The 57,042-nt window shown below is 71.1% G+C and carries 49 protein-coding genes (1 of these 49 only partly in view); 21 read left to right on the top strand and 28 right to left on the bottom strand.

Annotation, left to right across the window (positions count from 1 at the left end):
- Window positions 1–666, top strand: partial view of an LLM class flavin-dependent oxidoreductase gene (locus ACFYY8_RS37240; protein ID WP_390049399.1) — the 3' portion only. It extends 462 nt beyond the left edge of the window; only the last 666 of its 1,128 coding nucleotides appear in the window; its start codon lies beyond the left edge, outside the window; it ends in the stop codon at window positions 664–666.
- A 56-nt stretch (window positions 667–722) separates the two neighbouring features.
- On the opposite strand, the gene ACFYY8_RS37235 is transcribed toward ACFYY8_RS37240, so the two are convergent.
- The 3 genes from ACFYY8_RS37235 to ACFYY8_RS37225 all read right to left on the bottom strand — a co-directional run bounded on the left by ACFYY8_RS37235 (window position 723) and on the right by ACFYY8_RS37225 (window position 3,640).
- Window positions 723–1,721: an alpha/beta fold hydrolase gene (locus ACFYY8_RS37235; RefSeq protein ID WP_390049397.1), complete on the bottom strand. Its 999-nt coding sequence runs from the start codon at window positions 1,719–1,721 to the stop codon at window positions 723–725.
- A gap of 270 nt (window positions 1,722–1,991) precedes the next feature.
- A complete protein-coding gene (locus ACFYY8_RS37230) occupies window positions 1,992–3,149 on the bottom strand; it encodes a cation:proton antiporter (RefSeq protein WP_390049395.1) in 1,158 nt (385 codons plus the stop codon).
- An 8-nt stretch (window positions 3,150–3,157) separates the two neighbouring features.
- Window positions 3,158–3,640, bottom strand: a complete 483-nt coding sequence (locus tag ACFYY8_RS37225) for a cation:proton antiporter regulatory subunit (protein WP_352013019.1) — start codon at window positions 3,638–3,640, stop codon at window positions 3,158–3,160.
- Between the two features lie 162 nt (window positions 3,641–3,802).
- Here ACFYY8_RS37225 and ACFYY8_RS37220 point away from each other — a divergent pair, with 162 nt between their 5' ends.
- Entirely contained in the window at window positions 3,803–4,951 is a 1,149-nt protein-coding gene (locus tag ACFYY8_RS37220) for an LLM class flavin-dependent oxidoreductase (protein ID WP_390049392.1), read from the top strand.
- 22 nt (window positions 4,952–4,973) lie between these two features.
- On the opposite strand, the gene ACFYY8_RS37215 is transcribed toward ACFYY8_RS37220, so the two are convergent.
- From ACFYY8_RS37215 to ACFYY8_RS37190, 6 genes are all read right to left on the bottom strand, one after another.
- A complete protein-coding gene (locus tag ACFYY8_RS37215; protein ID WP_390049390.1) occupies window positions 4,974–6,527 on the bottom strand; it encodes an MFS transporter in 1,554 nt (517 codons plus the stop codon).
- Window positions 6,528–6,655: 128 nt separating this feature from the next.
- The gene (locus ACFYY8_RS37210; protein ID WP_390049388.1) at window positions 6,656–7,807 is read right to left on the bottom strand and encodes a hypothetical protein; all 1,152 of its coding nucleotides are present in this window, start codon (window positions 7,805–7,807) and stop codon (window positions 6,656–6,658) included.
- Entirely contained in the window at window positions 7,804–9,177 is a 1,374-nt protein-coding gene (locus tag ACFYY8_RS37205) for a hypothetical protein (RefSeq protein WP_390049386.1), read from the bottom strand. Before ACFYY8_RS37205 ends, ACFYY8_RS37210 begins: the two co-directional genes overlap by 4 nt.
- A gap of 333 nt (window positions 9,178–9,510) precedes the next feature.
- Window positions 9,511–11,235 (bottom strand): M28 family peptidase, encoded by a 1,725-nt coding sequence (locus ACFYY8_RS37200; RefSeq protein ID WP_390049384.1) that lies wholly within the window; start codon window positions 11,233–11,235, stop codon window positions 9,511–9,513.
- A gap of 169 nt (window positions 11,236–11,404) precedes the next feature.
- Window positions 11,405–12,355: a LysR family transcriptional regulator gene (locus ACFYY8_RS37195; protein ID WP_390049382.1), complete on the bottom strand. Its 951-nt coding sequence runs from the start codon at window positions 12,353–12,355 to the stop codon at window positions 11,405–11,407.
- A 182-nt stretch (window positions 12,356–12,537) separates the two neighbouring features.
- A complete protein-coding gene (locus ACFYY8_RS37190; protein ID WP_390049380.1) occupies window positions 12,538–14,757 on the bottom strand; it encodes an MMPL family transporter in 2,220 nt (739 codons plus the stop codon).
- Between the two features lie 104 nt (window positions 14,758–14,861).
- Here ACFYY8_RS37190 and ACFYY8_RS37185 point away from each other — a divergent pair, with 104 nt between their 5' ends.
- Complete coding sequence (locus ACFYY8_RS37185; RefSeq protein ID WP_390049378.1) at window positions 14,862–15,491, top strand: TetR/AcrR family transcriptional regulator; 630 nt, start codon at window positions 14,862–14,864, stop codon at window positions 15,489–15,491.
- A 4-nt stretch (window positions 15,492–15,495) separates the two neighbouring features.
- Here ACFYY8_RS37185 and ACFYY8_RS37180 read toward each other — a convergent pair whose 3' ends face one another.
- Genes ACFYY8_RS37180 through ACFYY8_RS37170 form a run of 3 tightly spaced genes read right to left on the bottom strand, consistent with a single transcriptional unit; the run spans window position 15,496 to window position 17,746 of the window.
- A complete protein-coding gene (locus tag ACFYY8_RS37180) occupies window positions 15,496–16,044 on the bottom strand; it encodes a hypothetical protein (RefSeq protein WP_390049376.1) in 549 nt (182 codons plus the stop codon).
- A 21-nt stretch (window positions 16,045–16,065) separates the two neighbouring features.
- Complete coding sequence (locus ACFYY8_RS37175; protein ID WP_390049374.1) at window positions 16,066–17,046, bottom strand: ankyrin repeat domain-containing protein; 981 nt, start codon at window positions 17,044–17,046, stop codon at window positions 16,066–16,068.
- A 28-nt stretch (window positions 17,047–17,074) separates the two neighbouring features.
- A complete protein-coding gene (locus tag ACFYY8_RS37170) occupies window positions 17,075–17,746 on the bottom strand; it encodes an endonuclease V (protein WP_390049372.1) in 672 nt (223 codons plus the stop codon).
- 76 nt (window positions 17,747–17,822) lie between these two features.
- On the opposite strand from ACFYY8_RS37170, the gene ACFYY8_RS37165 reads away from it, so the two are divergent.
- The gene (locus ACFYY8_RS37165; RefSeq protein WP_390049370.1) at window positions 17,823–18,122 is read left to right on the top strand and encodes an MTH1187 family thiamine-binding protein; all 300 of its coding nucleotides are present in this window, start codon (window positions 17,823–17,825) and stop codon (window positions 18,120–18,122) included.
- Here the strand turns inward: ACFYY8_RS37165 and ACFYY8_RS37160 are convergent.
- Complete coding sequence (locus ACFYY8_RS37160) at window positions 18,110–19,399, bottom strand: MFS transporter (RefSeq protein WP_390049368.1); 1,290 nt, start codon at window positions 19,397–19,399, stop codon at window positions 18,110–18,112. The two genes, ACFYY8_RS37165 and ACFYY8_RS37160, sit on opposite strands and share 13 nt — an antisense overlap.
- A 326-nt stretch (window positions 19,400–19,725) precedes the next feature.
- On the opposite strand from ACFYY8_RS37160, the gene ACFYY8_RS37155 reads away from it, so the two are divergent.
- The 6 genes from ACFYY8_RS37155 (at window position 19,726) to ACFYY8_RS37130 (ending at window position 28,815) form a co-directional block, all read left to right on the top strand.
- Window positions 19,726–20,838 carry an MBL fold metallo-hydrolase gene (locus ACFYY8_RS37155; protein ID WP_390049366.1) on the top strand — a complete coding sequence of 371 codons (1,113 nt, stop codon included), beginning with the start codon at window positions 19,726–19,728 and terminating at the stop codon, window positions 20,836–20,838.
- A gap of 267 nt (window positions 20,839–21,105) precedes the next feature.
- Window positions 21,106–22,818: a glycosyltransferase family 2 protein gene (locus ACFYY8_RS37150; RefSeq protein ID WP_390049364.1), complete on the top strand. Its 1,713-nt coding sequence runs from the start codon at window positions 21,106–21,108 to the stop codon at window positions 22,816–22,818.
- Window positions 22,815–24,836 (top strand): galactose oxidase-like domain-containing protein, encoded by a 2,022-nt coding sequence (locus ACFYY8_RS37145; RefSeq protein ID WP_390049362.1) that lies wholly within the window; start codon window positions 22,815–22,817, stop codon window positions 24,834–24,836. The genes ACFYY8_RS37150 and ACFYY8_RS37145 overlap by 4 nt, the downstream gene beginning before the upstream one ends.
- A gap of 8 nt (window positions 24,837–24,844) precedes the next feature.
- Complete coding sequence (locus ACFYY8_RS37140) at window positions 24,845–25,855, top strand: glycoside hydrolase family 6 protein (RefSeq protein WP_390049360.1); 1,011 nt, start codon at window positions 24,845–24,847, stop codon at window positions 25,853–25,855.
- A gap of 100 nt (window positions 25,856–25,955) precedes the next feature.
- On the top strand, window positions 25,956–27,935 hold the full coding sequence (locus ACFYY8_RS37135; protein WP_390049358.1) for a Xaa-Pro dipeptidyl-peptidase: 1,980 nt from the start codon (window positions 25,956–25,958) through the stop codon (window positions 27,933–27,935).
- A gap of 241 nt (window positions 27,936–28,176) precedes the next feature.
- On the top strand, window positions 28,177–28,815 hold the full coding sequence (locus ACFYY8_RS37130; protein WP_390049356.1) for an SDR family NAD(P)-dependent oxidoreductase: 639 nt from the start codon (window positions 28,177–28,179) through the stop codon (window positions 28,813–28,815).
- Window positions 28,816–28,837: 22 nt separating this feature from the next.
- Here the strand turns inward: ACFYY8_RS37130 and ACFYY8_RS37125 are convergent, their stop codons facing one another.
- From ACFYY8_RS37125 to ACFYY8_RS37115, 3 genes are all read right to left on the bottom strand, one after another.
- Window positions 28,838–29,128 (bottom strand): DUF1330 domain-containing protein, encoded by a 291-nt coding sequence (locus ACFYY8_RS37125; protein WP_390049354.1) that lies wholly within the window; start codon window positions 29,126–29,128, stop codon window positions 28,838–28,840.
- 84 nt (window positions 29,129–29,212) lie between these two features.
- Window positions 29,213–30,277 carry a cobalamin-independent methionine synthase II family protein gene (locus ACFYY8_RS37120; RefSeq protein ID WP_390049350.1) on the bottom strand — a complete coding sequence of 355 codons (1,065 nt, stop codon included), beginning with the start codon at window positions 30,275–30,277 and terminating at the stop codon, window positions 29,213–29,215.
- A 117-nt stretch (window positions 30,278–30,394) separates the two neighbouring features.
- Window positions 30,395–31,336, bottom strand: a complete 942-nt coding sequence (locus ACFYY8_RS37115) for a YihY/virulence factor BrkB family protein (protein ID WP_390049348.1) — start codon at window positions 31,334–31,336, stop codon at window positions 30,395–30,397.
- Window positions 31,337–31,754: 418 nt separating this feature from the next.
- Between ACFYY8_RS37115 and ACFYY8_RS37110 the strand changes: the two genes are divergently transcribed.
- The 4 genes from ACFYY8_RS37110 to ACFYY8_RS37095 all read left to right on the top strand — a co-directional run bounded on the left by ACFYY8_RS37110 (window position 31,755) and on the right by ACFYY8_RS37095 (window position 36,086).
- Complete coding sequence (locus tag ACFYY8_RS37110) at window positions 31,755–33,089, top strand: erythromycin esterase family protein (RefSeq protein ID WP_390049346.1); 1,335 nt, start codon at window positions 31,755–31,757, stop codon at window positions 33,087–33,089.
- Window positions 33,090–33,301: 212 nt separating this feature from the next.
- Entirely contained in the window at window positions 33,302–33,472 is a 171-nt protein-coding gene (locus tag ACFYY8_RS37105) for a hypothetical protein (protein WP_352012995.1), read from the top strand.
- A 93-nt stretch (window positions 33,473–33,565) separates the two neighbouring features.
- On the top strand, window positions 33,566–34,582 hold the full coding sequence (locus tag ACFYY8_RS37100) for an NADPH:quinone reductase (RefSeq protein ID WP_390049343.1): 1,017 nt from the start codon (window positions 33,566–33,568) through the stop codon (window positions 34,580–34,582).
- Window positions 34,583–34,712: 130 nt separating this feature from the next.
- Window positions 34,713–36,086 carry an NADP-dependent succinic semialdehyde dehydrogenase gene (locus tag ACFYY8_RS37095; protein ID WP_390049340.1) on the top strand — a complete coding sequence of 458 codons (1,374 nt, stop codon included), beginning with the start codon at window positions 34,713–34,715 and terminating at the stop codon, window positions 36,084–36,086.
- A 66-nt stretch (window positions 36,087–36,152) separates the two neighbouring features.
- Here ACFYY8_RS37095 and glyA read toward each other — a convergent pair whose 3' ends face one another.
- Window positions 36,153–37,460, bottom strand: coding sequence for a serine hydroxymethyltransferase (glyA, locus tag ACFYY8_RS37090; protein ID WP_390049339.1), 1,308 nt, complete (start codon window positions 37,458–37,460; stop codon window positions 36,153–36,155).
- Window positions 37,461–37,576: 116 nt separating this feature from the next.
- Here glyA and ACFYY8_RS37085 point away from each other — a divergent pair, with 116 nt between their 5' ends.
- Window positions 37,577–38,626, top strand: coding sequence for a PucR family transcriptional regulator (locus tag ACFYY8_RS37085; RefSeq protein ID WP_390049337.1), 1,050 nt, complete (start codon window positions 37,577–37,579; stop codon window positions 38,624–38,626).
- Window positions 38,627–38,665: 39 nt separating this feature from the next.
- On the top strand, window positions 38,666–38,815 hold the full coding sequence (locus ACFYY8_RS37080) for a hypothetical protein (RefSeq protein ID WP_390049335.1): 150 nt from the start codon (window positions 38,666–38,668) through the stop codon (window positions 38,813–38,815).
- A gap of 10 nt (window positions 38,816–38,825) precedes the next feature.
- On the opposite strand, the gene ACFYY8_RS37075 is transcribed toward ACFYY8_RS37080, so the two are convergent.
- Genes ACFYY8_RS37075 through ACFYY8_RS37065 form a run of 3 tightly spaced genes read right to left on the bottom strand, consistent with a single transcriptional unit; the run spans window position 38,826 to window position 40,243 of the window.
- Entirely contained in the window at window positions 38,826–39,338 is a 513-nt protein-coding gene (locus tag ACFYY8_RS37075) for an ATP-binding protein (protein ID WP_390049333.1), read from the bottom strand.
- Between the two features lie 51 nt (window positions 39,339–39,389).
- Complete coding sequence (locus tag ACFYY8_RS37070) at window positions 39,390–39,695, bottom strand: DUF4031 domain-containing protein (RefSeq protein WP_390049331.1); 306 nt, start codon at window positions 39,693–39,695, stop codon at window positions 39,390–39,392.
- Window positions 39,692–40,243, bottom strand: a complete 552-nt coding sequence (locus ACFYY8_RS37065; RefSeq protein ID WP_390049329.1) for a TetR/AcrR family transcriptional regulator — start codon at window positions 40,241–40,243, stop codon at window positions 39,692–39,694. The genes ACFYY8_RS37070 and ACFYY8_RS37065 overlap by 4 nt, the downstream gene beginning before the upstream one ends.
- A 116-nt stretch (window positions 40,244–40,359) precedes the next feature.
- On the opposite strand from ACFYY8_RS37065, the gene ACFYY8_RS37060 reads away from it, so the two are divergent.
- Both ACFYY8_RS37060 and ACFYY8_RS37055 read left to right on the top strand, forming a co-directional pair.
- Complete coding sequence (locus ACFYY8_RS37060; RefSeq protein WP_390049327.1) at window positions 40,360–41,934, top strand: MDR family MFS transporter; 1,575 nt, start codon at window positions 40,360–40,362, stop codon at window positions 41,932–41,934.
- Window positions 41,935–42,015: 81 nt separating this feature from the next.
- Complete coding sequence (locus tag ACFYY8_RS37055) at window positions 42,016–42,978, top strand: GNAT family N-acetyltransferase (RefSeq protein ID WP_390049325.1); 963 nt, start codon at window positions 42,016–42,018, stop codon at window positions 42,976–42,978.
- A 42-nt stretch (window positions 42,979–43,020) separates the two neighbouring features.
- Here the strand turns inward: ACFYY8_RS37055 and ACFYY8_RS37050 are convergent, their stop codons facing one another.
- Window positions 43,021–44,400, bottom strand: coding sequence for an MFS transporter (locus ACFYY8_RS37050; protein WP_390049323.1), 1,380 nt, complete (start codon window positions 44,398–44,400; stop codon window positions 43,021–43,023).
- A 102-nt stretch (window positions 44,401–44,502) separates the two neighbouring features.
- Here ACFYY8_RS37050 and ACFYY8_RS37045 point away from each other — a divergent pair, with 102 nt between their 5' ends.
- On the top strand, window positions 44,503–45,378 hold the full coding sequence (locus tag ACFYY8_RS37045) for a helix-turn-helix transcriptional regulator (protein WP_390049321.1): 876 nt from the start codon (window positions 44,503–44,505) through the stop codon (window positions 45,376–45,378).
- A gap of 125 nt (window positions 45,379–45,503) precedes the next feature.
- Window positions 45,504–45,941, top strand: coding sequence for a nucleoside deaminase (locus tag ACFYY8_RS37040; RefSeq protein WP_390049319.1), 438 nt, complete (start codon window positions 45,504–45,506; stop codon window positions 45,939–45,941).
- Window positions 45,942–45,945: 4 nt separating this feature from the next.
- On the opposite strand, the gene ACFYY8_RS37035 is transcribed toward ACFYY8_RS37040, so the two are convergent.
- The 5 genes from ACFYY8_RS37035 to ACFYY8_RS37015 form a co-directional block, all read right to left on the bottom strand.
- On the bottom strand, window positions 45,946–47,262 hold the full coding sequence (locus tag ACFYY8_RS37035) for an AAA family ATPase (RefSeq protein WP_390049317.1): 1,317 nt from the start codon (window positions 47,260–47,262) through the stop codon (window positions 45,946–45,948).
- Complete coding sequence (locus ACFYY8_RS37030) at window positions 47,259–48,728, bottom strand: hypothetical protein (RefSeq protein WP_390049315.1); 1,470 nt, start codon at window positions 48,726–48,728, stop codon at window positions 47,259–47,261. The genes ACFYY8_RS37035 and ACFYY8_RS37030 overlap by 4 nt, the downstream gene beginning before the upstream one ends.
- The gene (locus ACFYY8_RS37025; RefSeq protein WP_390049313.1) at window positions 48,725–49,825 is read right to left on the bottom strand and encodes a hypothetical protein; all 1,101 of its coding nucleotides are present in this window, start codon (window positions 49,823–49,825) and stop codon (window positions 48,725–48,727) included. Before ACFYY8_RS37025 ends, ACFYY8_RS37030 begins: the two co-directional genes overlap by 4 nt.
- The gene (locus tag ACFYY8_RS37020) at window positions 49,822–50,616 is read right to left on the bottom strand and encodes a hypothetical protein (protein ID WP_390049311.1); all 795 of its coding nucleotides are present in this window, start codon (window positions 50,614–50,616) and stop codon (window positions 49,822–49,824) included. The genes ACFYY8_RS37025 and ACFYY8_RS37020 overlap by 4 nt, the downstream gene beginning before the upstream one ends.
- A 110-nt stretch (window positions 50,617–50,726) precedes the next feature.
- Complete coding sequence (locus tag ACFYY8_RS37015) at window positions 50,727–52,754, bottom strand: HelD family protein (protein WP_390049309.1); 2,028 nt, start codon at window positions 52,752–52,754, stop codon at window positions 50,727–50,729.
- 69 nt (window positions 52,755–52,823) lie between these two features.
- On the opposite strand from ACFYY8_RS37015, the gene ACFYY8_RS37010 reads away from it, so the two are divergent.
- Entirely contained in the window at window positions 52,824–53,429 is a 606-nt protein-coding gene (locus ACFYY8_RS37010; RefSeq protein WP_390049307.1) for a TetR/AcrR family transcriptional regulator, read from the top strand.
- Between the two features lie 73 nt (window positions 53,430–53,502).
- Here the strand turns inward: ACFYY8_RS37010 and gndA are convergent, their stop codons facing one another.
- Both gndA and ACFYY8_RS37000 read right to left on the bottom strand, forming a co-directional pair.
- On the bottom strand, window positions 53,503–54,933 hold the full coding sequence (gene gndA / locus ACFYY8_RS37005) for an NADP-dependent phosphogluconate dehydrogenase (RefSeq protein WP_390049305.1): 1,431 nt from the start codon (window positions 54,931–54,933) through the stop codon (window positions 53,503–53,505).
- A gap of 132 nt (window positions 54,934–55,065) precedes the next feature.
- The gene (locus ACFYY8_RS37000; RefSeq protein WP_390049303.1) at window positions 55,066–56,727 is read right to left on the bottom strand and encodes a serine/threonine-protein kinase; all 1,662 of its coding nucleotides are present in this window, start codon (window positions 56,725–56,727) and stop codon (window positions 55,066–55,068) included.
- Window positions 56,728–57,042: the final 315 nt, after the last annotated feature.

The raw sequence follows: 57,042 nt of genomic DNA, 5'->3' as shown, positions 1-57,042 counted from the left end.
CTGCAGTCCTCGCTGCTGCAGCAGCCGGGGGCGCGGAGCCCGGACTTCGCCGACCAGGTGGACGACATCGCGGCCCTCATCGCCGGGACCTACCGTTCGGAGGACGGCCTGGCCGCGCACGCCGTACCGGGGGAGGGGGCGGGGGTCGAGCTGTGGATCCTGGGCAGCAGCGGCGGCCAGAGCGCCCAGGTCGCCGGGGAAAGGGGCCTGCCGTTCGCGGCCAACTACCACGTCAGCCCGTCCAACGTGCTGGAGGCGGCGCAGGCCTACCGGAAGGCGTTCAAACCGTCCCGGGACCTGCCGGCGCCGCGTCTGGTCGTCTCCGCGGACGTGGTCGTCGCCGAGGACGACGAGACGGCCCGTGAGCTGGCCTCGCCGTACGGGCTGTGGGTGCGCAGCATCCGCAGGGGCGACGGGGCGATCCCGTTCCCGACGCCCGCGCAGGCCGCGGCCCACGAATGGACGGAGGAGGACCGCGCCCTGGTCGCTGACCGGGTCACGACGCAGTTCGTCGGCTCGCCGCGGACCGTCGCCGAGCGGCTGCGCGTCCTGCGCGACGTCACCGGCGCCGACGAACTGCTCGTGACCACCATCACCCACGACCACGCCGACCGGGTGCGTTCCTACGAGCTCCTGGCGGAGGAGTGGGCGGCGTCCGGCGGCTGACCGGTGCGGCCCCGCCGGGCCCGCGAGGGAACCGGCGGGGCGTCCGCCGCCCGGCCTCAGCCGAAGAAGCCCGTCAGGTGGCCGACGACCGCGGCGGGCCGTTCCTCGACGAAGTAGTGGCCCGTCCCGGTCAGCTCAGCGACACGGACGTCGGTCGCCTGGGTGGGCAGCACCTGGTTCATGCGGGGATGGAAGGCGCTGTGCGCCAGCCCGAGCGTCGGCGCCGTCACCTTCCCGTACGTCCGGTGGTCCTCGATGTCCTGGCCGAACGTCTGATACCAGCTGTTTCCGCCGCGAACGGCGTCGGGAGAGGAGTAGGCCTTGGCGTACACGGCGCGGTCACGGTCGCCGATCGCCGATTTGTCCACCAGGAGGTAGTCGAATATCCAGTCCACGAGATATCGGGACCTGCCGGAGACGAGCTGCTCGGGCAGCCCCTGAACCTGGTTGAACGCGAACCACCAGGGAAAGAAGGCCTGCCCCGGCTGGGGCAGCATGCGGAACTCGTAGTAGGAGTCGTCGGGGTGGGTGACGTCGAGCAGCGCCAGTCTCCGGGTCGCCTCGGGGTGGTTCACGGCGAAGCTGAAGGCGATCATGGCGCCGACGTCGTGCCCGGCGATGTTCACCCTGTCGTGGCCGAGCGCGCGCACCAGCTCGCGCACGTCCCGCGCCATGGTCTTCTTGTCGTATCCGGAGGCGGGCTTGCCGGAGCCCCCCATGCCGCGCAGGTCCACGACGATGACCCGGTAGCGGGCGGCGAGCGCGGGCATGACCTTGCGGTACTCCCACCAGGTCTGCGGCCAGCCGGGCAGCAGGACCAGTGGTTCCCCGCTGCCTCCGGACACGTAGTGCAGCCGGACGCCGTTCACCTCGGCGTGCCGGCTGGTGAAGCCGCCGGGCAGGGAACGCGCCAGCTCCGCGTCCGAGGGGACCGCCGGTCCCCGCTCCGCCTGCCCGGTCTCCGCCGCGGACACCGGGGGTACGGCGCCGCCCGTCGCGGCCAGTGCGATCGCCCCGGCACCCAGCGTCATCGCGTTGCGTCTTCCTAGCGACACCTCGGGAAATCCTCTCCTCGGCCGTTTGATGAATCCCCGATTCAGGCGGACCTTTCGGTTACCGCTGAACGCTTGGGCAGATCATCTCGTATTCGACCGAGAAGAACACCCCCTAATCAGGGGTATTGTCCTACCCATTTAAGGGCGATATCGGGATAAATGCCGCCTTTTATTCTTAAATCGTGATAACAGGGGTGACAGGTGGAATTTCGTGACACATGAAGCAGGGCACGGCGGCGCCGTGTGGCGCGGCCGTACCCTGCTTCATGGTCAGGTGCGGCTGGCGACGGCGGTGATGAGGGGCTGGACCAGGCGCGCGGCCAGCGGGCCGAACGCGGCGAGGATCAGGACGTAGGCGGCGGCCAGCGGGCCGAGGTCGGGGTGCACCCCGGCCGCGACGGCGAGTCCGGCGATCACGATGTTGAACTCGCCTCTCGGGATGAGCGAGATGCCCGCCCGGGCCTGGCCCGCCTTGGCGATCCCGGCCCTGCGGGCGGCGTACGCGCCGGTGAGCAGCTTGGTGACCATGCTGACCAGGGCGAGCAGCGCGGCCAGCCCGGCGACCGGGGCGATCTTTGTCGGGTCGGTCTGCAGGCCGAAGAAGACGAAGAACACCGCGGCGAACAGGTCGCGCAGCGGTGTCAGCAGCGCATGGGTGTCCTCGGCCAGCTTCCCGGAGAGCGCGATGCCGACCAGGAAGGCGCCGACGGCCGCGGAGACCTGCAGCTGCTGGGCGACCCCGGCGACCAGCAGCGCCAGCCCGACCACCTTCAGCAGCAGCACCTCCGAGTTGGGGCTGGCCACGAAGCTCTCGATGAACCGGCCGAAGCGCAGCGCGACCAGCAGTACGACGCTCACCGTGCCGAGCGCGATCGCCACGGTGACCGCGCCGCCGAGGAAGCTCAGCCCGGCCAGCAGCGCGGTGAGGACCGGCAGGTAGATCGCCATGGTCAGGTCCTCGAACACCAGCAGGGAGAGCACCACCGGCGTCTCCCTGTTGCCGATCCATCCCAGGTCGGAAAGGACCTTGGCGGTGATGCCCGAGGAGGTGGCGTAGGTGACCCCGGCCATCGCCACCGCGGCGACCGGGCCCCAGCCGAGCAGCAGCGCCGCGATCGCGCCGGGCGCCGCGTTGAGCGCCAGGTCGACGAACCCGGCGCGCGCGTTGCCCTTCAGGCTGGTCACGAGCTCGTCGGCGTTGTACTCCAGGCCGAGGGTGAGCAGCAGGAGGATGACGCCCAGTTCCGCGCCGACGGAGATGAACTCCTCGCTGGTCGCCAGGGGGATGATGCCGCCGGTGCCGAAGGCGAGACCGGCCAGCAGGTACAGGGGGATGGGGGAGATGCCGACACGCAGTGCCAGCGCGCCCAGGACGCCCAGTCCGAGCAGGACGGCGCCGAGCTCGAGCAGAAGGATCGCTGTGTGCACCCGCTGCCCTAACCGTGGGCCAGGATCTCGGAGACCGCGGAGGTGCTCTCCGGGCTGCCGACCACGACCACCACGTCCCCGCCGTCGAGCGTGAAGTCAGGACCGGGGCTGGCGAACACCTGGCCCGCGCGGACCACGGCGACGATGGACGCGCCGGTGCGGGTGCGGACCCGGGCGTCGCCCATCGGCCTTCCCGCGTACGGCGTGCCCGGCGAGATCGGCAGCTGCAGGCTGACCAGGCCCTCGACCTCCCGGTGCAGGGCGTTGAGGCGCTGCACGATACGCGGGGCGCCGAGCAGTTCGACCAGCGCGTCGGCCTCCTCGTCGTTCAGCTTCACGGTCTCGCAGGCCCGGTCCGGATCGGCGGGATCGTAGATCACCAGGTCGCGGCGGCCCGTGCGGTGGGAGACGACTCCGATGCGCCGGCCTGCCCGTGTGGTGAACTCGTGCCGTAGCCCTATCCCCGGCAGCGCCGTCTGTTCGACGTCCACTGTGCCCTTCCTCCACTTTCGCGTAAATCGACGGAATCCTGAACCTATCAACGAACGACATTGGCTCTGGTTCCACGCATAACCCCTATTACCGATTGACTTTGTGGGTTATATGGCCGACGATGGGCGGAACCCCGCCCATGTGACCGTGGAGGAGACCCCGTGAAGTTCCACTGGTTCCTGCCGACCGCGGGCGACAGCCGGGTCCTCACCGGCGGCGGGCACGGTCTCGGCAGGGGCCACGGCCGTCCGGAGAGCGCGGCCTTCCGCCCGCCGGACATCGAGTACCTCGCCCAGATCGCCCGCTCGGCGGAACAGCTCGGGTTCGAGGCCGTACTGACCCCGACCGGTTCCTGGTGCGAGGACGCCTGGCTGGTCACGGCCGCGCTGACCAGGGAGACCGAACGGCTGAAGTTCCTGGTCGCCTTCCGTCCCGGCCTGCTCTCACCCACGCTGGCCGCGCAGATGGCCGCGACCTACCAGCGCCTGTCCCGTGGCAGGCTGCTGCTCAACGTGGTGACCGGGGGAGAGTCGGCGGAGCAGGTCAGGTTCGGCGACCACCTGCCGAAGGACGAGCGCTACGAGCGCACCGGCGAGTTCCTCTCGGTCGTGCGCGGAGCATGGAGCGGCACGCCGTACGACTTCGCGGGCAGGCACTATCAGGTCGAGGGGGCGACCGTCGCCGAGGTGCCCGACCCGGTCCCGGAGATCTACTTCGGCGGTTCGTCGGCGGCGGCGGGGCCCGTCGCGGCCGGGCACGTGGACGTCTACCTGACCTGGGGCGAGCCGCCGGACCAGGTGGCGGGGAAGATCGAGTGGATCCGCGGGCTCGCCGAGGAGCGGGGGCGCACGCTCAGGTTCGGCGTACGGTTGCACGTGATCACCAGGGACACCGAGCGGGAGGCCTGGGCGGAGGCCGAGCGGCTGCTGGCCGCGCTCGACCCGGAGGACATCAGGGCCGCCCGGCGGGCGCTCGGCCGCAGCGAGTCGGTCGGCCAGCAGCGGATGCTCGCCCTGCACGAGGGTTTCGCCGGTGGTACGGCCCGCGATCTGGAGATCCATCCCAACCTGTGGGCCGGGGTCGGCCTGGTCAGGGGAGGCGCGGGGACGGCGCTGGTCGGCAGCCACGCCCAGGTGGCCGAACGGATCGAGGAGTACGCGGCGCTCGGCGTCGAGGAGTTCGTGCTGTCCGGCTATCCGCACCTGGAGGAGGCCTACTGGTTCGGGGAGGGGGTGCTCCCCCGGCTGCGCCCGGCCCTGGACGACCTGACGGCGGCCCCGGTCCGCCGCGCCCGCGTCCCCGCCCTGTGACGCCCGTTCATGACGCTCGGCCTCACCGTCGAGGGCGGCTCGCGGAGGGCCGCGCTCGCCGTACACCGGAGCGCGCCCCCTGCCCGCCCCGCGACGACGCCCGCGGTGACGGCCGCCCCGGAGGGCGTGACCTGCGGTCGGCGAGCACGTCGGCGACCGCGACCACCAGCGCGGCCAGCACGAATCCGATGGTGACCAGCAGCGCCGTCCTGAACGCCGTGGCGTAGTCGCCGTGTGAGGAGGCGGCCACGGCGAAGAACACCGAGCCGATCGCCGCGATGCCCAGGGCCGTGCCGATCCGCTGGCCGGTCTGCAGCACCCCGCCCGCGGTGCCCGCCTCGGCGACCGGGACCTGGGCCAGGGTGAGCGTCTGGTTCGGTGAGATCACCAGCCCGCTGCCCAGCCCCGCCAGCAGCAGCGGCGCCGCGATCGCCCAGGCGACCCCGGGCCCGGCGTTCAGCCGTACGGCCAGCTCGGTGACGGCCAGCCCGATCAGCACCATCACCAGCCCCGCGACCACCAGCGGTCTGCCGAACCTGACGGTGACGCGTCCCCCCAGCATGGAGGCGACCGCCGAGCCCGCGGCGAACGAGGTGCTGGCCAGGCCCGCCTCAAGCGGGGAGTACCCGAGACCGTTCTGCAGGTAGATGGTGAGGATGAAGAAGATCGAGGTGAACCCGGCGAAGTAGAGGGCCGCGATCAGGGCGCCGAAGGTGTAGGATCGTCTGCCGAACAGCGACAGGTTGACCATCGGTTCGCGGCGCCGCCCGTACCGGCGCTCCCAGAGGGCGAAGAGCGCGATCACCGCCAGTCCGGCCACGGGCAGCATCCACCTGCCCGCGCCCTGCCACTGCTGGCCCTCGACGAGCGGCAGCAGGATGAGCACGAGCCCGGCGGCCAGCAGCAGCACGCCGACGGGGTCCATGCTCTTGCGCGAGCGTCTCTCCGGCGGGCGGCGCGGGATGTAGCGGTAGGCCAGGGCGATGGCGAGCAGGCCGATCGGCACGTTGACGTAGAAGACGAGGCGCCAGCCGTCGTGTTCGCCGCCCAGGCGGATGAGCAACCCGCCCAGCAGCGGGCCGACCGCGGTCGAGATGCCGATGGTCGCGCCGAGCATGCCGAACGCCCTGCCCCGCTCGGCCCCCCTGAACAACTGCTGGATCAGTCCGCTGACCTGCGGATTGACGATGCCGCCCGCCACCCCCTGCACGAGCCTGGCCAGGACCAGCCAGGTGGAGGTCCTGGCGATCCCGGCCGCCGCGCTGGCCAGGGTGAACAGGGCGACGCCGAAGACGAAGACGTTGCGCCTGCCGCGCATGTCACCGAATCGCCCCGCGGGCACCAGCACCAGGCCGAAGGTGAGCGCGTACCCGGAGACCACCCACTGCAGGTCGCTCTGCGGCGCGCCGAGGCCCGTGCGGATCGCGGGCAGCGCGACGTTGACGATGCTGACGTCGAGCAGGGTCATGAACCCGGAGACCAGGCAGACGGTCAGCGCCTTCCAGCGGCGCGGGTCGGCCTCCTCCTCCCGCCACCGGGTGGCCGGTGTCCCGCCGGACCGGGCCTTGGCGCTCATACGCCCCCGTCCCGGCCCGGCGCGGGAGTTCTGCTGCGGAGCATCATGACCGCCTTGTTCTTGGCCTACCGTGATGGGATTTCCCCACTTAGTGCGACATACCTACCCTTTTCGGGTGGGCCAATCCGTTACCGCGCCCGGCGCGCCCGGGCCCGGTAACGGTCGAGGATGTCCTGGCGGAGAAGATGACCGAAACCCGCGGCCTCGACGCGCAGGGCGAGTTCGTGCTCGGTCATGCCGAGCGCGGCCGCGGTCTCGGCCAGGTTCCAGCCGCAGGCGGCCAGCTGGGTCAGCAGATGACCGCGCCGGACCTGGTTCTCCGACAGGCGGAACGTCTTGAGGTAGGCGAGCCGGCCCGCGTCGTCGGTGATGAGCTCTCCGATGTGGTTCTCCTGCCGCCGCTCGAAGGACGGCAGGAAGCGGGACAGACGGTAGCCGTCCATCTCGTAGACGCGCCGGTAGGTGTGGTCCGTCCGCAGCAGCCCGTTCGCCATGACCCCGTCGTGGAAGGAGGCCCACTCCTCCTGCCGCTCACGGGCCCGCGCGCGCAGGTCGGCGAGGGAGCCGACCTCCGCGTCCACGATGCGGGCGCGGAAGTCGGGCGCCGCCATGCCGTACATCGCGTAGTGGTGGATCAGCTCGCCGTACAGGTCGTGCAGGAGGGTGGCGTGCAGGGCGCGGTAGTCGTCGGGATGCGGCACCACGAACGCGGAGGCGAGGGCGTCGGCGACGTAGACCAGGACGCCGCACTGGCCGGGGTGGATCTCGAAGATGCGCAGGGCGTCCCGCAGGCCCCTGACCTCGGCGCCGGAGTAGCTCTCCTCGGCGCGAGGGGAGAGCCCCTGGTCGATCGCGCGGCGCGACCACTCCTCCCACGCGATCTCCGGCCCGCCGAAGTGCAGCGACAGGTAGCCCTCAAGCGCCAGGTGCAGGGGCAGGAAGCGCAGCCGGTTCCCGCCGGTCCTGCGGGCCATACGGCGGTGGAAGTGCAGCGGCATCCCGCTGGGCACGTGGTCGCGCTCCGCCGGTCCCCGCAGCTGGGTGCCGTACGCCGCGGCGGGGGAGCCGTCGCGCGTCCAGTCCGCCACGAACCCGTGCGGGATGTAGGAGAGGTACGCGGCCCGCGGGGCCACCTCGACGAGGCCGAACTCCTCCTCGTAGATCTGGGCGGACAGCCGAAGGTCCTCGATCGGCTCCTGACGGACCAGAGGGACGAGCCGTACGCCGCCCCAGGTCTGCGCGGGGCGGGTGGACAACCCGGTGAGGGTGAGAGCCGTCATGTGTCCCCCAGGAGGAAGCCTTCGACACGGCGTGCCAGGTGGGCGCGCAGCTCGGGGAGCCCGGTGCGTCCGTCCGCGAACTGAGCCAGCTCCACCAGGGCGACGAGGTTCTCGGCGTCGCGGATCCCGGCGGTCGGGACGGTCGGCGCCAGCCGCCGTACGTCGAAGTCGGCGGCGTCGTAGACCGGGTTGAGATGCGTGACGGCGCAGGCGTGGTGCGGGTCGAGCCGGGTGCGCCAGATCCGCAGCACCTCCTCCGCGAGTCCCGGCGGTGAGTTGTCCCATCCGTCGGAGACGACGATGAGACGTTCCGGCCGGAGTTCGAGGGCGTCGAGGACACGCTCGCCGAGGGGTGTGGCCCCGTACGGATGGGCGAGCAGCGCGTCCGAGCGGCCGGAGAGCCACAGCGGCGTGTACTCGCGGGCCAGCGCCTCCAGCAGGAAGTGACAGGCGAGCGCGACGGCGAGCGGGCGCCTGCGCTTGTGGCCCGACCCGTAGGCGGAGAAGCTGTCGTCGAGGACGGCGGCCACCGTCCCCCAGCTCCCGGCCTGCCCGCCCGCGGTCCGGCGGGCCGCCGCGCGCAGCGCCCCGGTCAGCTCGGTACGGCGGCGCGCGCGCTCGTCCAGGGAGAGGGAGAGCACGTACGACGCCAGCCGGGTCAGCGGCATCGTGGTCAGGTCGGCCCGCACCGCCTCGGCTCCCAGGCCGCGCGCCGACTCCTGAAGCCGCAGGCGCTCCAGCCGGGTGAGCCGGGGCGCGATGCGCTCAAGGAAGGCGGCACGCGGGATGCGGTGCTTCGCCGCGAACCCCTCCGCCACCGTGTAGGGCAGCCCGTACAGCGCGGCCTGCTCGTAGTGGGCCCTGCGCCACGTCTCCAGGATCGGCGTCGCGTAGGCGGTCTTCCTGCGCGGGGTAAACAGGAACGGCCCCAGCTCCCCCTCCGGCCGCAGATGGGCGTGCCGGACCACGTCCTTGACGGCGCCGCGGTACTTCACCGCGTCGAACGCGAGGTCGGGGCGGGCGGCCAGCCAGTCCCGCATGATCGCCCTGGTGCGCCGGTTGTTGACCTTGGCGCGGCGCAGCGCGCGGAACAGCCCGTAGACCCGGGGCGGCGGCAGCAGGGCCAGCCGCCGGGCGATCAGCCGTCCCTCGGCGTGGCGCTGCTCCTGGTCCGCCTCCGCCGCCGTGGTCAGCAGGTGCTTGGCGATCAACACGGCGTTGTGGTCGTTGACGTCCAGGGCGAGGGTGGCGGTGTACAGGTCACGGTAGTTGCCCAGCAGGTAACGGTGCAGGAAGTCGAGCGAGAGGCTCTGTTCCTCCGCGCCGGAGTGGAACTCACGCTGGCCGGTTGAGGTGATCGCCGCGTTCACGAAGAGCAGGACGTCGTCGGCGGCGATCAGGTCCGCGCTGGTTTCGACGTGGGTTTCGATCGTCGCCTCCGGGTCCGATGCCGAGGCCGGCCGGGGAATGAGGGCGCGAACTGCGAATCATCGCTTCAAATGCGGGTTCCGGAAGTCGCGCCGGAGTCCCACGGCCGGCGCTGGAAGCGTAACAGCGTAATTAATGATCTATCAGCTCATTTTTCAGGGCATTCCCGGACACAGATACGGCGGGCGGTTGTGGCCGCCCGCCGTACTGTCACCCGGTTTCCTGGTTGGTTCCGGTGGATCGATCAGAACCGTTCAGCCGGTTCGATCCTCTGCTCAGATCTTCTGCCAGAGAGCGGGGACGTTCGGCGGCTCCCAGCCGGGGTAGGCCGTGTGTCCCTGGATGCAGCGGTAGCTGGAGCCGCCGTAGGTGACGACGTCACCGGTCGCGTAGGTCTTCCAGGCCGCCCACTCGTTACCGTTCTGGCTGCCGTTGACGGTCAGGGAGACGGTGGTCGTGTGGGTCACGCTGCCGCTGCCGGCGATGGTGATGGTGTAGGTGCCCGTCGGGGTCGTGGAGGAGGTGGCCACGTTGACCGTCGAGCTGCCACCGCTGGTGACGGTGGACGGGCTGAAGGACACGGTGGTGCCCGCCGGGGCGCCGGAGGCGCTCAGCGAGACCGACTGCGCGTTACCCGAGGTGGTCTGGGTGCTGACCGTGGTCGAGGACGAGGAGCCGGCCTGGACGGTCAGCGAGCTCGGGTTGACCGAGATCGCGTAGTCGTCCGTCGGAGGCTGGCCGCCGACCGTGAGCCTGAAGGTGGCCGACTTGGCGCCGCTGGCCGCGCTGCCGTTCAGGGTGATGGTGTAGGTGCCCGACGGGGTCGAGGGGGAGGTGGAGACGGTGACCGTCGAGTTGCCGGGGACGGAGATCGTGGACGGGCTGAAGGACACGGTGGTGCCCGCGGGGGCGCCGGAGGCGCTCAGCGAGACCGACTGCGAGCTGCCGGAGACGAGCTGGCTGCTCAGCGTCGTCGTGGTCGAGGAACCCGCCTGCACGGTGGCCGAGGAGGGGCTCACCGACAGCGAGTAGTCGTTGGAGGGAGCGTCGCTGACGCCCAGCTTCCACACGGCGTTCGCGATCGCGTCGGCGTTGACGTCCAGCGCGGTGACGTTGATGTTGCTGGTGGTGTCACAGGAGGAGTGGTAGCAGCGGTCGAAGGGCTGGCCCGCCTGGCCGCCCCACTTGGCCGCCTGCGCCGAGGACTTGCGGGTCTCGGCACCGGTGAAGATGCCACCGACCTTCACGCCCGCGTTCTTGAAGGCGGTGTGGTCGCTGCGGCCGTCGCCCTCGGTCTCGATCTCGGTCGGGATGTTCTTGCTGGCGTAGAAGTCGTTGAAGACCTTCTGGATCGCCGGGACGTCGTCGTAGACGAAGTAGCCCGGGTTGGGCGAGGCGGTCATGTCGAAGTTGAGGTAGGTGTCCACCCCACTCGTGCCGGTGTTCTGCACGTAGTACCTCGACCCGACCAGGCCGGCCTCCTCGGCGGCCCACCAGGCGAAGCGCAGGTGCTTGTTGAGGGTCGGCTTGGTGTTGGCCACGGTCAGGGCCAGCTCCAGCAGGGTGGCCGAACCCGATCCGTTGTCGTTGATGCCGGGACCGGCGGAGACGCTGTCCAGGTGGCTGCCCAGCATGAGGGTGGGGCTGGCCGGGCCGGACGGCCAGTTGGCGATCAGGTTGGACTGGGTGCGTCCGCCGTAGCTGAAGTTCTGGATCGTGGTGGTGAAACCGGCCGCGTCCAGCTTGCCCTTGACGTAGTTCAGCGACGCCGTGTAGCCGGCGGATCCGCTGTAGCGGTTGCCACCGTTGCTGTTGGCGATCGACTGGAACTGGTTCAGGTGCGCCTGGATGTTGCTCACGGACAGATCAGGTGCCGCGAGTGCGGCGCTGTTGCCCGCAGCGGGGGCCGCGGCGGCGGTTGTGGCGCTCGCCACGGACGATGCGGCCATGGCGACGGCGGCCAGTACGGCGACCGCGCCTAACTTGACCTTGGGATTCACGCGGGGTGACTCCTCTCGGTGTCCCTTGGGGGGTTTGAGGGATGCAAGGAGCCCTGACGGTTTGGGCTGGACCAAAGCTCACACTCCGGGGACCGAGTGGAGTACCCCACGAATGTGGATAACTTGGAGATATGGTCGGCCAAACCTGGCAGGAAAGGGATATGGTCGTCTAGACCGGCGGAGAGAGCGGCACATGGCGCCTCAGCCAGGAGGCGTAGACCGGTGCGCGCCGTACTTCGGACCAGTAGGTCTTGGTCACCGCCTGAACCAGGTCGGGCCCGTGCCTGGCGATGGGGCCGTGTTCGGTCCAGCCGATCATGTGCCGGAACCGCAGCGGGGTTCCGGCGAGCGGCCGGATGACGATGCCCGGATAGCCCTTGCTGGTCGCCTGGAACATGCCCACACAGCGTCCCGCGGCGATCAGGTCGATGGCGAGGCTGAGGTCGGCGGAGTAGGCGATCTTCGGTGCGAAGCCCTGCCGGGCGCAGGCCGCCCAGAAGTGTTCCCTGTGACCGGACTCGGCCAGCGCGTGCAGGGTCCAGTCCTCGCAGGCCAGGTCGCGCAACTCCACCTCCTCCCGCTGGGCGAGCGGGTGGGTGGCGGCCAGGCCGACGAAGATCGGCTCGACGGCGACACCCGCGTACACCACTCCCGGGGGCGGGGTGAGCTCGTGTCCCGGATAGTCCCCGAGCGTGGCGAGTTCGAGCCGCTCGGACTCCAGCAGTCCGGGCAGCAGGTCCATGGCCTCCTCGGTGCGGACGGTGATGTCCGCTCCGGCCAGCAGCTCATGGAGGCACTTGATGACATTTATCGCGAGATGGCTGGACATACAGCCCACTCGGATTTTGAGCTTCTCCGCGGCCTGTTCGGCGTAGCGCATGCCGTCACGCCGGAGCTCGTCGAAGGCCGGCAGCAGGGAGCGTGAACGGACCAGCACCCACATGCCGAGCTGTGTGGGCCGTGCTCCTTCCCGGCCCCGCTCGAACAGCGGTCCACCGAACATGCGTTCGATGCGTCGCAGCTGTGTGGCGAGCGCAGGCTGCGACATCTTGAGAGCTGCCGCCGCCTTGGAAATGCTGCCCGAGTCGGCGATCGCACAGATCGCCCGTAAATGACGCACTTCTAGGTCCACACCGGAAGGTTAATAGTAAAGAACCTTTCCGGTAAGGCCCAACTTTGTTGCGCGTCGTTTTCGTGGGCCGTATATCGGCGTCTGTGCAGCGTGTGGCGCCGGGGGGCCGCATACCAAATCGCATATGACGGCTCGATATGGAGTCCCTGTAAGGAACAAAAGGGACATTTTCACAGCCTGTCAGGCTGGTGAACAGCGTTCGGCCCCGTCCCGGGGGCGGATGGGACCGGAAGGGAGACGGGCGTCTCGGTGAGGCCGATCCTACGGTGCAGGCGGCGAAGAGGCGCGGGGGCCCACCAGTTGGCGCTCCCCGTCAGCCGCATCAGGGCGGGCACCAGAACCGCGCGGATCACGGTGGCGTCGACCGCGACGGTCAGCGCCATGCCGATGCCGAGTTCCTTGAGGAAGACGACCCCGCTCGTCGCGTAGGTGGCGAACGACAGCGCGAGGATCACCGCGGCCGCGGTCACCAGCGGGGCGCCGCGGGAGACACCGGCCACGACCGAGCCGCGCGGGTCGCCGGTGCGCTCGTACTCCTCCTTGATCCGGGCCAGCAGGAAGATCTCGTAGTCCATCGACAGGCCGTAGGCGACGCAGAACATCAGGATGGGGATGCTCGGCTCGATCGAACCGGTCGGGGTGAAGGCGAGCGGGCCCGAAAGGTGGCCGTCCTGGAAGATCCACACCAGTGCGCCGAACATCACCGACAGGCTCACCAGATTGAGCAGCGAGGTCTTCAGCGGGGCGACGACGCTGCCGGTCATCAGGAAGAGCACGACGAGGGTCACCAGCACGATCAGTGCCGCGACCAGCGGAAGGCGGTCCGCGACGCCGTCGTGGTAGTCGGTCACCTCGGCGGGGGAGCCGCCGACGAGCACCTCGAAGGGCGCGGGCACGGCACGTACGGCCCGCACCAGGTCGCTCGCGCCGGACTCCAGCCGCGCGGAGGAGGCCACGACAGAAAGCCAGGTCCCGCCACGGCCGTCGTGCGCGGTGAACCGCGCCGGGGCGGGGTCGCCGGTCCTGCGCCCGCCGCCGAAGGTCCCGGCGGCCGAGTCGACGCGCACCACGCCCTCAAGCCGGGACAGGGCCGCGGCGTAGGGCCCGGCCGTCGCGGCGTCGCCGGTGGGGGCGACGATCCGCAGGGCGTCGGCGTCCTCGGCGGCGAACCCCGTGCGGACCTGGTCGTACAGCAGGCGCGCCGGCGCCGAGGCGGGCAGCACCCGGTCGTCGGGCGCTCCGAAGCGCAGGCCGAGGAACGGCGCCCCGAGCAGGCCGAGCACGAGCAGCGCGGCGCCGCCGGACATCAGGGGGTGCCGGGTCACCGCCAGCGCGGCGCCGTACCAGAGGGAGGAGGAAGAGGGGGCCTGTCCGCGGCGCTCGACGCGGGAGCCGAGCAGGACGAGCGCGGCGGGCAGCACGACCAGTGCGGAGGCCACGGCGGCGAGGACGACCGCGATCCCGGCGTAGCCGAAGGAGGCGAGGAAGGGAAAGGGAAAGACCAGCAGCACCGCCAGGGAGGCCGCGACGGTCAGGCCGCTGAACAGCACCGTACGGCCCGCGGTGCGCACGGTCGTGGCGACGGCGGCGCGGACCGCCGCGCCGCCGCGCCGCTCCTCCCGGAACCGGAAGATCATGAACAGGCCGTAGTCGACGCCCAGGCCCATGCCCATGACCAGGCAGACGTTGGCGGCGAAGGTGGAGACCTCGGCGAAGCCGAGCACCCCGCGCAGCAGTGCCATCGATCCGGCCACGGCGAGCAGCCCGGCGCCGAGGGTGAGCAGCGCGGCGGCCAGGCGCCGGTAGACCCACCACAGCGCCAGCAGCACCATCGGCACGATGATCAGCTCGGCACGGGTGAAGTCGCTCCGCGACTCCTCCATCACCTGGCGGAACACCTCGTCGCCGCCGCCGACCTCGACCTTGACCGGGCCGGACGGGCCGGTGAAGGCCCGCACCAGGCCGGGCAGGACGTCACGGCGCACGTGGTCGGCGTTGCCGGGCACCCAGGCGAGGACGAGCGCGCCGCGGGCGTCGCGGCTGCGCAGGGTGTCCTGGCCCGTGGTCCAGTACGACCAGACGTCACCGGCACCGGGGTGGGCGGCGAGCCTTCGGGTGAGGTCGCGACCGGCCGCGACGACGCGGGGGTCGTCGACGGTGCCCTCGCTGGCGGTCACCAGGAGCGCGACGTTCGGCACCCCGGTTCCGAAGCGCTCGGCCAGGACGTCGCGGGCCCGCGCCGACTCCGAGCCGGGCGCCTCGAACCGGTTGAGGGACAGCCGCGTCATGGTCCCCGCGGCCAGGAGGGCCGCCACGACGGCGGCGATCACCCCGGCCGTGACCAGCCATGCCGGGCGCCCGGTCACGAGACCGGCGAGTCTGCTGAGCATGGATTCCCCCGTTGAAGTATTTTTACGAGTAGTCGCTCGCATCAAGTGAAGATTACGAGTGATTGCTCGTATTTTTCAAGCGGAGTTCGAGAGAAGGGAGGCCGATGGCCGAGACGACGGAGGATCCACGGCCGCGCAGACGGCAGGCGCGCGGGGAACGGCGCATCGCGGAGATCCTCGCCGCGGCGGCCACGGTGTTCGCCCGGCTGGGGTACGAGGCCGCGACCACCAACAAGATCGCGGCGGAGGCCGGGATCTCACCGGGCTCGCTGTACCAGTTCTTCACCAACAAGGAGGCCATCGCGCGGGCCCTCGTCCAGGACTACCTCCTGGAGCTGGGGCGGGCGCACCGTGGCGCGCTCGACCTCGCCGACCCCGCGGGGCTCGGCCTCGTGGAGCTGGTCGACCGGGTCGTCGATCCGATCGTGGCCTTCAACCTCGCCCACCCCGGCTTCAAGGCGCTGTTCGCGCGCCCCGACATGCCGCCAGAGCTGGCCACCGCGCTCGCGCCGCTCCAGACGGCGCTGCGGGCGCGCGTCGAGCAGGTCATCGGGGAGCTGGCGCCGCACCGGGACGGCGCCGAGCGCGCCCGTGCCGCGCTGACCTGCGTGCACATCGTGCAGGGGGTGATCCCGCTGATCACCGCGGCGGACCCCGCCGAGCGTCCCCCGCTGACCGGGGAACTGAAACGGGCGCTGTGCGGCTATCTGGAGTCGCTGATCGCGCGCCCGTGACCGCTCACTCCGTGGCGTGTTGCCAGTAGGGGTCGCGGTAGAGGACGACGGTGGTGCCGCGCAGGAGTTCGTCGGGGGCGGAGACCAGGACGAGTTCGCCGTTGGCCTCGAGCCCGCGCAGGACGTCGCGGACGCGGGGGCCGACCGGCAGCCGGCCGACGGGCAGTTCGAGGGTCGCGCGTACGGCGTCCGCGACCTGGGAGAGCCGGAAGGGCTCGGTCAGGGGGGTGATCAGCTTGCGGACGAGGTCCACGGTGATCATGGCTTCGGCTTCGGCGTAGGCGAGTTCCCAGCTGAGCTGTGCCTTGCGTTTGCCGGTTCCGGCGCACGAGGTGCAGGGCTGGGAGAAGTTCGGGGTGATCTGCTCGGTCGTGGTGCCCAGGCAGGTGGTGCACTGGTTGGTTTCCATCGCGTGCAGTTCGGCGGCGTCGCGGTCGGCCAGGTGTTTGCCGCACAGGCACAGGTAGCGTCTGAACCCGCCACGAACCACGATGAGATCGTCGGCGTCGTCCGGAATCTCGTCCCACAGCGTGGTCATGGTGTGTTTTTTCATGATTTTGTGACTCTATCCACCTCAGCTCGTCTGACGCAGTTCAACGGGGACCACCCTCGTGGGCGTGTTCCACAGCCATTCCTCGGTGATGTAGGTCGCGGTCAGCAGCGTCATCAGGGCCAGGGCCCGCTCCGTCGAGGTGGACGGGTGCGCCCCGCAGTCGCCGAACCGGCACATCCACAGCTCGACAGGGCTGTCGTCGCCGAGCTGCTCGTGCACCGACGGCCTGGCCACGCTTACGCCGTCCCGCCATATGTCGATCGAGCCGCTGGTCAGCGGAAAGCCCCCGGCGAGGACTCCGCCGCCCGAGGTGACGCGGCGGGCGACGGCGTCGTGCACCGGCAGTATGCCCTCGGCCTGGAAGAGCACGACGCCACCGCCGGGAGGGCTCGCGATCCGCACGGTCTCAAGGGGGGACTCGCGCTCGGCCAGCCGCAGCTCCCCGCCCCTGACGGGCGGGCACCACTCGGGCACGGCCCCCAGGCGGCGGACCACCTCCTCCTCGGTGACGCCGCCGACGAACGCGATGCAGAACTCCTCGTGGTAGTCCTCGTAGGAGAACATCATCTCGTCCACGGTCTCCTGGATCTCCCGCAGGTTCGGGCCGATCCTGGGAGCACCGGGCAGGTGGGCGAAGAGGTCGGCCAGCTCGGTGAAGAGCGCCTGGAGGCCGGGGGAACGCCCGGCGATGCACGGCCTCCACGGATCGGCGCCCGCCGCCAGCAGCAGCCTGACCGCCTCGTCCTGGCCGTGCCGTACGGCCTCCCAGAGGGGGGTCACCCCGTCGCCGTCGGTCGCGTCGACCTGTGCCCCCGCGGCCAGCAGCAGCCCGATCACCCGGACCGCGCCCTCCTGGGCGGCCTGGTGCAGGGGTGTCGAGTCCAGCCAGGGAAGCCGTTGCCCGGGGTCGAAACCCTCGGCCAGCCGTTCGCGGATCTCCCTCAGGTTCGTGTCGCTCCACGCGCCGGTGATCTCACTCCACTCGATGTCGCCCACTGTCACCCCATCTCTTCGCGATGACAGGATCAAATCACTCGAAGGCGACATTTTCGATCAAACCCATACGTGACAACCGGTCAGAGATCCGAGTCGTCTCCGGCAGGCGGTGCCGGGGGGTCAGGGCGAGAACGTTGTGACAGGCGGTTTCGAGGTCCACGCCGTGGCCGACCGAGACGAAGACCGGCTTGACACCGTCCCGGGTGCGCAGCACGCGTCCGACCACCTCGCCGTCGAGGACCAGGTCGCTCCACGATCCCCGCGCGGTGCCCGGAGCCGAGTACGAGCCGACGAAGGCGGTCTTCCCGACGCCGATCGTGGGCAGGCCGGTCAACACCCCCAGATGACAGGCCAGGCCGAACCTGCGGGGATGGGCCAGGCCGTACCCGTCGCAGACGACCAGGTCGGGCGGCGTGCTCAGCCGTCCGAGCGCCTCGACGAGCGCGGGCATCTCCCGGAAGGCGAGCAGCCCCGGCACGTAGTCGAAGGCCACCCGGCCGCCGACGATGACCTGCTCGACGACCTCCAACGTCACCCCGTCCAGTACGGCCACGGCCGCCGAGAGCCGTTCCCCCTCGTAGGCCACGTCCACCCCGGCGACCCTGGCGGGCCGCAGCGGGCCGGGACCCGTCAGGTCGGCCAGGGGCCGCAGCTCGTCCTGGATCGCCTCGGCTTCGGCGATGGTGCGGGGCGTTCGTACCTTCATATACACATGATCGCTATTTTTGACGCGTGCCGCCGTACTCCAAGGCGGGACATCCCAGGACGTGAGGGAGAGTGGCATGTCAGTCCTTGTGGCGTTCAGCGTGACCCCGATCGGCACCGGGGAGGACGTCGGGGAGCTCGTCGCCGAGGCCGTACGGGTCGTACGCGCCTCGGGACTGCCGAACCGGACGGACGCGATGTTCACCACCGTCGAGGGGGCTAACTGGGAGGAGGTCATGGCCGTGGTGCAGGACGCGGTCGCCGCGGTCGAGGCCCGGTGCGGACGGGTCAGCCTCGTGCTCAAGGCCGACATCCGCCGGGGCCGGGACGGCGGGCTCGACGCAAAGGTCGCCACCGTCGAGGACTATCTCGCCTGACACCCCGCAGGGGAGGAGTGGCGCCGGACCGTCGAGCGGACCGTGGTCACCGTCAGCAGCAGGGTCACCAGCGAGGCCACCGCGAGCAGGGCCAGGCTCAGGCCGTAGGAGCCGAGCCTGCCGTAGTCGAGTCCCATCACCAGCGGCGGGACGAACCCGCCCAGGCCGCCCGCCGCACCGACCAGGCCGGTGATCGAGCCGACCAGATCGGTCGGGGCGACCAGGGTGACCAGGGCGAAGGTGGCCCCGCTGCCCGTGCCGAACGCCGCGGCCATGGTCAGGAAGGCGACCGTGCCGGTGAGCGCGAGGGGCGGGGTGAACGCCTGCGTCGTGGCGCAGGCGGCGAGCACGGCGAAGACCGTGACCAGGATGGGAAGCGGTCCCGAACGGTCGGACAGCCAGCCGCCCAGGGGACGCGCCAGGACCGCGACGAGCACGAACCCGGCCATCCTGCGGGCGGCGTCCGCCTGTTCGAGGCCGTAGGCCGTCTGCAGGTAGACCGGCAGGTAGACCGAGAACGCGACGTATCCGCCGAAGGCCACCGCGTACAGGACGGACGCCTGCCAGGTGATCGGCAGCCGCAGCGCGGCGGCCATGCCCGACGACCCGGAGGGCCCCGAGGGCACCGAAGAAGGCCGTGCCCTCACCGGGGTGCGGGCCGTACGCCCGGGAGGGTGCCGCAGGACGAGACAGGCGACGACGGCGTAACAGGTCAGCACGCCCGCGGTGAGCAGAAAGGGCGCCGCGGGGCCGCCCGCCTGGGTCAGCCCGACCGTGGTCAGGGCGCTGATCGCCGTGCCGCCCATGCCGATCCCGAAGACGCCGACGGCCAGGCCACGGCGCTCGGGCGGGAACCAGGAGGCGACGAAGGGCACGCCGACGGCGAAGATCGTCCCGGCGACGCCGAGGCAGAGCCCGCCCGCGAGCAGCGCGGCCAGCGACCGCTGCCCGGCCAGGCCGACGAACAGGACCGGCGGTACGGCGGCGGCCGAGATGAGCGGGAACGTCACCCTGCCGCCGAGCCGGTCGGTGAGGGCTCCGACGGGAATCCGGCCAAGGGAGCCGATGATCACCGGAACCGCCACCAGCAGGGCCTGCTGGGAGGCGGACAGGGAGAGCGTCCGCTTGAACTGCGGGCCGAGCGGGCTGAGCAGCGCCCATGCCCAGAAGTTCACCGTGAACCCCGTCGTGGCGACCGCGAGCATCAGCGCGGGGCGGCGAGCGCCGCCGGGTCCTTTCCGGCCGCTCGCATCGGTCCGTACATCGTTCGATTTCATCGCCCATCCTTGTTGCGCTGGTTTGTGCACAGATGAGGTGGTCGTGAATTCCGTCATTTCTGACGAGTGAACGTGTTCTTGGATAATCCGGACCGCACTGTCCGGTCGAGAAGGCCGGCGGATCGCCGAGGCGGAGCAGAGCGATCCGCTGCCGAGGCGGAGCGTATCAGCTGGGAATGAGGCCGCGCTCCTCCCGCAAGGACCTTCACCTCCAAAAAGGACGCCGAAAGGCCGAAGGTCTCCGCGGCCGTACCGGGAACACCGGCCGGGGCGCCGAGAGTTAGGGGATCGGAGTCGTTTCTAGAGTGTTGTAGGGGTGTGGGCGAATGGCGGGAAACGGGCGGGCCGGGCGTCTGGTCGCGGGCGGGCTGGCGCTGGCCGCGGTGGGGTGGGCGCTGCGGGACGTCCCGGCCGCGCTCGGCGGCGGGGCGGCGGGCGAGCGGCTGGAGCGGATGCGCCGCTCACCGAGATTCCGTGACGGCGCCTTCCACAACTCCGTCCCGGGTACCTCGGTGCCGAGGGGCAACCTGGTGAGGCTCCTGGGTGAACTGCTCCTCGACCGTGACGGGCGCCGCCCTCCGGGACGTGTCCCCGTGGTGGGCTCCCCCCTGGTCCCGCCGTCCGAGGACGGTCTCAGCGCCCTGTGGTACGGCCACGCCACGACGCTGGTCGAGATCGAGGGGCGGCGGGTGTTGTTCGACCCGGTGTGGAGCGAGCGGTGCTCCCCGGCGCCGGTCGGGGGCCCGAGACGGCTGCACCCGATGCCCGCGTCACTGGTCGGCCTGCCCTCCCTGGACGCGGTGGTGATCTCGCACGACCACTACGACCACCTCGACATGGCGACGGTCCGAGCGCTCACCGCCCTGCAGCGGGCCCCTTTCCTGGTCCCGCTGGGTATCGGCGCGCACCTGGAGCGCTGGGGCGTGCCCAGGGAGCGGATCGTCGAGCTCGACTGGGAGGAGGAGACGCGGGTCGCGGGCCTGCGCTTCGTCGCGACCGCCGCCAGGCACTTCTCCGGGCGCACCCTGAGGCGCGACACGACGCTGTGGGGGTCGTGGGTGGTCGCGGGGGAACGGCACCGGGTCTTCTACGCCGGAGACTCGGGGTACTTCGACGGCTACGCCGGGATCGGCGCCGCGCACGGCCCCTTCGATCTGACGCTCATGCCCGTCGGGGCCTACAGCCCGAACTGGCCGGACATTCACATGAACCCGGAGGAGGCGGTGCGGGCCCACCTCGACCTGGGGGGCGAGCTGCTCCTGCCCGTGCACTGGGCGAGTTTCACCCTCGCCTTCCATCCGTGGGCGGAGCCCGCCGACCGCCTGTGGCGCGAGGCCAAGGCCAGGGACGTCCGCGTGGTCGTCCCGCGTCCTGGCGAGCGGATCGACACCGGTGACGCCCCCGCCCCGGACGGCTGGTGGGAGCTGTTGGGCGGGTGACCTGGCCAAATCTTTACCCCGGCCAAACGGCCGGGGTGGGGATTTGGTAGTTTCTGGACCGTTCCATGAAGAATCTGAGAGCCTTTCGGAACGGTACAGAACCTCATGTGACAGGTGATGCCTGGCTTACCGCTGAGAATATGATGGATCATCCTTTACCGCTCTATGGGCCGGTGACGGCCATGCCTTCAGGCAGGGCGGCCCATGTGATCTGTCTGGGGGGACAGTGCCGGTGTTCCGCATGCGCGCGGTGAGGTCACCGATGCGATGAGCGTCGGCACCGGACCCGCGAGACGCGCCCTCTACGACTACGAGCGGTTCAGCAGGCTGGCCGGGCCGATGACCGAACCCGACCCCGGCGAGCCGTACCGGGTTCTCTACCGCTCGCTGCTGGCGGGCGAGCCGCACCGGGTGCGCGCGGTGCTGCTGATGATCGCCGCGCTGCTGGTCGAGTTCACCCTGATGGTCTGGCTGCTGCTGCCCGATCACTGGACGGAGCGTCCCGACCCCTACGGCGGGCTCCCGTGGTACCTACCGGTCGCCGACCGGGTCATGCTCGTGGCGATCGCCCTCATCGAACTGTTCCGCCTGGTCAGCGTGGTCTCCAACGTCCATGCCATGCTCGCGGCCAGGGACCCGGTACCGGTCGGGCCGGAGCCCGGCAGCAGGGTCGCCTTCATCACCACCTGCGTGCCGGGCAAGGAACCGCTGGAGATGGTCAGGCGCACCCTGACCGCGGCGCTGAAGATCCGCCACCGGGGCGTGTTCGACGTGTGGCTGCTGGACGAGGGCGACGACCCGGAGATCCACGAGCTGTGCGACTGGCTGGGCGCGCGCCACTTCACCCGCAAGGGCGTGCCCGAGTGGAACCAGCAGAAGGGGCCCTTCAGGGCGAGGACCAAGCACGGCAACTACAACAGCTGGCTGGCCGCCCACGGCGACGACTACGACTTCTTCGTCTCGGTGGACACCGACCACGTGCCGCTGCCGGAGTTCTGCGAACGCATGCTCGGCTACTTCCGCGACCCCACGGTCGCCTTCGTCGTCGGTCCCCAGGTCTACGGCAACTACACCCTCGGCGTCACCAAGGCGGCCGAGAGCCAGCAGTTCCTCTTCCATTCCCTGATCCAGCGCGCGGGCAACCGGTACGGCGCGCCGATGTTCGTCGGCACCAACAACGCCGTGCGGATCAGGGCGCTCAAGCAGATCGGCGGCCTGTACGACTCGATCACCGAGGACATGGCGACCGGTATCGAGTTCCACCGCGCCCGCGATCCGGAGACGGGACGGCGCTGGACGTCGGTCTACACCCCCGATGTGCTGGCCGTCGGAGAGGGGCCGACGTCGTGGACCGACTTCTTCAGCCAGCAGCTGCGCTGGAGCCGGGGCACCTACGAGACGTTGCTGACCCAGTTCTGGCGGGCCGCCCCCCGTCTGTCGCCCGGCAGGCTGTTCAACTACGCGCTGATGGTGACGTTCTACCCCATGTCCGCGCTCAACTGGCTGCTGGCCGGGCTGAGCGCGGTGCTGTTCATGGCGGTCGGCGGTTCGGGTGTGACCGTGCCGATGGACATGTGGCTCATGCTGTACGGTGACGCCGCCCTGCTGCAGATCATGCTCTACACCTGGAACCGCAGGCACAACGTCAGCCCGCACGAGCCCGAGGGCTCCTCCGGCGTCGCCGGGATGGTGATGTCGGCCCTGTCCGCGCCCATCTACGTGGCCTCGCTCGCCGGGGCCGCACTGCGACGCCCCAGCCGGTTCGTGGTCACCCCGAAGGGCGACTCGGCCAGTCCGGACCGGGTCGCGACCTTCCGCATCCACCTGTGGTGGGCGGCGGTCTTCGGCGGAGGCCTGCTGCTCAACGTCTTCTGGACCGGTCACCTGCACGTGGCCATGACCCTCTGGGGAGTTCTCGCCCTCGTGATCTGCCTGGGGCCCGTGGCCGCCTGGGCGTGGACCTCTAGGAGAAGCCGATGAGCAGGCTGCGCAAGAACCTGGTCGTTGCCGCGATCGTGACCGTCGTCGTGGGGGTCAACCTGCCGGCCGTCGCGGGGTTCGCCTACCGGGAGTGGCACGACTACCGGATCAACCGGGACGACTACAAGGCGAGCCACGGCCACTGGAGCTTCCTGAACGTCCCCGAGCGGTTCAAGGTGAACGCCATCCACGCGGCGCTGCTGCACACCGGCAAGGTGCTCATCGTCGCGGGCTCCGGCAACAACATCGTCAACTTCGACAAGGGCACCTTCAAAACCCTGCTCTGGGATCCGGCCAGACCAGGACAGCCAGGCGAGTTCAAACTGGTCGACACCCCCGTTGACCTCTTCTGCTCCGGGCACGTCATGCTGCCCGACGGCAAGCTGCTCATCGCGGGCGGCACGCTGCGCTTCGAGGTGCTCAAGGACAAGGTCAAACGGGCCGCCGGGCCGCTGGTGGTGAAGAACGAGAACCCGCACATCACCAAGCACCTGCCCGCGGGCACGCTGGTCGCCTCCCCCGACGGGCGGCTCTACCGGACCACCTCCATGATCATGGTGCCGCCCGCGACGAAGACCGAGACCGGGGTGCGCGGCAAGGCGCGGGTCACGCCCAGTGAGACCAAGGTGTTCGCCGAGTCCGTGGCCGAGGGCGCCGCCGGGGTGATCAACGCGGCCGACGGCTCCGTCAAGTACGAGATCCAGGGGCTGGCCACCGACAGGGAGAAGCGCAACCTGTACGCCATGGGCGGCGGTATGACGCTCGACAAGCAGGACTTCCAGGGCATCAGGGACGCCTTCGAGTTCGACCCCGTGACCGAGCGGTACACCAGGGTCCCGGACATGGCCGAGGGCCGCTGGTACCCGACGCTGACGGCTCTGCCGGACGGCAGGGTGATGACGGTCTCCGGGCTCGACACCGTCGGGAAGGTCACCAGGGACAACGAGATCTACGACCCGGCCACGAAGAAGTGGAGCCCCGGCCCCCGGCGCTTCTTCCCGACCTACCCCGCGCTGTTCCTGCTCGACGACGACACGCTCTTCTTCTCCGGGATGAGCGCGGGGTACGGCCCCGGCCAGCTGTCGATGCGTCCCCCAGGCGTGTGGGACTACCGCCACGACACCGACCGTCTGGTGGCGACCTCCGGGGCGCCCGGCGGCCTCGCGCCGGACGAGATGGAGGCGTTCACCCCGGTGCCCGGCCTGCCCGAACCCGAGCTCAACGAGACCGGAGCCTCGGTGCTGTTGCCTCCCGCGCAGGACCAGAAGGTCATGGTGCTGGGCGGAGGGCCGGTCGGGGAGCGCCAGCCCGGCCAGAAGAACGCGACCGACAGGACCGCCATCATCGACTTCGAGCAGCCCGCGCCCCGTTACGTCCGCGGTCCCAACCTCTCCCACCCCGTGCGTTACTCCTCGGCGGTGCTGCTGCCCGACGACACCGTGTTCACCTTCAACGGTTCGAGCGACTACCGGGGCAGAGAGGACAGCAACATCCTGCGGGCGGAGTTCTACGATCCGCGGGCCAACGCCTTCCGGCAGGCCGCCGCGCCCGCCGTCGGCCGCAACTACCACGCCGAGGGCCTGCTGCTTCCCGACGGCCGGGTGCTCAGCATGGGTTCGGATCCGCTCTTCGGCAACGGGGAGGGTTCGGTCCCCGGCAGCTTCGAGCAGCGGGTCGAGGTGTACACCCCTCCCTACCTGCACAACGGCGAGTCGCGTCCGGTGTTCACCGATGGCAGGCGGCAGGTGAAGCTGGGCGGAAAGGCGGGCTTCAAGACCCCCGACGCCGAGCGCGTCACCGAGGTGCGCTTCATACGGCCCAGCGCGGTCACCCACGTCACGGACGTCGAGCAGCGCTCCATCAAGATCGACTTCACCCGGGTGCCGAGCGGCATCATCGTCACGCTCCCCTCCAACCCCGCACTGATGCCACCAGGCTGGTACATGATGTTCGGAGTCACGCAAAAGGGAACACCGTCCCAGGCCCGCTGGGTCCACGTCCTGGACGGTCGAGCCTGAGGAGCCCGATGAACAGCTACGGCCGCGCCGCCGCCGCACTCGCCCTCGCCTTGGCGACGGCCTGTACGGCGGCCCCGGAGCCGTCAGCCGTACGGCCGCCCGCCTCCACCGGAAGCGGCGCGGGCGCCGCCGGGGAGGACGTCCGCTTCTACGTGGACGACGAGGGAGCGGCCGCCAGGGAGGCCAGAAGGCTGCGCGAGGAGGGCAAGACCCAGGAGGCGGAGCTGATCGGCAGGATCGCCGAACGGCCGAACGCCGTCTGGATCGGCGACGCCGACCCCTCACCCCGGGTCGCGGCCGTCACGGAGAAGGCGGCCAAGGCGGGCCAGGTGCCGGTCCTGGTGGCCTACCACATCCCCGACCGCGACTGTGGCCAGTTCTCCGCGGGCGGCGCCGCGAACCCCGACGAGTACCGCTCCTGGATCCGCCGCTTCGCCGAGGGCGTCGCCGACCGGCCCGCCTGGGTCATCCTCGAACCGGATGCGCTCGCTCACATCCTCGACAACTGCACCAAGGGTGGTAAGGCGGACGAACGGCTCGACCTGCTCAGGGACGCCGTAGAGACGCTCAAGAAGCAGCCGAGAACCAGGGTCTACCTCGACGCGGGCAACGCGGGCTGGATCAGGGACCCCGGGGCCTGGGTCGATCCGATGCGGCGCGCGGGAGTCGCGACGGCCGACGGGTTCGCCTTCAATGTCAGCAACTTCTTCACCGTCGAGGAGAGCGTCGCCGTCGCGGGACGGCTCTCCGACGCGCTCGGCGGGGCGCCGTACGTGATCGACACCTCGCGCAACGGCAACGGGTCGCCACAGGGCGCGCGGGGTGACGACGCCTGGTGCAACCCGGCGGGCCGGGCCCTGGGCACGGCGCCGACCACCCGGACGGGCCGCGAGCGGGTGGACGCCTTCCTGTGGATCAAACGGCCCGGTGAGTCGGACGGCGAGTGCCACCGGGGCGAGCCCGCGCCGGGGACGTGGTTCCACGACTACGCGTTGGAGTTGGCTCGTAACACCAAGTAGTCACCGAATTCGTTACCTCCCGGATCTTGTCGGTGAAGTTCCGACTGCTGGACATTGACAACTGTTGTCAATCTTCATCGGCCTTCGGGAGTCCCCCTCGATGAACAGATGGAAGACAGTCCTCATCGCCATGGCGGTCGCCGTACCCTCTGGCGTCATGCCCGTGGCGGCCGCGCGAACCGCGGCCGCCTCGATGCCCTCCTCGTCGTCCGCCCCGGTCGTGAACGAGGAGACCCAGCCGGTCTACTCACGCGCCGACGCCCTGACGGAGACCGTGTTCGTCGAGGTCGCCGGAGTGGACAGCGACCGTGACGGCAGTCCCGACCGGGTCGCCGTCGACGTCATGCGGCCAAGGGAGACCGCGTCCGGGCTGAAGGTCCCGGTCATCATGGAGTCCAGTCCCTACTACGCGGGCACCAACACCGTGGTCAACCACACGGTGGACCTCGACGCCTCCGACCCCTCGGGCATGGACTACCGCCGCAACAAGCTCGACGGCATGAGTGAGGCGATCTTCGGCTCCGAGGAGCGTCCCCCGACGTCCAGGGCGGTCGCGCCGCCCTTCCGCGGCTACTACGACAACTACTTCGTCCCGCGCGGCTACGCCGTCGTGCTGGTGGAGAACCTCGGCTCCGGGCAGGCCACCGGGTGCCCGACCTCCGGCCTGGAGAACGAGACGGCCGGGCCCAAGGCGGTGATCGACTGGCTCAACGGCAGGGCCCGTGCCTTCGACGCCTCGGGCGGCCAGGTCCGCGCCGACTGGTCGACGGGCAATGTCGGCATGATCGGCGTCTCCTACAACGGCACGCTCGCCAACGCCGTCGCCGCGACCGGGGTCAAGGGCCTCAAGACCATCGTGCCGATCGCGGCGATCTCCTCCTGGTACGACTACTACCGTGCCAACGGCGGTGTGGTCGCCCCCGACGGCTACCAGGGCGAGGACACCGACATCCTGGCCCGTTACGTCCTGACCAGGCAGAACGCCGAGCAGGCCTGTGGCGCTCTGGTCAACTCGATCGAACGCGACCAGGACCGGGTGACGGGGGACTACTCCCCCTTCTGGGCCCGGCGCGACTACCTCAACCACGTGCGCGGGGTCCGCGCCTCCGTCTTCGCGGTCGCCGGACTCAACGACTGGAACGTCAAGACCAAGCAGACCGTCCAGTGGTGGAACGCCCTCGCCGACCAGGGGGTGCAGCGCAAGATCTGGCTGCACCAGGGCCCCCACTTCAACCCCTTCTCCTTCGCCGCCCGCAACGCCGAGTGGCTGCGCCAGCTGCACCACTGGTTCGACTTCTACCTGTACGGCCTGCGCAACGGCATCCTGGACGAGCCGAGGGCCGACGTCGAGTCGGGGCCGGACCAGTGGGCCCAGTACGCCACCTGGCCGCTTCCCGGCACCCGCGACGTCCGGCTGAACCTCGGCGCGGGGACGGGCGGCCACAACGGCACGCTGAGCCCGCGGCGCTCGCACGGCCGCACCGTCGAGTCCTTCACCGACCAGGGCGGCCGCACCGCCGGTCAGCTCGCCCAGGACGTCGCCACGACCGATCCGAACCGGCTGGCCTACCTGTCGGAGCCGGTGAGCGGGCAGGTGCGCCTGTCCGGGACGCCGAAGGTACGGGTCAAGGCCGCCTTCGCGGCGGGACGCTCGCCGTACCTGACCGCGTTGCTCGTCGACTACGGCACCGACACCCGTGCCACCGGCGGCGTGGTCTTCGGCCAGGAGCCGGTCTGTTACGGGCAGGGCGTGCCGGGTGACACCGGTTGCACCTACCTGGCCAGGCACGTCACGGAGACCGCCTCCTACAAGATCATTACCAGGGGCTGGCTCGACGTGCGCAACCGCCACTCCGCGGCCAGGACCGAACTGCTGAAGGAAGGCAGGTTCTACGACTTCGCCTTCGACCTGCAGCCCAGCGACTACGTGATCAAGCCCGGCCACCGGATCGGCGTCGTGCTCATCTCGACCGACCGCGACTTCACCCTGCGCTTCCCGGCGGGGACCAGGGTCTCGGTCGAACCGGGTGCGGGCTCGGTCACCCTTCCCCTCGTCGGGGGCCGGGGCGCCCTCGGCTGACGGCACCCCTGACGGAACGCGCCCTCCGGCCTCACCGGAGGGCGCGAACCCCTTGACCTTCACATCAATGTGAAGGTTTTACTCTCCCCTCGCGGCCGGCGGCGCACCATGGTCAACGATCAATCGGGCACGCCGGCGCCTGGACTGGGAGACGAGGGGAGCGAAGCGGATGAGCGACGAGGGAAAGCGCCGACACGGGGCGTCCGAACCCGCGCCGGCGAAGACTGAGCCAGGAGGTGTGGTGGTCATCGGCGCGGGGCCGGGGATCGGGCGCTCGGTCGCGGCGCGGTTCGCGCGGGAGGGGCTGCCGGTCGCCCTGGTGGCCCGTACGGACAAGACCGTGAAGGCGGTGGCCGAGGCGATCGCCCCAACAGGGGTCCAGGTGGTGGCCCTGACGGCGGACAGCGCCGACGAGACGGCGCTGCGGGAGGCTCTCGACACGGCGGCGGCCGAGATCGGCCCGCCGGATGTCGTGGTCTACAACGCGGCGATCGTCCGCCCGGACGAGCCCGGTGAGCTGTCCGTGCGGGAGCATCTGGACATCTGGTCGGTGAACGTCATCGGGGCGCTCACCGCCGCCGCGCACGTCGCGCCCGGGATGGCCCGGCGTGGCGGCGGCTCGTTCATCGTCACCGGAGGGATGCCCGAGCCCAAGCCCGACTACGTGAGCCTCTCGCTGAGCAAGGCGGGGGTGCGCACGCTGGTCGCGCTGCTCGACAGGCGTTACGGAACCTCGGGCGTCCACGTGGCCAGCGTGACCGTCGGCGGCGTGGTCGCCCCGGGGACGGACTACGACCCGGACGACATCGCCGAGCACTACTGGCGGCTGCACACCCAGCCGCGTCAGGAGTGGGAGCACGAGGTCGTCCACGGGACCTGAGGCCGCCTGAGATCGCCCGAGGTCACAGGCCGGTGACGATCAGGCGGTCGCTTTCGGTGTTGCGGATCCGCAAGGGGGCGATCCGCTGATATTCGGGGGAGTCGTTCCACGCGCGGGCGGTCTCGGCGTCGGGGAACTCAAGGACGACGATCCGGCCGGGCTCGGGGTCGCCTTCGAGGACCTCGACGGCTCCGCCCCGCACGAGATAGCGGCCGCCGTACGGTTCGAGGGTCGCCTGGACCTGGGCGCGGTACTCCGCCAGCTCCTCCTCGTCGCCGGTCGCCTTCACCTTCGCGATCACATATGCGGTCATGGGCCTCACCGTACCGGGAGGCGTTCCGCCGTCCCCGCCGCGGGGAGGGGCCGCGGAACGCCCCCGGACGTCACAGGCGGGACGTCACAGGCCGAGGGCCCGGGCGGCCAGCGCGGTCCCCCGCACCCGGGCGGTGATCTTGGCGAACGCGGTGTCGCGGGAGGTCGAGGTGTCGTCGGCGAAGGGGGAGAACCCGCAGTCGTCGCAGGTGCCGAGCTGGTCGGCGGGGATGTGGCGGGCGGCGGCCAGCACCCGGTCACGTACCTGCTCGGCCGTCTCGACCCGGGGGTCGATCGGGTCGGTGACACCGACGAAGACCCTGACGCCGGGGCGCAGGGCGCCACCGATGAGGCTCAGCACCCGTTCCTGGTCCGGCTCACCGGCCAGCTGGACGTAGAAGTTGCCCGCCTGCAGCCGGAAGAGCGTCGGCAGCAGGTCCGCGTAGTCGACGTCGAGGCTGTGGGTGGAGTCCAGGTCGCCGCCGGGGCAGGTGTGCACGCCGATCCTGGCCCGCTCCTCCTGGCTGAAGCGTTCGAGGACCCGGTTGTTGAGCTCGACGAAGTCCCCGAGCAGCCCGCCGCTCGGATCGAGCTTGAGCGAGAGCCGCCCCTCGGTGAAGTCGAGTTGCACGGCGTGCGCGCCCGCCTCCAGGCAGCCTCGGATGTCCGCCTCCGCCTCGTCGACCAGGTCGTCGAGGAAGGCCTTGCGCGGATAGTCGTCGATGCCGTCGGCCGGGTAGAGCAGGCTCAGCGCGGACGGGGCGATGACCGCCTGCTTGACCGGCAGGCCCGTGTGGCTCCTGGCCTGCCTGAGGTACTTCTCGGCGTGCACCGCGTAGCGGAACGGGCCCGAGGTCAGGCCCGGCAGCTGCCGGGTGTGGCCGTCGGCGAAGGGGATGACGGCGCCGTCGGGGCGCAGTCCCGCCAGGCCGGCGATCGGGTAGGTGGCGAAGCTCGGCTTGGACTGCTCGCCGTCGACGAGGACGGGGGATCCGGTCCCCTCCAGGCGTGTGATCGTCTCCGCGACGGCCTCGGCCTGCCGTGTGGCCAGTTCCTCGTCGCCGACCCGGCCGTCGGCGTGCCCGGCCAGCGCGGCGAGCAGTTCCGGAGGCCGGGGGATGCTGCCGATCGGTTCGGTGGGGATCGTCATGCCGCGAGCGTAGATAACGATACGTGTTCCATCAATCACTCATCGGTGGAGATGATTACACCCCGAGATGTGGAATCTCCACCGGCGGATGTGGAACGTCCGCGCGTCCGGCTCCGCTCACGGCGCGTCGCCGCCCCGCTCAGGAGGAACGGCGGGCGGTACGGCTCTGCCGGTCGTCAGGTCGATGACGCGGCCGTTCCCGCCGGTCGCGGTGAGCGCCGCGGCGAACAGGACGAGCTGGTTGAGGAGCTTGAGGAAGACGAGCATCGCGGCGGCGCCCGCGACGACCTGGTAGGCGGGATTGGCCGCGGTCATGCCGATGTAGAGCTGGCCGAGGGACTTGAGGATCTCCAGCCCGACGGTGATGAGCAGGGCCGGGCCGATCGCCCTGCGCGGAGGCAGCCGCAGTCTCGGCGGCCCGCTCAGCAGGGCGAAGGCCAGCAGCGTGTTCACCCCGAGCCCGAGCAGGAAGGCGGCGGCCGACAGCAGCCACTTGGCCGGGGCGTCGTCGGTGCCCACGGTGTGCGCGACCAGCCAGCTCAGCATCTCCCCGGTGACGAACGCCATGGTGAGTGTCAGGGAGAGCAGCAGTCCCAGCCCGGCCAGCACCCCCAGGTCGATGAGCTGGCGCAGAAGGAGAACGCCCGGATACTGCTCCAGGCGCCAGATGGCCCTGATCGCCGAGCGTAGCGTGTCCATCCAGAACAGGCCGGTCAGCGGCAGGCCGACGAGGGCGATCATCCCGGCCGTGCTCTGCGCGTCACGCAACGCCGCCACGTCCAGGCGCGGGAAGTTCTCACTCAGATAGTCCTGTACGGCCCGCACGACCTCCGGCGTGTCCAGGACGTGCCCGATGATCGCGAACCCGAGCAGGCCGAGCGCGAAGACGGCGAAGAACGAGTAGTAGGTGAGCGCCGCGGACAGGCGCCCGCCGTCCACCTGGTCGTAGCGCACGGCGGCGCGCGCCAGATGGTCGAGCCAGCCGTGGCGGCGGCGGGCCCGCGCCCACGCCTGGGTGACCCTTCCGGACAGGCGCCCGGTGAAGCTGACGACCGTCATGACAGGGCTTCGCCCCGGGGCCGTGCGGCACGTCCCAGGGGGTTCGGGCAGGGGCCGGATGTCACGGAACGCGACGGAATCATCCCGGAAGTCTGGCAGAAGCCCCGCTCCCAGCGGCACCCCGACACCCCGTTGAGCACGGCCTTTCCGGGTTTGCCCACTACGGCGCAGGAGATCAGGGACGTCCCCGAGGGGAGACCCTGGTCCTTCCCCCGGCCGTTGCGCCGGGGGCCGTTCGTGCTGATGACGTGTCCCGGGTACCGGGGGGCCAAGGCGCGAACAGCCTGGTCCGGCGTGTCGTCCCCCCGGCGGGGGGTGGGGTCAGCGCCACCACGATGGACCGGCCCACCGGATCGAAAGGCCCGGCGCCGATCCCTAGTTTGATGAGCGTCCGGTGACACCAACCGAAGGAACACCCATGAGGAAGACTCCCCTGCGTCGCGGCCTGCTGGTGGCGGTCGCCCTGGGCGCCGTGGCGGCCCCCGCGCTGGCCACTCCCGCCCTGGCCGCTCCCAAACCGGCGTCGGAGACATCGGAGGAGCGGGTCGTCGCGGGCCTTGAGCGTCACGCCCACCCACTGCGCGGCACACGACCGGACACGCCGGGACATGACCTGAAGGCGCTGTCGGCGCTGGTCCGTGACGCGGAGATCGTGGGAATCGGTGAGGCCACCCACGGTTCCAAGGAGTTGTTCACCCTGCGCCACCGGCTGTTCCGGCACCTGGCGACCACACAGGGCTTCACCACCCTCGCGCTGGAGGCGCCCTGGTCGGCCGGTGTCCGCCTGGACGAGTACGTGCGCACCGGCAAGGGCGACCTGCGCGCGATCCTCAAGGAGGAGGGCGAGACCACCGGCGGCGTGTGGAGCACCGAGGAGTGGCTGGACCTGTACTCCTGGATGCGCGACTACAACCGCACCGCCCGCACCAAGCTGCGGGTGATGGGCTTCGACCTCAGTGACGTCCACCCGCAGCAGTACCGGCGGATCCTCGACTGGGCCGAGGAGCACGAGCCCTCGATCCTGCCCGAACTGCGCCGCCGCTACGCGAGACTGCTCGCCCTTCCCGGTGGTGCGAAGGAACGGGTCGACGCGCTGACGGCTCTTCCCCCGGAGCGGCTCAAGGCCGTGGCCGCGGACGCCGAAGCCGCCTACCACCTGGTCGAGAAGGCCGGCAAGGTCAACCCCTACGTGCTCCAGGAGGCCCGCGTCATCCACCAGATGACCAAGGTGTACGCCTCGGAGGGGTCCGAACTGCACCTTAACCGCGACCGGTTCATGGCGGAGAACACCATGTGGTGGAAGCGGCAAACCGGCCTGAAGATCGTGGCCGCCGCGCACAACGGGCACGTGACCTACCTCTCCCCCCACCCGCAGCACTACCCCGTCACCCAGGGGGCCCGGCTACGTGCCATGGCCGGGCGCTCCTACGTCGCCATCGGCACCTCCATCCACAGCGGCGGATTCCGGGCCATCAATCCCGACAACGGCAAGGCGGAGAACTTCGACACGGGGGCCGCGGGGCCGGACAGCAACGAGCACATCCTCGACAAGGTGCGCCATCGCGACTACTACGTGAGCCTGCGCCAGGCGGAGCGTGACCCGGCCACGCGGAAGTGGCTCGACACCGCCCGCCCGACGTTCACCGTGCCGGCCACCTACCTGCCCGACATGCTCAAGGCACCACTGGCCCTGGGACAGGCGTACGACATCGTGGTTCACCTCCACCGCGTCAAGGCGGCCGATCCGCTGTGAGGACGCCTGAGGCTCCCGCCGGTGAACCTCCCGGCGCACGGAGCCGGGGTGGCCGCCGAACTCGGGTGGGAAGACGCGGCGCGCGAAGGGAAGGAACGCCGAAGAGGCCTGGGCCGGGCCTCCCGGAAACAGCATGGGGGAACACCCTGGCTTGTCCCTGACTTCGGGTTCTGGCTCTGCCGCCGGTCCGTGCCGGGCCGTAGCGTGGAGACATGGGACGGATTCTGTTGATTGTGGCGGCCGTGGTGCTCGCCTTCTTCCTGCTCGGCTCGCTTCTGGGCTTCGTCGTCGGCCTCATCAAGTGGGCCCTGATCCTCGGTCTGATCGCCGTGGCCGCCGGTTTCGTGGTCAAGCTCTTCCGCTCCTCCAGCCTCAGGGGCTGACGGGGCCGGGCCCGCGGAGCCGTTCTCATGGCGGTTCCGCGGGGGCAAGGGGAGCACGGGAATAAGCCGCTCTAAACGGAGATTACCTCCGGTATGAGAGCGATCATCTACACCGAGACCGGCGGTCCCGAGGTCCTGCGTCTGGTCGAACGGCCCGTTCCCGAGCCGGGACCGGGTGAGGTCAGGGTCCGCGTGGCCCTGTCCGCCGTCAACCCCAGCGACTGGAAGTTCCGCGTGGACGACTCAGGTCCCACCTTCCCCGAGGTGGTGCCGAACCAGGACGGCTCCGGCGTCGTGGACGCGGTCGGCGAGGGAGTCGACGGGCTGCGGCAGGGTGATCGTGTCTGGATCTGGGAGGCCGCCTGGCAACGCCCGGACGGCACCGCCCAGGAGTTCGTGGTGCTGCCCGCCCGGCAGGCCGTACGGCTTCCCGGGGAGGCCTCCTTCGAGGTGGGCGCGGCGCTCGGGATCCCCGCGCTGACCGCGCACCGCTGCCTCACCGTGGCTGACGGTGCGGGACGGCTGGCGCCGGGCGCCCTGACGGGCCGTACCGTGCTGGTCGCGGGTGGGGCGGGCGCGGTCGGCAACGCCGCGATCCAGCTCGCCAGGTGGGCGGGCGCCACGGTCGTCACCACGGTCAGCGGGCCGGAGAAGGCCGCGCTCGCGACAGCGGCCGGGGCCCACCATGTCGTGAACTACCGCGAGGGGGACGCCGCCGCCGAGATCAGGCGGGTCGCCCCGGGCGGCGTCGACATCGTCGTCGAGGTGGCCCCGGTGGTGAACCTCACCCTCGACCTCGCGGTCCTGGCCCCCGCGGGAACCGTCGCGGTCTACGCCGTGGACGGCGGTCCCGCCGAGCTTCTCCTGCCACTGGGGCCGGTCGCGGCGGGCAACCTCCGCTACCAGGGCGTTCTGGTCTACACGGTGCCCGAGGCCGCCAAGCTGGCCGCCGTCGAGGACGTCTCGGCCGCGGTCGCCGCGGGCGCGCTGCGCGTGGGGGAGGAGGCCGGGCTGCCGATCATCCGCTTCCCCCTGGAGCGCGCCGCCGACGCCCACGCGGCGGTCGAGGAGGGGGCCGTCGGCAAGGTCGTCATCGAGCTCGGCGCCTGAGCTCTGTTTCCTCCGGGTCTGAACGGATATCTGGGGAAGGTAGGGGCAGGACGCCCGCCGTACCCGCCCCTGTCCGGCAGGTCCCGATTCCGGCCGCCGTCCGGGGGCGGCGGCCGTCGAGGAGGCAGTGATGGCGATCGCGACGGTCAACCCGGCCACCGGGGAGACCCTGAAGACCTTCGAGCCGCTGGACGAGCGGGAGGTCGAGGAACGGCTCGCGCGCGCCGCGGCCGGCTTCCTGACCCACCGGACGACCGGCTTCGGGCAGCGGGCGGCCTGGATGCGCGCGGCGGCCGACCTGCTCGAGGGCGAGCTTGAGGAGACGGCCCGTCTCATGACGACCGAGATGGGCAAGACGCTGGTCTCGGCCCGCGCCGAGGCGGCCAAGTGCGTGATGGGGATGCGCTACTACGCCGAAAACGCCGAGGCGCTCCTGGCCGACGAGCCGGGGGACGCGCGGGCCGTGGGGGCGCGGCGCGCCTACGCGCGCTACCAGCCGCTGGGGCCCGTGCTCGCGGTGATGCCGTGGAACTTCCCGCTCTGGCAGGTGATCCGCTTCGCCGCGCCGGCGCTGATGGCGGGCAACGTGGGGCTGCTCAAGCACGCCTCGAACGTCCCGCAGACCGCGCTCTACCTGGGGGAGCTCTTCACCAGGGCGGGCTTCCCCGCGGGCTGCTTCCAGACCCTGCTCATCGGGTCGTCGCAGGTCGAACGGGTGCTGAGGGACAGACGGGTGGTCGCGGCGACCCTGACCGGCTCGGAGCCCGCGGGCCGCTCCGTCGCGTCGATCGCGGGTTCCGAGGTCAAGAAGACCGTCCTTGAGCTGGGCGGTTCCGACCCCTTCGTGGTGATGCCGTCCGCCGACGTCGAGGCCGCCGTCTCGACCGCCGTCACCGCCAGGGTGCAGAACAACGGCCAGTCCTGCATCGCGGCCAAGCGCTTCATCGTGCACGCCGACGTCTACGACGAGTTCGAGGGCCGCTTCGTCGAACGCATGGAGTCGCTGCGGGTCGGCGACCCCATGGACGAGGAGACCGACGTCGGGCCGCTGGCGACCGAGCAGGGGCTCGACGACCTGGAGAGGCTGGTCGCCGACGCGGCGGGACGCGGCGCGCGGGTGCTGTGCGGCGGGGTGAGCCCCGACCGGCCGGGCTGGTTCTACGAGCCGACCGTGCTGAGCGGTGTCACCCGGGAGATGAAGCTGTTCCTGGAGGAGTCGTTCGGCCCGGTGGCCTCGCTGTACCGGGTGGAGGACGTCGAGGAGGCCGTCGCGCTCGCCAACGCCACCTCCTTCGGGCTCGGCGCGAACGCCTGGACCACCGACGAGCGCGAGCAGGAGCGCCTCATCACCGAGCTGGAGGCCGGGATGGTCGCCGTCAACGGCATGGTGGTCTCCTACCCGCAGCTGCCTTTCGGCGGCATAAGGAACTCCGGGTACGGCAGGGAGCTGTCCGCGCACGGCATCCGGGAGTTCTGCAACCTCAAGACGGTCTGGATCGGCTGAGGGGAAAGCGCGCGGACCGGCCCGCCAGGGGCGCGCGGCCCCAGGGGGTCGCGGGCCGGTCCGGGATCAGGGGATGGAACGGCGCAGCTCGACCGTGTCCCGCAGGACCTCGGCCGGGTCGTGGCCGTCGATCAGCAGCCTGCGCATCAGCGCCGCGACAGGCCGCATCGTGCCGGGGGTGAACCCCCGGCGGGTGACCTCCTGGGTGCCGATGCGCAGGCCCCGCATCGGCTCGCCGGGGGCTTGGTCGGGAAGGCCGATGCCGCTGAGGTAGACGCCGCCCTCGGCCAGCCGCCGGGCCGCCTCGTCCCCGCCGCCGAACGCCGCGGCGTCGACCGCGACGTGGTGGGAGACCGTCCAGCCCAGATCGGCCGCCGCCACGGAGAAGCCCTCCTCGGCTAGCGCGGCGGCCAGGGTGTGCGCGTTCGCGATACAGGCGTCGGCGTAACGCGGGCCCTCCGCGGCGTGCTCGGCCGCCGTCACGGCCAGCGGGGCCAGCCGGGAGGCGTCGTAGTTGGCGGTCAGCCCGGGGTAGGCGGCGGCGGAGACCCGGTGGGCGAGGTCCTCCTCACGCGTCACGACGGCCGCCCCGGGAGGGCCGCCGAAGGATTTGTAGGTGGACATGGTCAGCAGGTGGGCGCCCTCCAGCAGAGGACGCTGGAAACGACCGCCCGCGATCAGCCCGGCCACGTGCGAGGCGTCGTAGAGCAGCACCGCCTCCACCTCGTCGCACGCCGCCCGCACCCGTGCGACGTCGTGCGGGAACAGCATCAGGCTGGCCCCGATCACCACCAGGACGGGCCGGTGCTCGCGCAGGAAACCCGGCAGGGCGTCGTGGTCGATGCCGAACCCGGCCGCGTCGTAGGGCAGGTCGACGACTCGCAGGCCCCGGATTCCGGCGGCGCCCTGGACGTGGTGGCTGGCGTGCCCGCCCGCGGCCTCGGGCAGGACCGCGATCGTGTCGCCGGGGACGGCGAAGGCGGTGTAACAGGCCAGGTTGGCCAGTGTCGCGCTCTGCAGCCTGACCTCGGCGAACTCGCCGTCCATCAGGGAGGCGACCCCCAGCGGGGCGAGAACCTCCAGCACGTCCAGCTCGTCGAGCCCGGTCTGGAACTTCTCCCCGGGCCAGCCCATGGAGGGACGGCAGGCCGCCGACAGCTCGTGGGCCGCCCTGGCGCGCTCGCTCATCGTGTTGGTGCCCGCGTAGAGCACGACGCCGTCCTCGTCGAGCCTGCTCCGGTGCCCGGCGAGAGCCTCACCGACCGTCCGCACGACCTCGTCGAGACCCAGGCCCTCGGCCGCGGCCTCAAGCTCCGCCAGACGTCGTTGCGCCCTGGGCGAGGCCCACGGGGCGATGCGGCTGCGCTCCTGCACGGCGGTCTCCCTTCACGAGACCCTTTCACTGAACGTGCAAGCGACGGTACGGCTCGCGCTCCGGCCAGTCATCGTCCTGCCAGCGGAGACCTTTCATACATCTGTAGGATTCGACGGTGATCGGCGATGAAGTCCAGGATCTCCTCGATTCCCTGGCCGCGACCGTGGGACGGGGCGTCGCGGTGGACGATCCCGAGGGCCAGGTCGTCGCGCACAGCGTCCACCACGGCGAGGTCGACCAGGTCCGCGCCCAGGCGATCCTGTCCCGTTCCGTCCCCGCCGAGGTCAGCGCCTGGCAGGAGGCCCACGGCGTGGCCACGGCCCGCGTTCCGGTCAGGGTGCCCGCGAACCCGGCGCTGGGCATGGCGGCCAGGCTCTGCGTTCCCCTGCTCCACCAGGGCAGGCGTGTCGGCCTGCTGTGGATCATCGAGGGGAGGACGCCGCTGAGTCAGGAGGAGGAGGCCGGGGCCGTACGGGACGCCGCCGCCATCGCCGCACTGCTCGACGGCGGAGGAGGGTCGGGCACACTGCGCGGGTTGCTGACCGGCGGAATACCCGCGGCACGGGCGGCCGCGGTGCTCGGCGAGGGGCCGCTGCGCCTGCTGGCCCTGCGCGGTGAGCGGGGGGAGCCGGGCAGGGCGGTCGAGGAGGAACTGGCCGGGACGCGGCGCCCTCCCGCCTTCACGGTCCTCGACCGGCACGCCGTACTGCTGCTGAACGGAGGGCAGGACGCGACCGCGCTGGCCGGACGGCTGGTCGCCCGCACCGGAGGCGCGGCGGGGCTCAGCGCGGTGCACGCCGGGCTCGGGACCGTCAGGCGCGCCCACCGGGAGGCGGTCGCCGCTGCCAGGGCGGCGGTCGCGGAGCCCGTGCTCGGGCCGGTCGCGAGCTGGCCGGACCTGGGCGTCTACCGGCTGCTCGCCGAACCCGGGCGGATCTCCCCCGGGCCGCTGCACGAGCATCCGGCCCTGGCCGCCACCCTGGAGACCTATCTGGACAGCGGAGGGGACGCGCAGGAGACCGCCAGGCTGCTCCACCTGCACCGCACGAGTCTCTACTACCGGCTGACACGGATCGAGGAGATCACCGGACGAAGCCTGAAGGACGGAGCCGACAGGCTGGAACTCCACCTCGCGTTGAAGCTGGCGCGCTGGAACGCGGTGTAGCGGCCGGATAAACCGGGCAAAGCTGTGCAGGTGCGGCAGTTGATCAGTGAGCTTGTCAGCGTTCTGGTCGTTGCCGGCCTCATCGGCCTGGCGGCGCTTCTCGTCTCCGTGGTCGTCCTCGTCGTGATGGTGACGCTGGCCGCCTTCACCCTGCGCGGACGCGGCGGGTCGGTACGACGCCGGGACTGACGGTCCCGGTTCACCTTGTCCTGGCGTGCTCCTGCTCTCGCCGGGCACTCCCCGGCCGGGAACGGTCCACCGCGTCGTGCCGCACGTGTTCCTCGTCGAGCAGCAGCGACAGCCCGGGGGCGTCCTGGACGAAGCGCAGGTTCTTCTCCAGGCAGACGACGGATCCCCGCTCGGGACGGCTGGTGAAACGGATGTCGTCGGCCAGCGCCCTCATGATGAGCAGGCCGCGGCCGTGTTCCGAGGTCGGGGAGGGGGCCTGCGTCCCGGAGAAGTCGAACCCTTCGCCCGTGTCGATCACCTTGATGACGCAGCGGTCGCTGAAGAGCTCGGTGCTCACCATGTAGTCGTCGCTCGGGATGGCGTGCTGGATCACGTTGGAACACGCCTCGGAGAGCATGAGCAGGATGTCCTCGCGTACTTGTGGCTCGACCCCCAGGGCGCGGAGCGCCGCGTCGAGCAATTGCCTGATGACCGGAACGCTAGCCGCGTCACGCGGCAGGCGGAGCGTGATTGTGGCCTCCACGGTCCCTCCTTCACGGTTGCCCGCTGAGAGCCCTGCCCCAGCCCGCCCGTCCTAACCGGGACGGCCGGTATCTCCTGAATCGCCCGTCCCGGGACGTCGGGTCTTACGCCTGCGCAGACCCGAGGCGACCAGCCGGGTGAGGAGTTCCCGGGAGGAGACCGGCTGCGCCCCGAGGGAGACGGCGCGCTCGTAGACGGTCTCCGGGACGTCGTAGTGGTCGCGGTCGAAAGCCCTGGCGGGCACGCCGAGCCGTTCGGCGAAGGCGTGCAGCTCCTCGGTGGAGCTGTCACTGACCAGGTGGGACCAGAGCAGGCCGCGGGGGCCCGGCCAGGCGGGCGGGTCGATGAGGACGCTCACCGGTGCAGCAGTTCGAGCGCGACCTCAAGGGCGGCGTCCCTGCGCTCGTCGTCGCTGATCGTCTCGTCCCTGAGGAGGAACCAGGAGGCGTGCAGGGCGAACAGCGACATCGAGTTCCTCAGCCGGGTCGCCGTTGGGTCGCCGGGCTCGACGAGGATGGTGAGCATCTCGAACATCTGGTGGCGGACCCGCTCCATCGTCGGGTGGCCCTTGAACGAGGCCTGGTTGCGCTCTATGAGGCGCATGATCTCGTGGTGCCTGCCCCGGCGCAGGTCCTCCGCGTAGCGGCGTACCAGTTCGCGCCGGGTCTCCTCGGTGCGCGGCTGGGACTTGGCCCACTCGATCAGCTCGTCGAAGGCGTACTGCCGGTCCTCGACGAGGCTGGTGATGATCTCGTCCTTGCTCTTGAAGTGGTAGTAGAGGGCGGCCTTGGTCACGCCGAGCGCCTCGGCGATCTCACGCAGTGAGGTCGCCTCGTAGCCCTGTTCGATGAACAGTTTCAGGGCCGTTTCCTGGATGCGAGTCCGGGTGTCGGCGTTTTCGCTCATGGTTCCCTTTGCGGTGGAATTAACTTGACGGCCGGTAAGTAGGCGCCCTACATTTCCCATCATATCCGACACTAGCCGGTCGGCAAGTAAGCAAGATCCACTAGGGGGCAACGAAAGTGAAGGAGACCGCGACCGCGCCGGCGCGGCAACGTGAGGTCATGGTGGTGCTGCCGGGCCTCATGCTGGCGATGGTCCTGGCCATGCTCGACAACATGATCGTCGGTACGGCGATGCCGCGCATCGTGGGGGAACTCGGCGGCCTGACCCACCTGTCCTGGGTGGTCACCGCCTACGTGCTCGGCACCACCGTGTCGACTCCCATCTGGGGCAAGATCGGGGACCTGTACGGCAGGAAGAACATCTTCCTCGCCTCCATCGTGATCTTCATGATCGGTTCGGCGCTCTGCGGCATGGCCGGCTCGGAGATGCTGGGCGGCACCGCGGACGGCATGAACCAGCTCATCGGCTTCCGCGCGCTCCAGGGGCTGGGCGCGGGCGGCCTGATGGTCAACGCCATGGCCATCATCGGCGACCTCGTTCCGCCTCGTGAGCGCGGCCAGTACCAGGGCATCATGGCCGGTGTGATGGCGCTCGCGATGATCGCGGGACCGCTCGTCGGGGGCTTCATCACCGACAACCTCAACTGGCGCTGGGCCTTCTACGTGAACCTGCCCGTCGGGTTCGTCGCGCTCGCGCTGCTGGCCGTCACGCTCAAGCTGCCGAGATACCGCACCGAGCACCGCATCGACTGGGTCGGCGCGATCCTGCTCTCGGTCGGCATCACCGCTCTGGTCCTCATCACCACCTGGGGCGGCAACGACTACGACTGGAACTCGCCGCAGATCATCGGCCTCGCCGTGGGCGCCGTGGTCAGCCTGGCCCTCTTCATCGTGGTCGAGCGCAGGGTCGTCGAGCCGATCATGCCGCTCAACGTGTTCCGCGACCGCAACTTCAGCCTGATCTCCGTGGTCGGCTTCCTGCTCGGCTTCGCCATGTTCGGCGCCATCAACTTCCTGCCACTGTTCCAGCAGACCGTCCAGGGCGCCTCGGCGACCAACTCCGGCCTGCTCCTGCTGCCGATGATGGGCGCGGCCATGGTGGTCTCGCTGTTCGTCGGCCGGGCCATCACCAAGACGGGCAAGTACAAGATCTACCCGGTCCTCGGCGGCGTGATCATGGCGGTCGCCATGTGGCTGCTGTCCACGCAGACGGTCGACACCCCCTCCTGGCGCACCGGCGTCTACATCGCGGTGCTGGGCCTGGGCATGGGCTTCCTGATGCAGACCACCATGCTGATCGCGCAGAACAGCGTCGAGCAGAAGGACCTGGGCGTGGCCAGCAGCGCCTCGACCTTCTTCAGGTCCATCGGCGGCTCGTTCGGCGTCTCCCTGTTCGGCGCCATCTTCACCCACCAGCTCACCGCCAACCTGACGAGCAAGCTGGGGGAGGCGGGCGGGAAGCTCGCGTCGAGCGGAGGCCAGTTCGACCCCGCGGCCCTGCACGAGCTGCCGGCCGGCGTGCGCACCGGATTCCTCGAGTCCCTGGCGTCGTCGATCGGCTCGGTGTTCACCTGGGCGATCCTCTTCGCCGTCCTGGTGCCGCTGGCGGCGGCCTTCATCAAGGAGATCCCGCTGCGTAGCGGCTCCGACCAGGGCGCGGACGAGTCGGCCCCGGTCGCGGCGTTCGACTGAACGGCGGCGGACGAGACTTGAACGGCGGCGAGCAAGTTCTCACCCAGTGATCGCCAAGTCCCTCCTCCCAGACTGGGTGGCATGAACACAACGACGACAATCGTCACCGCCGCCGGGTACACCACCCGGCGGCCGGGGACCGGGGACGCGGTCGAGATCCACCGGCTGATCTCCCTGTGCGACACGCAGGTGATCGGCAAGGCCGACATGACCCTCGACGACGTCACCGACCAGCTGAACGAACCCGACTTCGACGGGGAGAAGGACGGCTGGGTCGTCCACGACACGTCGGGCCGCCTGGTCGCCTGGGCCTGGGTCTGCCGCAAGGGCACGGGCGACAACATGGACGTCGACGTGGTCGTGCACCCCGACGCCGCCGAGCTCACCGGCGCCCTGTGGGACGCGGTCACCGAACGGGCGGCCGAGATCGCCGCCGAACTCGGCCACGACAAGGCCGTGGTGGACATCGCCCTGTACCGGGAGGACAGCGGCAAGCGGGCTCTCGCCGCCGCCCGGGGCTTCGTCGCCGCGACGAGCTTCATCCGCCTCCTGACCGACCACGGCGCCTCGGTCCCCGAGCCCGCCGCCCCGGCCGGGGTGACGGTCCACCACGGGACGAGCGAGGAGGTACGGCGTCAGGGCCACGCCGTACAGCAGGAGGGCTTCGCCGAGCACTTCGGGTTCACGCCCAAGGACTACGACGAGTGGTTCGCCGAACTGGACTCCTCGGCCAGCACCGACTGGGCGCAGCTCATGGTCGCCAGGGTGGACGGCGAGCCCGCCGCGATGCTGCTGGGCACCGACGCCTTCGCCGGGGACGAGAACTCGGGCTACGTCCGCCAGCTCGCGGTGCTGCCCCGCTTCCGGGGGCGCGGCCTGGGCCGGTTCATGCTGCGCCGGGCGTTCGCCGCGGACGCCGCGCGCGGCCGGGTCGGCACCTACCTGCACGTGGACGCCAACAACAGCACCCCCGCCCTGGACCTGTACCTCTCGGTCGGCATGCGGCAGGTGCTGGCCATCGACGTCTGGCGCAGGACCGTCTGACCCGCCCCTCCCCGCGGGCCGTACGGCCCGCGGGACGGGACCTCAGCGCCGCAGCAGCGGCAGCGCGCCGGCCGCGGTGACCAGCGTCGCCGCGGCCAGGACCACTCCGACGGCCGTCATCGACGCCCCGCCCAGGTACAGCGTGCCGAAGGTGGCCACCCCGACGACCTGGCCGAGCTGGGTCACCGTGACGAACAGCCCGCTGGCGTCCGAGGCGTGCTCGGCCGCCACATGGGTGAGCGCGATCGCGAGCACCGGGCTGAAGACCGCGCCCATGCCGAACCCGGCGACGGCCTGCGTGATCCACAGCAGCGGCTGGCCGTGGTCGCCACCGCTCAGCGCGAGGGCCAGCCCCAGGTAGCCGAGAGCCGCCACGACGAGCCCGGCGACGACCATGGGCCGCCTGAACCGCTCGGGGACCCGCCGCCAGTTGAGGCTGGAGACGGTGAACGCGACCGCGGTGGGGACGAAGGTCAGGCCGGCCCGCAGCGGGCTGTCACCCAGGGTGCCCTGCAGGTGCAGGGCGAAGCCGAACAGGTATCCGCCGTAGCACGTCATCAGCCCGAAGACGGTCAGCACCGAGGGAATCACCCCCCTGGCCATGAGCACCCGCGCGGGCACGAGCGGAGCGGCCGAACGCCGCTCGACCAGCGTGAAGATCCCCGCGAAGGCCACGCTCACCCCCATCGAGACCCACCCCCACAGCGGCCAGTCCTGCTCGTGGCCCAGCACCAGCGGCACCACCAGCAGACTCACCGCGAGAGAGAGCGTGACCAGGCCCGGCAGGTCGAGCGGGCGGCGCAGGCGCGGGCCGCCCGAGGGCAGCAGCCGTACGCCCGTGACGAGCAGGGCCAGCCCGATCGGCACGTTCACCAGGAACACCGGGCGCCACGCCGTGCCGAACAGGTCGGCGGAGACCAGCGTGCCACCCAGCACCTGCCCGATCACGGCGGCCCCCGAGATCACCGTGGCGTACAGGCTGAGCGCGCGGGCCCGCGCGGCCCCCTCGAAGTTCGTCTGGATCATGATCAGCACCTGGGGCACCATCAGGGCGGCTCCCGCGCCCTGCAGGAGCCGGAAGGCGATGAGCTGCCCGGCGGAGGCGGCCAGGCCGCATGCCAGGGAGGCGACGGTGAAGACGGCCAGGCCGGTCAGGAACAGCGGGCGCCCGCCGTACCGGCCGCCGAGCCGGGCACCGGTGATCAGCAGCATCGCGTAGGCGATGGTGTATCCGGAGATGATCAACTGGAGCCCGGAGCCCGAGGTGCCCAGATCCGAGCGGATCACCGGGGAGGCGACGTTGACGATGGAGACGTCCAGGATCGCCATGAACTGCCCGGTCAGGATCACCGTGAGCAGCCGGCGGTTACGGGAGGAGGCCGGGAGAGCGGCCGGGACCTCCAAGATCGGTGGTGCGGTCATGGAGAAGACTGTGAGGGCAGGCGGATACCGGTAACGAGAGCCTGCCGATCCTGGTACCGACACCACCTGGCACCGGCTTTCCCCGTCGGCCAGCATAGGGGGATGACCACGACCAGCCGGCGTGCCCGCCGGGCGGAGCTGGCCTCGTTCCTGCGCAGCCGCCGCGACCGCATCACCCCCGAGGCCGTCGGGCTGCCCCCCGGGTCGCGCCGCCGCACGCCGGGTCTGCGGCGCGAGGAGGTGGCCATGCTCGCCGGGGTCGGCGTCACCTGGTACACCTGGCTCGAACAGGGACGTCCGATCAACGTCAGCGTCCAGGTGCTCGACGCGATCTCCAGGACGCTCCGTCTCGACGAGGCCGAGCGCGAGCACCTGTACCGGCTCGCCGACCTGCCGAGCGTGCCCCAGTCACCCGGTGGCGGCGGTCTCGAACCGGAGGTCCAGCTCATCCTGGACCAGCTCGACCCGATGCCCGCCGTCGTCTACAACGGCCGCTACGACGTGCTCGCCTGGAACCGGGCGTACGGCACGCTGTTCCCGAAGGTCGTCAAGGCCCCGCCGGCCACCCGCAACGCGCTCTGGCAGATCTTCGTCACCCGCTCCTGCTGCCTTCCGATGACCAACCGCGAGGCCGAGCTGCCCCAGATGGTGGCGACCCTGCGGGCGGGCTTCGGACGGCACCTCGGCGAGCCCGCCTGGAACGACTTCGTCCGCGCGCTGTCGGCCGAGAGCCCCGAGTTCGCGCGGATGTGGGCGACCCACGACGTGGCCAGACCCGGAAGCAGGATGAAGGCGTTCCGGCACTGCCGGGCGGGGCTGGTCCGCACGGTCTCCACGAGCCTGAGCCTGTCGGCGACGCCGGAGGCGCGGATGGTGGTCTACACGCCCGTCGACGAGGAGAGCCGCGAACGCATCGCCTGGATCAGCGCGAACCCCGAGGTGTCCCCGGTCGCCGAGCACGTTCACCGACCCCGATAGCCTGAACGGGTGCGAACCCGGCGTCGCGTCCCGTTCGACGGCGGCCTCGGCGAGGCTCTCGACCCGGCGGCGAAACAGCGGACGCTCGCCGCCGGCCTGGACCTTCACCCGCGAACGGAGCGGCCATGACACACGAAGCCACGACACACGACGGGGAACGGCTCCTGCGCCGTGCGATCGAACTCGCCGCGGAGGCGCGGGCGGGCGGCAACCCGCCCTTCGGGTCGCTGCTGGCGGACGGGAACGGCCGCGTGATCGCCGAGGAGCGCAACACCACCCTCACCGACGCCGACATAACCGCGCACCCGGAGCTGAAACTGGCCCGCTGGGCGGCCCGCGAACTCGACCCGGAGACCGCGGCCGCCACGACCATGTACACCAGCTGCCAGCCCTGCCCCATGTGCACGGGGGCGATCCGCCGCTCCGGACTCGGCCGTGTCGTGTTCGCCCTCTCCGGCGAGCAGCTCAACGCCCTCAAACCGGGTGGCGACTTCCCGGAGGTGCCGCAGGAGGGCCCCACCCTGTACGACGAGGCCCGCGTCCCGGTGGAGGGCTACTACTGATGAGCTAGTGCGCGGCGACCCGGTGCTTGGCCAGGTGGGCCAGCACCGCCTGGTTGGCCTCCCAGCCGTCGGGGAACTTCACCGGCACCCCGAGCTGGACCGGCTCCGCGGACGGGTGGGCGTCGAGCAGTTCGGGGATGCCCGCCCTGGCGACCACGACGCAGGCGTGCCGGTGCCGTGAGGCCAGCACGCACAGCCGTCCCGACTCCAGGTGGAAGGCGGTGGCGTCCCGGCGCCCGGACAGCGGGTGAAGCACGATCGTCACGTCGTACTCCCGGCCCTGGAGCCGGTTGGCGGTGTCGACCGTGATCTCCTCGGGCACCCCGGCGGCGCGGATCGCGGTCACCTGGTCGCGGTGCGCGGCGCCGATGGCGATCCGGTCCGCCGTCACCCGGTGGCTGCCCCGCTCGGAGTGCGCGACCGGCGCCCGCTGCAGCAGCCGTACGGCCAGCAGCGCGACCGCCTGCACCGCCTCGGCGTCCGTGCGCACGGTGTGGCGGCTGGGCAGCTCGTACAGAGCCCAGCCGGAGGCGGCGGCCTCCTCCAGCGCCCGGTCGTAGGAGGTACGCATGCCGTTCACGGTCAGTTCGAGCGAGCGGTCACGGTGCTCGGTCCCCGCCCTGAACCCGGTGAACGGGTAGAACGCCTCGGAGACCACCGGCGCCGCCGAGGCGGGCAGCCGCCAGGAGACCGGCAGCCGGTGCACGGGAAGGTCGGGGTTGTGGCGCAGCAGCACCGAGACCGCGCTCTGCACCGGGTCCCAGGACAGGCCCGCCCAGCGGTCGCCGTCCACGATCGAGAACGGGTCGAGCTGGCCGGGGTCGCCGACGAACAGCGAGCGCTCGAACAGCGAGGCGATGCGCAGCAGCTTGTCCGAACGCATCTGGTAGGCCTCGTCCACGATCGCCCACGGCCAGGTCCGGTCGCCGACCCAGGCCCACTTGTCCGCGGTGGCGATCACCACCGCCGGGTCGCCCAGGTCGGGCAGCTTGCCCGCGACCGAGACGTTGGGGTGGGCCAGGACGCGGGGCGGCGTGACGTAGCCGCTCGCGGACAGCCGTCCGACGGTGAGATCGGGGTGATCGGCGGCCAGCCGCTCGACCAGGTCGTCCACCTGTTCGTTGGTCTGCGCCACGATCATCAGCGGCTCGCCCGTCTCGGCGATGTGCGCGGCGGCCCTGACCACCAGCGTGGACTTGCCCGCTCCCGGCGGGGAGTCGACGACCACGCCCCGGTTGCGGGGCAGGTCGGCCAGAACCGCGTCGACGACGGACGCGGCCGCCTGCTGCGGCGTCATGTCCTCCGTGGGCCGTACCTTCATGACCACTCCTCCTGGGCGTCGTCGTCACCGGGCACGTACTCCTGCGGAGGCCCGCCGTGGGTCCACGGCGTCAGCTCCGGATCGGGCAGCGAGGCCGAGGACTGGAAGTCGTCGAGCAGCGAGGTGTAGGTGATCCGCTCGCCGGGTTCGGGCACCGCTCCCGGAACGGGTGTCCTGCCCCGGCCCATCCCCTTGACGACCTTCAGAGTGATCTCGTCGCCGGAGACCTCGACGATCTCGGCGGCGTGCCCGCGCCGTTCCGGGCTGCCGACGACCGAGCCCGGCGTCAGCCGTACCGGGTCGGCGGTGGTGACCGTGACCAGCGGCCTGAGCTTGCGCGAACGACCCTCGCCCTCGGTGTGCTCGGGGTCGGCGGCGGTGACCGTCCCGGTGAACGCCTCACCGGTCAGGCGGTACTCGGCCATGATCAGCGGGTCGTCGTAGGCGCGCTGCACGTCGTAGCTCGCCCTGGCGCGTTCGAGACCGGCCAGCCGGGCCGCGGCGCCGACCGCGCCGTCCCTGCGCGCCTGCGGCGGGCCGCCCTCCGCGAGCCGTTCGGTGAAGCGGGTGAACGACCCCCGGTCGGTCTCCCAGCGGTCCCGTACCCGCGACCCCTCGGGCAGCGCGCGCAGCAGGTCGACCGCCCGCCACATCAGCCGCCACGTCGGATCGAGCTGGGTGCGCAGCGCCTGGGTGACACGTTCCACCGACCGCTCGGTCGGCGCCTCCTCGTAGGCGCGCATGGCCGGGGCGAGCACCTCGTTGTCGAAGCCCGGGTCCGTCGAGGGCCCCGCGGGAGGCCACAGCAGCGGATCCTCCGCCTCAAGCGCGGCCTGGGAGCCGGTCATCCCTGCGGGAGGGTCGATCCAGCCGAGCAGCGCGGCCAGGTTGGCGTCCTCAAGACCGCTCTGCCCGCTCGCCCAGTGCGCGCCGAGCGCCTCGGTCGCCGCCATCAGCAGGCAGGATCCCGGCTGCTGCGACCTGTCGGCGAAGTAGGTCAGCCACCGGCCGAGCAGCGGCACCGAGGGATGCACCGGATAGGGCCCGTCGACCCTGCGGAAACGGGTGGACCGGCCGAGCAACCCGAGGAAGGCGACCCCCTGCCGGTTCGGCACCAGGACCTGCGGGGCGTCCAGGCACCGCTCGTACGGCTCGCCGCCCCGCCGCTCGACCGTCTCGGTGTCCTTGCAGAACCCCTCCACGTACGGCAGGACGACCTCGGCCAGTTCGGCGGCGAAGGCGAAACGGAGGTCCCGGTTGCGCGGCTGGGGCACGATGAGCAGCCGGGGATGGCCGGGATCGGTGCCGACCATGGCGGCGAGCGGGGCCGCGGCCTCACCGGAGAGGCCGAGCGGGACGAACACCAGCGGCTGCGGGGCCAGATGGCAGTGCCTGACCGTGGTGACCGGCTGCGCGCTCCCGTCCCTGATGGCGCGCAGCCGCGCCAGCGCCGTCAGCGCGCTCATCGCAGGCACTCCTCGCGCAGCCGGTCCGCCAGCCGCAACAGGCGGGCGATCTCCTCCTGGCCCTCGGCGGGCTCCAGGGTGCCCTCGGCGAGGCCGAGCGCCTCCGTCACGGTCGAGACCCCTCCGAGTTCGTCGCGGACCTGGCGGCCGAGCAGGTCGGTCGAGCCGTTCCCCCTGGCCTCGTCCCGGCAGAACATGCACATGTCACAGGTGGACAGGCAGTCGGGCGCGTAGCGGGCGGGCACCCGGGACAGGGCCTGGGCCACCTCCCCGGCGGGCCGGGTCGGCACGCCGTCCTGACCGGGGGCCAGGTCGAAGGTGAGCTCCTCGGGAAGCTCGTCGAGCAGGGTCTCGACCCGGGTCAGCCGGGTGAGCTGCCGCTTGAGCACCGCCAGCTGCCTGCGCACGTCGACCAGGCACGCCACGGGCCGGTTCGCGAAGTTCTCCGGGCAGACCAGGACCACCTCGTGGGAGACCCGTTCCGGATCGTGCCCCAGGTCGGTCAGCAGCGCGCGCAGCGCCAGCACGTAGACCGCGGCCTGCCTGGCCGCGGCGGCGACCTTCCGCGGCTCGGCCTGCCCGTCGATCACGCTGAACGACTTGATCTCCACGATGTGGAAGCGCCCGCCGAGCTGGAAGGCGACCACGTCCGGCTCCAGGTAGCAGACGTGCCCGGCGATCTCCAGGCTGAGCAGCGGGTGGTCGTAGAAGACCGCGGCCTCGTCCTGCCGCGCGGCCCTGTCGACCAGCGCCCTGGTGTGGGAGTGGCGCAGATGGGTGCCGACGCTCTCCACGTCCTGGTAGCCGACCTCCGCGACGGGCAGCCCGAGCAGCTCGCGCAGCAGCCGGAGCAACTCGGCGCAGCCGTTCTCCTTCACCACGATCTCGAAGGAGTTCCCACGGGTGATCGCGAACTGGGACTGGCCGAAGGGCGCGGGAAAACCCATGTGCCTGGCCGTACGGTCCTTGTCGACTCCCGCGGCGTCCAGCAGCGCACGGCGCGCGCAGCCGGGGTTGGCGGCCAGCGCCGCGATGGCGCGGGCGTCGTGCGGGTGTGACGGCACGGGGCCGCGCAACCTGTCCAGCCTGCCGTTCAACTCGCTCCCCTCAAGGTACTCAGGGCGGCGGCGCCGAACAGCCGCTCGATGTCGGAAAGCTGCCTGCCCGCCCGCGCCGCGACCTCGGCCCGCTGCGCCGCGTCGCCGGCGTGGTGCACGTCGAGTTCGGCGCGCGCCGCGCGGATCGTGACCTCCGGGTCCGCGGGGGCGAGGCCCTCGACGGCCCCGGGGACGTTCTGCGCCATCCGCCGCAGCAACCGTCGTGCGCCCTGCGGCGGATCGGTCATGCGGATGATCCTGTCGGCGACGCGCATGGCCGAGACGAGGAAGTCGACGCGTGGGCTCAACGGCCCGAGCACCCGCCGCTCCGGCTCCCAGGTGCTGTCGGCGAGCAGCCCCCTGGCGGGGGAGAGGCGGTCGGTGAGCGCGGCGCACAGGTAGTAGGGGCGGGCGTAGGGGTCCCCGCGGAAGGAACGCTCCTCGTCCCTGCGCAGGCTGGTGAGCTGGGCGCCGCGCAGCGCGCCGGAGAAGAACGCCTCGTTCACCGCGACGATCATCCTGGCCGCGGAGGGCACCCCCAGCAGCGCCAGCGCCTGGTGCACCTGCTCCCTGACCGGCAGCAGCGGCGGCTCGGTCTCCCCGGCGGACCCCTCAGCGGACTTCCCGGTGGACTCCTCTGTGCCGACCGCGCGGTCCCAGGCCTGTTCGGCCCGGCGCAGATCTCCCCGCAGGGACCGCGCCAGCGTGTTGTCCCGCGCCTTGACAGCGCGCCGTACCTGGGCGCGGAGCTCGGTTATCCGCAGCTCCAGCGCGTCCAGTGATTCACTCACGGCACGGAGCGTAACAGGAGTTCCACCAGCCTCCTGTGTATTCCAGCGATTTCCAGCATTTCGCGGCGTTTCGCTGAGTGGATATATATGGATAAAAGGGATATTTCTAGCTAAATGGCTGGGGCGATTCCGGCGGGCAGCGGGCGAGTGTGCACCACCTCCAGCCGCGAGACGGCACGGGTCAGCACGACGTAGAGCCGGTTCGCCCCCCTGGGCTCCGCCTCGACGACGGCCGCGGGCTCGGCCACGACCACGTGGTCGTACTCCAGTCCCTTGGCCAGCGTGGCGGGCACGGCGGTGACCCGGGCGCCGTCGGGCGTCTCGCCGAGGGCGGCGATCTCGACGCCCTCGGCCCGGACCGCCTCGGCCAGGTCGTCGAGCGCGTCGTCCGCGGCCACGAGCGCGATCGAGCCCTCGTACCCCAGCGCCTCGCGCACCACCCGCGCCGCCGTACCGGGAAGATCGGACGTCCGGTGGAACCGCAGCAACCCGTCACCGCGGAACGAACGCGTCCTCGGCACGTCGACCGCCAGCTCGTCGAGCAGGCGGTTGGCCAGCGTGACGACCGCCCCCGGAACCCGGAACCCGGTCGTCAGGGTGACCGGCGCCGCTCCCGGCTTGCCCAGCGCGGCGAGCTGCTCCGACCAGCTCCGCGCCGCCCAGGGCGTGGTGCCCTGCGCCAGGTCGCCCAGCACGGTGATCGAACCGTGCTCACTCCTGCGCGCGACGGCCCGGCACTGCATCAGTGACAGGTCCTGGGCCTCGTCCACGACGACGTGACCGTATCCCCTGGGACGCTCGATCAGGCCCGCCACCTCGTCGAGGAGCACGGCGTCGGCCTCCGACCACCTGGCGCTCTTGAACGAGCGCGGCGGACGCGACCACAGGATCGCCGCCTGCTCGGCGGGGGTGAGGATCCCCTCGGCCGCCCCGGCCAGCACGGCCGGATCGGTGAGCAGCTCCGCCACGACCTCCCGGGGCCGCGCCACGGGCCACACCGTGTCCAGGAACTCCCTGACGGCCCTGCCGGTCCTCCTCATCCACGCCGTGCCGGTCGTCTGTCCCCGGGCCTCGGCCCGCACCCGCAGAAGGGAGGCCAGCCGCGAGAGCACCCGCTCACGCCCGACCCCGTACGGCGGCGCCTCCCGCAGGGTGTCGTCGACGACGCGCAGCAGTTCCTCCTCGGAGACCCGCCAGCGGTAGGCCCCGTCGGGCACGGTCAACGGGCCGCCGGGCCGTCCGACCCGCCCGTACAGCGCCCTGCGCAGAACCTCGGCCATCCGCGCGTCGTGTTTGACCACCGCCGCGGCCTCGTCGTCGGAACCCTTCGGCGGCTCCGGTGCCAGCAGCCGCCCCAGAGTCGTCTGCTCGACGTCCATCTCGCCGAGGGCGGGCAGCACGGCCGAGATGTAGCCGAGGAAGGCCTGGTTGGGGCCGAGGATCAGCACACCGCTGCCGGCGAGCCTGCGCCGGTAGGTGTAGAGCAGGTAGGCGGCGCGGTGCAGGCCGACCGCGGTCTTCCCCGTGCCGGGCGCGCCCTGGACGCAGATCGACGTCTCAAGCCCGGTCCGCACCAGCTCGTCCTGCTCGGGCTGGATGGTGGCGACGATGTCACGCATCGGGCCGACACGGGGCCGTTCGATCTCCTCGGCCAGGATCCGGCTCGCCGTACCCGGCGCGCCGCCCTCGCCGAGCCGTTCGTCCTCGAAACCGGTCAGGACGGGAGGCCGCCCCGACCATCCGAACCGGCGGCGCGTCGTGACACCGCGGGAGTCGCGGACGTCGGCCTGGTAGAACACCGTCGAGACGGGTGCCCGCCAGTCGAGCACCAGCGGCTGACGGCCGATCCCGCCGGAGATGTGCCGCCGCCCGATGTAGTAACGCTGCCCCCGGTGATCGCCCGCGTCCGCCCCGGCGCCGAAGTCGAGACGGCCGAAGAACGCGGGCCCCTCGGGCTCCTCGGCCAGCTCCTTGGCGAGGCTCTTGAGGTGGCGCCCCAGCCGTTCGGCGCTGTAGCGGTCACCCGCCACGTGCTCGCCGACGACGACGTTGGACCGCGCGCCGTCGAGCATCCCGCGCAGCGCCGCCCTGCATTCCTCCAGGTAGGACCGTTCCTCGTCGAGTCCGGTTCCGGTCACCGGCATCACCCCTTAAAACTTAACCGAGTCAATATATTAACCCGGTTAACCGCCTGTTAGGTTGGACAGGTGACAGGACTCCGGCAGCTCAAGAAACAGCAGGTCCACGACGCGATCTCCACGGCGGCCATCACCCTGTTCCTCGACCGGGGCTTCGACGAGGTGTCCGTCGCCGAGGTCGCCGCCGCCGCGGGGGTCTCCAAACCGACGCTGTTCAAGTACTTCGCCTCGAAGGAGGACCTCGTCCTCCACCGCATCTCCGACCACCACGAGGAGTCGGCACGCGTCGTACGGCACCGCGGCCGGGACGAGAGCCCCCTGGCCGTCCTCCACCGCCACTTCCTCGAAGGACTCCGCAGGCGCGACCCCGTGACGGGGCTCAACGACCACCCGACGGTGCTCGCCTACCACCGGATGATCTTCTCGACCCCAAGCCTGGCCGCCAGGCTCGTGCACCACACGACCAAGGACGAGGAGGCCCTGGCCGAAGCGCTCGGGGAGGTCACGGACGAACTCACCGCGCGGCTCGTGGCCGCGCAGACGCTGGCCGTACAGCGGGTGCTGGCCAGGGAGAACTGGGCCAGGCTCACCCGGGGGGAGACCGCCGACGAGGTCTACCCGTCGGCGGTCGCCGCCGCCGACCACGCGTTCGGCCTGCTGCCCCAGCCGGGCTGACCGGAACGGGCCGCGCACAGGAACGGGGTGCCGCCCCCGAAGGGACGACACCCCGTGACACCGGAGGTCGAGCTCAGGCGCCCACCTCGGAGCGGTCACCGGACCAGAGAGTGTGGAAGGCACCCTCCCGGTCCGTCCGCTGGTAGGTGTGCGCGCCGAAGAAGTCGCGCTGCCCCTGGATCAGGGCGGCGGGCAGCCGCTCGGCGCGCAGCGAGTCGTAGTAGGCGAGGGCCGTGGAGAAACCGGGCACCGGAATGCCCAGCTCGGCCGCCTTCGCCACCACCCGCCGCCACGAGTCCTGCGCCAGGCCGAGCGCCTCGACGAAGATCGGCGCGGTCAGCAGCGTCACCGGCGGCGTACTCTCCTCGTAAGCCTCGCGGATCCGGTCCAGGAAGACCGCCCTGATGATGCAGCCACCCCGCCAGATCGTGGCCAGCGCGCCCGGATCGACGTCCCAGCCGTACTCGGCGCTCCCCGCCCTGATCTGGTCGAACCCCTGCGCGTAGGCGATGATCTTCGACGCGTACAGCGCCCGCCGTACGTCCTCGACGAAGTCGTCGCCGAGGGTCCGGTCGGGCACGGGCGTGGGGCCGGGGAGCCCGCGGGCGGCCTCCCGCAGGTCGGCGTGGCCGGAGACCGAACGGGCGAAGACGGCCTCGGCGATACCGCTCACCGGCACACCGAGGTCGAGCGCGATCTGCACCGTCCAGCGCCCGGTGCCCTTCTGCTCGGCCCGGTCGGCGATCACGTCGACCAGTGGCCCGCCGGTCGAGGCGTCCACCTGCCTGAGCACCTCGGCGGTGATCTCGATCAGGTAGGAGGACAGCTCGCCCCGGTTCCACTCGTCGAAGACGTCGGCGAGCCGCGGAGGCTCCAGCCCGGCCCCCTGCCTGAGCAGATCGTAGGCCTCGGCGATGAGCTGCATGTCGGCGTACTCGATGCCGTTGTGCACCATCTTGACGAAGTGACCGGCCCCGTCGGGACCGATGTGCGTACAGCACGGCACCCCGTCCACCTTCGCCGCGATGTCCTCGAACAACGGCCCGAGCGCCGCGTACGACTCCTTCGAACCGCCGGGCATGATGCTCGGCCCGAGCAGCGCCCCCTCCTCGCCGCCGGAGACCCCGGCGCCGACGAAGTGGATGCCCCGCTCCCGAAGCGCCGCCTCACGCCTGCGGGTGTCGAGGAAGTGCGCGTTGCCGCCGTCGACGAGCATGTCACCCGGTTCGAGCAACGGGGCGAACTCCTCGATCACCGCGTCCGTCGGCGCCCCGGCCTTGACCATGATGATGACGCGGCGGGGACGTTCGAGCGCCGCGACGAACTCCTCCGGAGTCTCACAGGCGACGAAGGTTCCCTCGTCCCCGTGCTCCTCGACCAGCTTCGTGGTCCGCGACAGCGACCTGTTGTGCACCGCGACCACATGCCCGTGCCTGGCGAGGTTGCGGGCCAGATTCGCCCCCATCACCGCCAGGCCGGTCACACCTATCTGCGCCTGAGTCATGTTGTGACACCCCCTATTACGTTCAAGGATGCCCAGTCTGCACCGATCGCTCCCCACGTCGCGCGCCGAGTCGCGCGACGCCCGGAGCCGGGTCTCGGAGCCGGTCTCAGGGCAGGGCCTCAGGGCGGGGTCTCAGGGCCGGAAGGACGACCCCGCCTGGTCGCCGCCGACAACGCTCCCGAGACAGCGGTAGGCCCGCGCCCCCGAGGCGAACCGCTCCTTCGAGGGTGGCAACACCGCGATCTGCCAGTCCGACGGGATGATCTTGACGGCGGCACCACGCCGGGAGTCGAGCATGACCGACGACGAGCACACCTTGCGCACCATCGGGTCACGCTCGGCGGCCCCCGCGTCGTAGGTGAGGCCGCCCGGCAGCGCGGCGATCGCGAACGTCTCCCACGCGTGCGGCTCCTCGCACTTGACGGGCCGCGCGGACGCGTCCCCCGCGATCACGACGAGTCCGCCCCAGCACTCGGCCTTCTGCACACATGAGGCACGGCCACCGGGCACGGCCGCCGCGGGACAGTCCAGGGTGAACGTGGCGACCTCGGCGTTCGCCCCCTGAGCCCCGGTACCGGCGCCCCCGGCCTCGGAGGTGTCCGCGAGGCCGCCGACGGAGGCGCCCTGGCCGAAGTTCTCCATGATCATCAGCCCGACCCCGGCCAGCAGCAGGATCACGAAGGCGGCCGCGACGGCGACGAACACCCGGGTGTTCGAGGAGCCGGTGGGCGCCGCCGCGTCCTTGGCCGGCGACTGGGTCACGCCGAGCTCCTGAAGACCGGGCGAGGTCAGGTGCGCGCGCATCACCTCTCTGCCCGACCCCGGCCGCACCCCCGGCACGCCGTACGACGGGTGCCCCCCGGCCTGAGGAACAGGACGGGGCCCGGAGGCGTACGGAGGCGGCCCCGGGACGGACGGCGGTGGCACGGGAGAGGGGCGCGGCGGCATCGGCCTGCCGTCCCGGGCCCCCCGCTCCAGGTGCAGATCGGTGAGGGCGTCCCGCAGGGCCGCGACAGAGGGGGTGCGTCGCGCGGGATCGCTGTCCATGGCCTGACGGAGTACGGCGGTCAGCTCCGGCGGCACACCGGGGATCTCCGGGATCGGCAGCCGGTGCAGGGCCATGATGACCGCGATGTTGGCCACCCCGCTCTCCGGAAACCGGGGAGGACGCCCGGACAGCAGCGCGTAGAGGGTGGCGGAGAGGGAGTAGACGTCTCCCGCCGCGGAGGGCTCCGTCAGGTCGAACGCCTCAGGCGGCGCGTAGGCGGGGGTGAGCGACTCTCTGGTCACCGAGGCCTCGCCCCCCGCGGAGGGCATGGTCGCCAGCCCGAAGTCGGACAGCACCACGTTGCCGTACCGGTTGATCAGGATGTTGGCGGGCTTGATGTCCCGGTGCAGCACTCCCGCGGCGTGGGCGGCGGCCAGCGCGTCGGCGATCCGGACGCCGATGTCGGCGACCTCGGCGGGCGCCAGCGGTCCCTCCGCGCGCAACCGGTCGAGCAGCGACCCTCCGGGACACAACTCCAGCACCATGTACGGCCTGCCGTCGGCGAGCACCCCGGCGTCGTAGACATGGGCCACGTGGGGGTGCCCCGACAGGGCTCCCGCCGAGGTGACCTCCCGCATGAAGCGCCGCCGGTCACGCTCGGAGAGCAGAACGCGGTTGTCGACCTTGAGCGCGACCTCCCGGTCGACCGCCAGCTGCCGGGCCCGGTAGACGATCCCGAAACCGCCTTGGCCGAGTACGCCGGATATGTCGTAGCCGGGTACTGAAAAGGCGCCCGCTTCGGCCATCTGCCACCTCCTGACGACGGGCAGATTATCGGAGTTCAGCGCCGTCCCGGCTGCGTGACCGGCCCTGATTTGACGACGTCCCTCGGGGGACATAGAGTCACCAGGCCCGAGGGCGCCGGCGATGTCGGCGAGACCCCGGGAACCCCTTCTGACCCACTCTCGACCGAGACACGTGTGTCCCGGTCGTTTCGGTTCGACACGTTCCGGATGTCAGAGTAAATTGGAAGGGTTGCTCCGGAGACGGGGCGGTCTGAAATTCCTCGGACAGGCTTTATCGAAGAAAATGGATCCGATCGGATCGGTTTGACACGAAAA

It is taken from the genome of Streptosporangium sp. NPDC001559 (assembly GCF_042893955.1).
Lineage (GTDB): Bacteria > Actinomycetota > Actinomycetes > Streptosporangiales > Streptosporangiaceae > Streptosporangium.
This window is presented reverse-complemented; position numbering and strand designations above follow the sequence as displayed.

Bases quoted from the DNA above. Each gene is read 5' to 3' on its own strand.
- ACFYY8_RS37180 (WP_390049376.1), bottom strand. From the start codon at position 16,044: ATGAAAAAACACACCATGACCACGCTGTGGGACGAGATTCCGGACGAC.
- ACFYY8_RS37120 (WP_390049350.1), bottom strand. From the start codon at position 30,277: ATGACGATCCCCACCGAACCGATCGGCAGCATCCCCCGGCCTCCGGAA.
- ACFYY8_RS37170 (WP_390049372.1), bottom strand. From the start codon at position 17,746: ATGAAGGTACGAACGCCCCGCACCATCGCCGAAGCCGAGGCGATCCAG.
- ACFYY8_RS37095 (WP_390049340.1), top strand. From the start codon at position 34,713: ATGGCGATCGCGACGGTCAACCCGGCCACCGGGGAGACCCTGAAGACC.
- ACFYY8_RS37040 (WP_390049319.1), top strand. From the start codon at position 45,504: ATGACACACGAAGCCACGACACACGACGGGGAACGGCTCCTGCGCCGT.
- ACFYY8_RS37030 (WP_390049315.1), bottom strand. From the start codon at position 48,728: ATGAGCGCGCTGACGGCGCTGGCGCGGCTGCGCGCCATCAGGGACGGG.
- gndA (WP_390049305.1), bottom strand. From the start codon at position 54,933: ATGACTCAGGCGCAGATAGGTGTGACCGGCCTGGCGGTGATGGGGGCG.
- ACFYY8_RS37045 (WP_390049321.1), top strand. From the start codon at position 44,503: ATGACCACGACCAGCCGGCGTGCCCGCCGGGCGGAGCTGGCCTCGTTC.
- ACFYY8_RS37135 (WP_390049358.1), top strand. From the start codon at position 25,956: ATGAACAGATGGAAGACAGTCCTCATCGCCATGGCGGTCGCCGTACCC.
- ACFYY8_RS37100 (WP_390049343.1), top strand. From the start codon at position 33,566: ATGAGAGCGATCATCTACACCGAGACCGGCGGTCCCGAGGTCCTGCGT.
- ACFYY8_RS37050 (WP_390049323.1), bottom strand. From the start codon at position 44,400: ATGACCGCACCACCGATCTTGGAGGTCCCGGCCGCTCTCCCGGCCTCC.
- ACFYY8_RS37210 (WP_390049388.1), bottom strand. From the start codon at position 7,807: ATGACGGCTCTCACCCTCACCGGGTTGTCCACCCGCCCCGCGCAGACC.
- ACFYY8_RS37125 (WP_390049354.1), bottom strand. From the start codon at position 29,128: ATGACCGCATATGTGATCGCGAAGGTGAAGGCGACCGGCGACGAGGAG.
- ACFYY8_RS37115 (WP_390049348.1), bottom strand. From the start codon at position 31,336: ATGACGGTCGTCAGCTTCACCGGGCGCCTGTCCGGAAGGGTCACCCAG.
- ACFYY8_RS37190 (WP_390049380.1), bottom strand. From the start codon at position 14,757: ATGCTCAGCAGACTCGCCGGTCTCGTGACCGGGCGCCCGGCATGGCTG.
- ACFYY8_RS37055 (WP_390049325.1), top strand. From the start codon at position 42,016: ATGAACACAACGACGACAATCGTCACCGCCGCCGGGTACACCACCCGG.
- ACFYY8_RS37145 (WP_390049362.1), top strand. From the start codon at position 22,815: ATGAGCAGGCTGCGCAAGAACCTGGTCGTTGCCGCGATCGTGACCGTC.
- ACFYY8_RS37140 (WP_390049360.1), top strand. From the start codon at position 24,845: ATGAACAGCTACGGCCGCGCCGCCGCCGCACTCGCCCTCGCCTTGGCG.
- ACFYY8_RS37160 (WP_390049368.1), bottom strand. From the start codon at position 19,399: ATGAAATCGAACGATGTACGGACCGATGCGAGCGGCCGGAAAGGACCC.
- ACFYY8_RS37000 (WP_390049303.1), bottom strand. From the start codon at position 56,727: ATGGCCGAAGCGGGCGCCTTTTCAGTACCCGGCTACGACATATCCGGC.
- ACFYY8_RS37150 (WP_390049364.1), top strand. From the start codon at position 21,106: ATGAGCGTCGGCACCGGACCCGCGAGACGCGCCCTCTACGACTACGAG.
- ACFYY8_RS37035 (WP_390049317.1), bottom strand. From the start codon at position 47,262: ATGAAGGTACGGCCCACGGAGGACATGACGCCGCAGCAGGCGGCCGCG.
- ACFYY8_RS37215 (WP_390049390.1), bottom strand. From the start codon at position 6,527: ATGAGCGCCAAGGCCCGGTCCGGCGGGACACCGGCCACCCGGTGGCGG.
- ACFYY8_RS37065 (WP_390049329.1), bottom strand. From the start codon at position 40,243: ATGAGCGAAAACGCCGACACCCGGACTCGCATCCAGGAAACGGCCCTG.
- ACFYY8_RS37185 (WP_390049378.1), top strand. From the start codon at position 14,862: ATGGCCGAGACGACGGAGGATCCACGGCCGCGCAGACGGCAGGCGCGC.
- ACFYY8_RS37165 (WP_390049370.1), top strand. From the start codon at position 17,823: ATGTCAGTCCTTGTGGCGTTCAGCGTGACCCCGATCGGCACCGGGGAG.
- ACFYY8_RS37110 (WP_390049346.1), top strand. From the start codon at position 31,755: ATGAGGAAGACTCCCCTGCGTCGCGGCCTGCTGGTGGCGGTCGCCCTG.
- ACFYY8_RS37105 (WP_352012995.1), top strand. From the start codon at position 33,302: ATGGGACGGATTCTGTTGATTGTGGCGGCCGTGGTGCTCGCCTTCTTC.
- ACFYY8_RS37155 (WP_390049366.1), top strand. From the start codon at position 19,726: ATGGCGGGAAACGGGCGGGCCGGGCGTCTGGTCGCGGGCGGGCTGGCG.